Annotated in this window: 63 protein-coding genes and 7 pseudogenes (1 of these 70 running past the window's edge); 21 read left to right on the top strand and 49 right to left on the bottom strand. The window is 33.9% G+C overall.

From position 1 onward, the window contains the following. Positions 1-848: the 3' portion of an ABC transporter substrate-binding protein gene (locus tag COO03_RS17060; protein WP_097898297.1), read on the top strand. It extends 799 nt beyond the left edge of the window; only the last 848 of its 1,647 coding nucleotides appear in the window; its start codon lies off the left edge, out of view; the stop codon is at positions 846-848. 268 nt (positions 849-1,116) lie between these two features. Here the strand turns inward: COO03_RS17060 and COO03_RS17055 are convergent, their stop codons facing one another. The 13 genes from COO03_RS17055 to COO03_RS16995 all read right to left on the bottom strand — a co-directional run bounded on the left by COO03_RS17055 (position 1,117) and on the right by COO03_RS16995 (position 12,230). Beyond that, entirely contained in the window at positions 1,117-1,734 is a 618-nt protein-coding gene (locus tag COO03_RS17055; RefSeq protein WP_097898296.1) for a DUF4241 domain-containing protein, read from the bottom strand. A 167-nt stretch (positions 1,735-1,901) separates the two neighbouring features. Then, positions 1,902-2,255, bottom strand: a complete 354-nt coding sequence (locus COO03_RS17050; protein ID WP_097898295.1) for an MmcQ/YjbR family DNA-binding protein — start codon at positions 2,253-2,255, stop codon at positions 1,902-1,904. 25 nt (positions 2,256-2,280) lie between these two features. Continuing rightward, entirely contained in the window at positions 2,281-2,682 is a 402-nt protein-coding gene (locus COO03_RS17045) for a GNAT family N-acetyltransferase (RefSeq protein ID WP_097898294.1), read from the bottom strand. Positions 2,683-2,731: 49 nt separating this feature from the next. Beyond that, on the bottom strand, positions 2,732-3,148 hold the full coding sequence (locus COO03_RS17040; protein ID WP_230322461.1) for a GNAT family N-acetyltransferase: 417 nt from the start codon (positions 3,146-3,148) through the stop codon (positions 2,732-2,734). A gap of 76 nt (positions 3,149-3,224) precedes the next feature. After that, a complete protein-coding gene (locus tag COO03_RS17035; protein ID WP_097898324.1) occupies positions 3,225-3,557 on the bottom strand; it encodes a DUF952 domain-containing protein in 333 nt (110 codons plus the stop codon). An 88-nt stretch (positions 3,558-3,645) separates the two neighbouring features. Next, the gene (locus COO03_RS17030; protein WP_097898293.1) at positions 3,646-5,742 is read right to left on the bottom strand and encodes a HelD family protein; all 2,097 of its coding nucleotides are present in this window, start codon (positions 5,740-5,742) and stop codon (positions 3,646-3,648) included. A gap of 338 nt (positions 5,743-6,080) precedes the next feature. Continuing rightward, entirely contained in the window at positions 6,081-7,067 is a 987-nt protein-coding gene (locus COO03_RS17025) for an LLM class flavin-dependent oxidoreductase (RefSeq protein WP_097898292.1), read from the bottom strand. Positions 7,068-7,159: 92 nt separating this feature from the next. Beyond that, positions 7,160-7,447 carry a hypothetical protein gene (locus tag COO03_RS17020; protein WP_097898291.1) on the bottom strand — a complete coding sequence of 96 codons (288 nt, stop codon included), beginning with the start codon at positions 7,445-7,447 and terminating at the stop codon, positions 7,160-7,162. A gap of 363 nt (positions 7,448-7,810) precedes the next feature. Beyond that, positions 7,811-8,188 carry a gamma-glutamylcyclotransferase family protein gene (locus COO03_RS17015; RefSeq protein ID WP_097898290.1) on the bottom strand — a complete coding sequence of 126 codons (378 nt, stop codon included), beginning with the start codon at positions 8,186-8,188 and terminating at the stop codon, positions 7,811-7,813. 73 nt (positions 8,189-8,261) lie between these two features. Then, entirely contained in the window at positions 8,262-9,005 is a 744-nt protein-coding gene (locus tag COO03_RS17010) for a class I SAM-dependent methyltransferase (protein ID WP_097898289.1), read from the bottom strand. Between the two features lie 225 nt (positions 9,006-9,230). Next, positions 9,231-9,617 carry a gamma-glutamylcyclotransferase family protein gene (locus tag COO03_RS17005; RefSeq protein ID WP_097898288.1) on the bottom strand — a complete coding sequence of 129 codons (387 nt, stop codon included), beginning with the start codon at positions 9,615-9,617 and terminating at the stop codon, positions 9,231-9,233. Positions 9,618-9,641: 24 nt separating this feature from the next. Then, positions 9,642-11,759: a DNA helicase RecQ gene (gene recQ / locus COO03_RS17000; RefSeq protein WP_097898287.1), complete on the bottom strand. Its 2,118-nt coding sequence runs from the start codon at positions 11,757-11,759 to the stop codon at positions 9,642-9,644. Positions 11,760-11,819: 60 nt separating this feature from the next. After that, on the bottom strand, positions 11,820-12,230 hold the full coding sequence (locus tag COO03_RS16995; protein WP_373605258.1) for a LysR family transcriptional regulator substrate-binding protein: 411 nt from the start codon (positions 12,228-12,230) through the stop codon (positions 11,820-11,822). On the opposite strand from COO03_RS16995, the pseudogene COO03_RS28170 reads away from it, so the two are divergent. The 3 genes and pseudogenes from COO03_RS28170 to COO03_RS16985 form a co-directional block, all read left to right on the top strand. After that, a pseudogene (locus COO03_RS28170) lies at positions 12,223-12,435 on the top strand (APC family permease); the annotation flags it as partial. The gene COO03_RS16995 and the pseudogene COO03_RS28170 overlap by 8 nt on opposite strands. Positions 12,436-12,531: 96 nt before the next feature. Next, positions 12,532-12,690, top strand: a complete 159-nt coding sequence (locus COO03_RS27135; RefSeq protein ID WP_170958116.1) for a hypothetical protein — start codon at positions 12,532-12,534, stop codon at positions 12,688-12,690. A gap of 677 nt (positions 12,691-13,367) precedes the next feature. Continuing rightward, entirely contained in the window at positions 13,368-13,727 is a 360-nt protein-coding gene (locus COO03_RS16985; RefSeq protein WP_097898286.1) for a cytoplasmic protein, read from the top strand. 80 nt (positions 13,728-13,807) lie between these two features. On the opposite strand, the gene COO03_RS16980 is transcribed toward COO03_RS16985, so the two are convergent. Further along, positions 13,808-14,188 (bottom strand): hypothetical protein, encoded by a 381-nt coding sequence (locus COO03_RS16980; protein ID WP_097898285.1) that lies wholly within the window; start codon positions 14,186-14,188, stop codon positions 13,808-13,810. Between the two features lie 85 nt (positions 14,189-14,273). Here COO03_RS16980 and COO03_RS27130 point away from each other — a divergent pair, with 85 nt between their 5' ends. Next, on the top strand, positions 14,274-14,438 hold the full coding sequence (locus COO03_RS27130; RefSeq protein ID WP_170958117.1) for a hypothetical protein: 165 nt from the start codon (positions 14,274-14,276) through the stop codon (positions 14,436-14,438). A gap of 513 nt (positions 14,439-14,951) precedes the next feature. On the opposite strand, the gene COO03_RS16975 is transcribed toward COO03_RS27130, so the two are convergent. From COO03_RS16975 to COO03_RS16965, 3 genes are all read right to left on the bottom strand, one after another. Continuing rightward, positions 14,952-15,335: a VOC family protein gene (locus tag COO03_RS16975; RefSeq protein WP_097898284.1), complete on the bottom strand. Its 384-nt coding sequence runs from the start codon at positions 15,333-15,335 to the stop codon at positions 14,952-14,954. Positions 15,336-15,607: 272 nt separating this feature from the next. Then, on the bottom strand, positions 15,608-15,757 hold the full coding sequence (locus COO03_RS16970) for a Phr family secreted Rap phosphatase inhibitor (protein ID WP_097898283.1): 150 nt from the start codon (positions 15,755-15,757) through the stop codon (positions 15,608-15,610). Further along, positions 15,754-16,839, bottom strand: a complete 1,086-nt coding sequence (locus COO03_RS16965; protein ID WP_097898282.1) for a tetratricopeptide repeat protein — start codon at positions 16,837-16,839, stop codon at positions 15,754-15,756. The genes COO03_RS16970 and COO03_RS16965 overlap by 4 nt, the downstream gene beginning before the upstream one ends. 175 nt (positions 16,840-17,014) lie before the next feature. Here COO03_RS16965 and COO03_RS27735 point away from each other — a divergent pair. Then, positions 17,015-17,193 (top strand): annotated as a pseudogene (locus COO03_RS27735) (tyrosine-type recombinase/integrase); the annotation flags it as partial. Between the two features lie 27 nt (positions 17,194-17,220). Here COO03_RS27735 and COO03_RS16960 read toward each other — a convergent pair. From COO03_RS16960 to COO03_RS16950, 3 genes are all read right to left on the bottom strand, one after another. After that, on the bottom strand, positions 17,221-17,670 hold the full coding sequence (locus COO03_RS16960) for a DUF6884 domain-containing protein (RefSeq protein WP_097898281.1): 450 nt from the start codon (positions 17,668-17,670) through the stop codon (positions 17,221-17,223). Positions 17,671-17,784: 114 nt separating this feature from the next. Then, positions 17,785-18,996, bottom strand: a complete 1,212-nt coding sequence (locus tag COO03_RS16955) for a peptide ABC transporter permease (RefSeq protein WP_097898280.1) — start codon at positions 18,994-18,996, stop codon at positions 17,785-17,787. 209 nt (positions 18,997-19,205) lie between these two features. Then, positions 19,206-20,903, bottom strand: coding sequence for a M3 family oligoendopeptidase (locus COO03_RS16950; RefSeq protein WP_097898279.1), 1,698 nt, complete (start codon positions 20,901-20,903; stop codon positions 19,206-19,208). Between the two features lie 150 nt (positions 20,904-21,053). Between COO03_RS16950 and COO03_RS28165 the strand changes: the two are divergent. Then, positions 21,054-21,128, top strand: a pseudogene (locus COO03_RS28165) (integrase); the annotation flags it as partial. 80 nt (positions 21,129-21,208) lie between these two features. Here the strand turns inward: COO03_RS28165 and COO03_RS16945 are convergent. After that, complete coding sequence (locus COO03_RS16945; protein ID WP_097898278.1) at positions 21,209-22,069, bottom strand: alpha/beta fold hydrolase; 861 nt, start codon at positions 22,067-22,069, stop codon at positions 21,209-21,211. Positions 22,070-22,647: 578 nt separating this feature from the next. After that, entirely contained in the window at positions 22,648-23,580 is a 933-nt protein-coding gene (gene ppaC, locus COO03_RS16935; RefSeq protein WP_097898277.1) for a manganese-dependent inorganic pyrophosphatase, read from the bottom strand. A 196-nt stretch (positions 23,581-23,776) separates the two neighbouring features. On the opposite strand from ppaC, the gene COO03_RS16930 reads away from it, so the two are divergent. Then, positions 23,777-24,583, top strand: coding sequence for an alpha/beta fold hydrolase (locus tag COO03_RS16930; protein WP_097898276.1), 807 nt, complete (start codon positions 23,777-23,779; stop codon positions 24,581-24,583). 163 nt (positions 24,584-24,746) lie between these two features. Here the strand turns inward: COO03_RS16930 and COO03_RS16925 are convergent, their stop codons facing one another. The 6 genes from COO03_RS16925 to COO03_RS16900 all read right to left on the bottom strand — a co-directional run bounded on the left by COO03_RS16925 (position 24,747) and on the right by COO03_RS16900 (position 32,127). Continuing rightward, positions 24,747-26,237: an alanine/glycine:cation symporter family protein gene (locus COO03_RS16925; RefSeq protein ID WP_097898275.1), complete on the bottom strand. Its 1,491-nt coding sequence runs from the start codon at positions 26,235-26,237 to the stop codon at positions 24,747-24,749. Positions 26,238-26,349: 112 nt separating this feature from the next. Continuing rightward, on the bottom strand, positions 26,350-27,834 hold the full coding sequence (locus COO03_RS16920; protein WP_097898274.1) for an aldehyde dehydrogenase family protein: 1,485 nt from the start codon (positions 27,832-27,834) through the stop codon (positions 26,350-26,352). Between the two features lie 38 nt (positions 27,835-27,872). Beyond that, positions 27,873-28,769: a 4-hydroxy-tetrahydrodipicolinate synthase gene (gene dapA / locus COO03_RS16915; RefSeq protein WP_097898323.1), complete on the bottom strand. Its 897-nt coding sequence runs from the start codon at positions 28,767-28,769 to the stop codon at positions 27,873-27,875. 198 nt (positions 28,770-28,967) lie between these two features. After that, the gene (locus tag COO03_RS16910; RefSeq protein WP_097898273.1) at positions 28,968-29,921 is read right to left on the bottom strand and encodes a proline racemase family protein; all 954 of its coding nucleotides are present in this window, start codon (positions 29,919-29,921) and stop codon (positions 28,968-28,970) included. Beyond that, the gene (locus COO03_RS16905) at positions 29,918-30,955 is read right to left on the bottom strand and encodes a proline racemase family protein (protein WP_097898272.1); all 1,038 of its coding nucleotides are present in this window, start codon (positions 30,953-30,955) and stop codon (positions 29,918-29,920) included. The genes COO03_RS16910 and COO03_RS16905 overlap by 4 nt, the downstream gene beginning before the upstream one ends. Next, positions 30,952-32,127 carry an NAD(P)/FAD-dependent oxidoreductase gene (locus tag COO03_RS16900; RefSeq protein WP_097898271.1) on the bottom strand — a complete coding sequence of 392 codons (1,176 nt, stop codon included), beginning with the start codon at positions 32,125-32,127 and terminating at the stop codon, positions 30,952-30,954. Before COO03_RS16900 ends, COO03_RS16905 begins: the two co-directional genes overlap by 4 nt. Positions 32,128-32,362: 235 nt before the next feature. Between COO03_RS16900 and COO03_RS16895 the strand changes: the two genes are divergently transcribed. From COO03_RS16895 to COO03_RS16880, 4 genes are all read left to right on the top strand, one after another. Then, positions 32,363-34,006 carry a sigma-54 interaction domain-containing protein gene (locus COO03_RS16895; RefSeq protein WP_097898270.1) on the top strand — a complete coding sequence of 548 codons (1,644 nt, stop codon included), beginning with the start codon at positions 32,363-32,365 and terminating at the stop codon, positions 34,004-34,006. A gap of 73 nt (positions 34,007-34,079) precedes the next feature. Then, the gene (locus COO03_RS16890; protein ID WP_097898269.1) at positions 34,080-34,352 is read left to right on the top strand and encodes a (2Fe-2S)-binding protein; all 273 of its coding nucleotides are present in this window, start codon (positions 34,080-34,082) and stop codon (positions 34,350-34,352) included. Next, positions 34,349-34,681 (top strand): (2Fe-2S)-binding protein, encoded by a 333-nt coding sequence (locus COO03_RS16885; protein ID WP_097898268.1) that lies wholly within the window; start codon positions 34,349-34,351, stop codon positions 34,679-34,681. Before COO03_RS16890 ends, COO03_RS16885 begins: the two co-directional genes overlap by 4 nt. Beyond that, positions 34,678-35,907: an NAD(P)/FAD-dependent oxidoreductase gene (locus COO03_RS16880; protein WP_097898267.1), complete on the top strand. Its 1,230-nt coding sequence runs from the start codon at positions 34,678-34,680 to the stop codon at positions 35,905-35,907. Before COO03_RS16885 ends, COO03_RS16880 begins: the two co-directional genes overlap by 4 nt. A gap of 82 nt (positions 35,908-35,989) precedes the next feature. Here the strand turns inward: COO03_RS16880 and COO03_RS16875 are convergent, their stop codons facing one another. From COO03_RS16875 to COO03_RS16865, 3 genes are all read right to left on the bottom strand, one after another. Further along, on the bottom strand, positions 35,990-36,580 hold the full coding sequence (locus COO03_RS16875) for a DUF6609 family protein (protein ID WP_240520137.1): 591 nt from the start codon (positions 36,578-36,580) through the stop codon (positions 35,990-35,992). A 194-nt stretch (positions 36,581-36,774) separates the two neighbouring features. Beyond that, positions 36,775-37,083 carry a YxcD family protein gene (locus COO03_RS16870; protein WP_097898265.1) on the bottom strand — a complete coding sequence of 103 codons (309 nt, stop codon included), beginning with the start codon at positions 37,081-37,083 and terminating at the stop codon, positions 36,775-36,777. Further along, the gene (locus tag COO03_RS16865; protein ID WP_097898264.1) at positions 37,071-37,520 is read right to left on the bottom strand and encodes a hypothetical protein; all 450 of its coding nucleotides are present in this window, start codon (positions 37,518-37,520) and stop codon (positions 37,071-37,073) included. The genes COO03_RS16870 and COO03_RS16865 overlap by 13 nt, the downstream gene beginning before the upstream one ends. 257 nt (positions 37,521-37,777) lie before the next feature. Between COO03_RS16865 and COO03_RS16860 the strand changes: the two genes are divergently transcribed. The 4 genes from COO03_RS16860 to COO03_RS16845 all read left to right on the top strand — a co-directional run bounded on the left by COO03_RS16860 (position 37,778) and on the right by COO03_RS16845 (position 41,196). Further along, the gene (locus COO03_RS16860) at positions 37,778-38,542 is read left to right on the top strand and encodes a DUF1836 domain-containing protein (protein WP_097898263.1); all 765 of its coding nucleotides are present in this window, start codon (positions 37,778-37,780) and stop codon (positions 38,540-38,542) included. Positions 38,543-39,130: 588 nt separating this feature from the next. Next, positions 39,131-39,709: a hypothetical protein gene (locus COO03_RS16855; protein ID WP_230322464.1), complete on the top strand. Its 579-nt coding sequence runs from the start codon at positions 39,131-39,133 to the stop codon at positions 39,707-39,709. Positions 39,710-39,711: 2 nt separating this feature from the next. Next, positions 39,712-40,371 (top strand): PspA/IM30 family protein, encoded by a 660-nt coding sequence (locus tag COO03_RS16850; RefSeq protein WP_097898261.1) that lies wholly within the window; start codon positions 39,712-39,714, stop codon positions 40,369-40,371. Between the two features lie 219 nt (positions 40,372-40,590). Next, complete coding sequence (locus COO03_RS16845) at positions 40,591-41,196, top strand: DedA family protein (protein ID WP_097898260.1); 606 nt, start codon at positions 40,591-40,593, stop codon at positions 41,194-41,196. A gap of 81 nt (positions 41,197-41,277) precedes the next feature. On the opposite strand, the gene COO03_RS16840 is transcribed toward COO03_RS16845, so the two are convergent. The 7 genes from COO03_RS16840 to COO03_RS16810 form a co-directional block, all read right to left on the bottom strand. Beyond that, a complete protein-coding gene (locus tag COO03_RS16840) occupies positions 41,278-41,805 on the bottom strand; it encodes a GNAT family N-acetyltransferase (protein ID WP_097898259.1) in 528 nt (175 codons plus the stop codon). 159 nt (positions 41,806-41,964) lie between these two features. Beyond that, entirely contained in the window at positions 41,965-43,587 is a 1,623-nt protein-coding gene (locus COO03_RS16835) for a peptide ABC transporter substrate-binding protein (protein ID WP_097898258.1), read from the bottom strand. A gap of 23 nt (positions 43,588-43,610) precedes the next feature. Then, the gene (locus COO03_RS16830) at positions 43,611-44,612 is read right to left on the bottom strand and encodes a C40 family peptidase (RefSeq protein WP_097898257.1); all 1,002 of its coding nucleotides are present in this window, start codon (positions 44,610-44,612) and stop codon (positions 43,611-43,613) included. Positions 44,613-44,673: 61 nt separating this feature from the next. Further along, positions 44,674-45,726: a dipeptide epimerase gene (locus COO03_RS16825; RefSeq protein ID WP_097898256.1), complete on the bottom strand. Its 1,053-nt coding sequence runs from the start codon at positions 45,724-45,726 to the stop codon at positions 44,674-44,676. Positions 45,727-45,795: 69 nt separating this feature from the next. Beyond that, a complete protein-coding gene (locus COO03_RS16820; RefSeq protein ID WP_097898255.1) occupies positions 45,796-46,122 on the bottom strand; it encodes a DUF3870 domain-containing protein in 327 nt (108 codons plus the stop codon). 247 nt (positions 46,123-46,369) lie between these two features. Beyond that, the gene (locus COO03_RS27725; RefSeq protein ID WP_230322465.1) at positions 46,370-46,606 is read right to left on the bottom strand and encodes a hypothetical protein; all 237 of its coding nucleotides are present in this window, start codon (positions 46,604-46,606) and stop codon (positions 46,370-46,372) included. Positions 46,607-46,771: 165 nt separating this feature from the next. Next, positions 46,772-47,128 (bottom strand): FtsB family cell division protein, encoded by a 357-nt coding sequence (locus COO03_RS16810; protein ID WP_097898254.1) that lies wholly within the window; start codon positions 47,126-47,128, stop codon positions 46,772-46,774. A gap of 298 nt (positions 47,129-47,426) precedes the next feature. Here COO03_RS16810 and COO03_RS16805 point away from each other — a divergent pair, with 298 nt between their 5' ends. Next, on the top strand, positions 47,427-48,353 hold the full coding sequence (locus tag COO03_RS16805) for an aldo/keto reductase (protein WP_097898253.1): 927 nt from the start codon (positions 47,427-47,429) through the stop codon (positions 48,351-48,353). 404 nt (positions 48,354-48,757) lie between these two features. Here COO03_RS16805 and COO03_RS16800 read toward each other — a convergent pair whose 3' ends face one another. Beyond that, positions 48,758-48,988 (bottom strand): hypothetical protein, encoded by a 231-nt coding sequence (locus tag COO03_RS16800; RefSeq protein WP_097898252.1) that lies wholly within the window; start codon positions 48,986-48,988, stop codon positions 48,758-48,760. Positions 48,989-49,191: 203 nt separating this feature from the next. Next, positions 49,192-49,427, bottom strand: a pseudogene (locus COO03_RS27720) (invasion protein); the annotation flags it as partial. Between COO03_RS27720 and COO03_RS16790 the strand changes: the two are divergent. After that, positions 49,426-49,839, top strand: coding sequence for a hypothetical protein (locus COO03_RS16790; RefSeq protein WP_097898251.1), 414 nt, complete (start codon positions 49,426-49,428; stop codon positions 49,837-49,839). The pseudogene COO03_RS27720 and the gene COO03_RS16790 overlap by 2 nt on opposite strands. A gap of 61 nt (positions 49,840-49,900) precedes the next feature. Here COO03_RS16790 and COO03_RS16785 read toward each other — a convergent pair whose 3' ends face one another. Continuing rightward, entirely contained in the window at positions 49,901-50,401 is a 501-nt protein-coding gene (locus tag COO03_RS16785) for a DinB family protein (protein ID WP_097898250.1), read from the bottom strand. Positions 50,402-50,668: 267 nt separating this feature from the next. On the opposite strand from COO03_RS16785, the gene COO03_RS16780 reads away from it, so the two are divergent. Further along, the gene (locus tag COO03_RS16780) at positions 50,669-51,313 is read left to right on the top strand and encodes an alpha/beta family hydrolase (protein ID WP_097898249.1); all 645 of its coding nucleotides are present in this window, start codon (positions 50,669-50,671) and stop codon (positions 51,311-51,313) included. 149 nt (positions 51,314-51,462) lie between these two features. Here the strand turns inward: COO03_RS16780 and COO03_RS16775 are convergent, their stop codons facing one another. From COO03_RS16775 to COO03_RS16740, 7 genes and pseudogenes are all read right to left on the bottom strand, one after another. Further along, positions 51,463-52,164 (bottom strand): 5'-methylthioadenosine/adenosylhomocysteine nucleosidase, encoded by a 702-nt coding sequence (locus tag COO03_RS16775; protein ID WP_097898248.1) that lies wholly within the window; start codon positions 52,162-52,164, stop codon positions 51,463-51,465. Positions 52,165-52,186: 22 nt separating this feature from the next. Then, positions 52,187-52,390: pseudogene (locus tag COO03_RS27715) on the bottom strand (homoserine kinase); the annotation flags it as partial. A 384-nt stretch (positions 52,391-52,774) separates the two neighbouring features. Continuing rightward, positions 52,775-53,413, bottom strand: a complete 639-nt coding sequence (locus tag COO03_RS27705) for an alpha/beta fold hydrolase (RefSeq protein WP_230322467.1) — start codon at positions 53,411-53,413, stop codon at positions 52,775-52,777. 193 nt (positions 53,414-53,606) lie between these two features. Beyond that, positions 53,607-53,786, bottom strand: a pseudogene (locus COO03_RS16755) (transposase-like zinc-binding domain-containing protein); the annotation flags it as partial. A 76-nt stretch (positions 53,787-53,862) separates the two neighbouring features. Beyond that, complete coding sequence (locus COO03_RS16750; RefSeq protein ID WP_097898322.1) at positions 53,863-54,615, bottom strand: WecB/TagA/CpsF family glycosyltransferase; 753 nt, start codon at positions 54,613-54,615, stop codon at positions 53,863-53,865. A gap of 82 nt (positions 54,616-54,697) precedes the next feature. After that, a pseudogene (locus COO03_RS27700) lies at positions 54,698-54,863 on the bottom strand (M3 family metallopeptidase); the annotation flags it as partial. Between the two features lie 327 nt (positions 54,864-55,190). Beyond that, positions 55,191-56,051: a DegV family protein gene (locus COO03_RS16740; protein ID WP_097898247.1), complete on the bottom strand. Its 861-nt coding sequence runs from the start codon at positions 56,049-56,051 to the stop codon at positions 55,191-55,193. A 252-nt stretch (positions 56,052-56,303) separates the two neighbouring features. On the opposite strand from COO03_RS16740, the gene COO03_RS16735 reads away from it, so the two are divergent. Then, the gene (locus COO03_RS16735; RefSeq protein WP_097898246.1) at positions 56,304-56,735 is read left to right on the top strand and encodes a GNAT family N-acetyltransferase; all 432 of its coding nucleotides are present in this window, start codon (positions 56,304-56,306) and stop codon (positions 56,733-56,735) included. Between the two features lie 118 nt (positions 56,736-56,853). Here the strand turns inward: COO03_RS16735 and COO03_RS27695 are convergent, their stop codons facing one another. Continuing rightward, positions 56,854-57,015 carry a YxeA family protein gene (locus COO03_RS27695; protein ID WP_230322469.1) on the bottom strand — a complete coding sequence of 54 codons (162 nt, stop codon included), beginning with the start codon at positions 57,013-57,015 and terminating at the stop codon, positions 56,854-56,856. A gap of 104 nt (positions 57,016-57,119) precedes the next feature. Between COO03_RS27695 and COO03_RS16725 the strand changes: the two genes are divergently transcribed. Next, the gene (locus COO03_RS16725) at positions 57,120-57,440 is read left to right on the top strand and encodes a hypothetical protein (protein ID WP_097898245.1); all 321 of its coding nucleotides are present in this window, start codon (positions 57,120-57,122) and stop codon (positions 57,438-57,440) included. The last annotated feature ends 231 nt before the right edge of the window (positions 57,441-57,671 follow it).

The raw sequence follows: 57,671 nt of genomic DNA, 5'->3' as shown, positions 1-57,671 counted from the left end.
GAGAGAATAACCAGGAAAAGACATCATTGATAGCATTTAATGATCATTTTCAGGAAAGACCTTTGCTAGATACAGTAGAATTCATTCAGGTTCCTCTAGAATTTGATAATATTTATCAATCTTCCAAGCATCATGAAAGCAATTCTACATTTCAAGTAGAAAGGAATTCGGGTTTCGGTGTTATAATTATGAATGCTTGGCGTAATTCATCAATTCAACGAAGAGATGTTCGTAATTACTTACATTATATTATTGCTAACAATATGAATCATATTCACGAATATGATTCTCAAAAAACCCCAAATACTAAGAGTTGCTTAAAAGACATAGATCATCAAATCGATATCAAAAAAAGAAAACGTCCCATATTTAAAGAACCACTTATTATAAAAGCTACTCAGTATACAGAAAAAACAACAAAATGGTTAATGAATGTCTTGGAGAAAGAAAATATACCTTTTCTGGTTAAATGGGTTCCTTTCGAAAACTATCTTAGAGATGAAAAACTTAATGAACAAGTTGATCTCTTTATTCATGGTGAAGTATTTGAGATGAATCAAGACATATCATTTTATTATTTTCTAACAGCTAGATATTCACCGTTGGCTAAGATTGTAAAAACAAATAAAACATTAAAAAAACACCTTGCTAAATACAAACATACACCTTTTGATGAGTGGGCTTCATTAAATAAAAATCTTGAAAAAGAACTGATAGAATCCTCTATTATGATTCCTTTATACTATGAGAAACGTCAGATTCCTTTTTCATCAGATTTAATGAATATTAAGATGAAATATTTTGGATATGTGGATTTTTCTCAACTTTGGGTAAAACCTTTAATTTAAAAATTTCTTAGTTTGATGGCAATGCTGCGAGACCCCAACTCTAAATTATAAACTTAATTCAAATGTTCCAGTCATTTTTTTAAGCACTACAGAAATGACTTTATTATTCGTGAGCATAAATAAAAAGATACAAATGCTAAAGAGATAATAAAGAATGATTAATATAGAAACAGCCTCCAAAACGTATTCATTTTGAAGGCTATTTTTATTTCACACCATGTAAAAGAAGAAAGTATTAACTCTTTCTATATCATAATTAATTTTGTCCTCAATCTTCCTCATGCAACACTTGAAAATCAGTAACAAGTGAAACGATTTTTCCATCTTCATCGACTCCCCAATAGGAAGGATAAAATCCATCTCCATAACCTGAACGGAACATAATGATATTACTTCCTGTCTCCTCACACACCACACAATTTCCCCAATCATCATCATGTTCTGTTAGTACGTCATCTATAAGATCATCATACAAACTAATAAACTCTTCCCCTAGCTCTCGTTGTAATCTACTTTCTATTTCCTCGAGCTTATCAATCGCTTCAACATCCGCAAAGCATCCTAATCCTGTATCGACTGGGTAACCAAAAATATATCCTTCTTCCAGTTCACTGACATGTTGTCCTGGTTTTGTTGCCATCTTCCATTCTATTACTTTTGATTCCGATAATTTCAATTCAGCACCAGCAATTATTCCATCTTTCTTATGCCACCAAGCGACGATTGGATATGTACCTGGCTGGATTGTTTGTTCGAAAGGATTTTTATTAAAAATGATGGGATCACAAGCAATCATTTTACCTAATGTAACTTTCAACTTGTCCAATGCTTCAGAACGTAGAACCTCACTATTTAGTTTAGATAATTCACGTAATAGCTTTGACATAATCTTTCTCTCCCTTTCATTTTCTTATTATTAAAAAGATTGTTCATAAAGAGAAATGTTAATTAGTACGGATTTCCTTCATCTCGCCCACTTAACTTCGTTGTCCACTTGAATTTTGAGATTGGGTATCCCTGCCCCAAAATAGTGGGAAAACCCAGTAATTATCTCTACTCCAAAATTTCTTTCTGCTTCTTTTTCGAAAAAGATTGTAAAACTAAATCATAAGACCAATCTATCATTTTATTAATTTCTTCTTGCCCTAATTCTCTATGTATATAAACTGTATTCCAATGCTTTTTATTCATATGATAACCAGGGATAATTGTTCCTGGATAGTCTTCCCTTACTCTTAGCGCAACATCTGGATCACATTTCAATGTAATCGCTGCTTCCTCTCCTTTTTCATGATTTACAATCGCAAATATTTTATTATGAATTCTCATACATGTTGCATTCCATCCATCTGGAGAATCTTCCGTTGCTTTTTTTTTTGATAGACAGTATGTACGTGTCGCTTCCATAGATCCTTTCACCTCTCGTATTCTCTTATCTTGTAAGCTGATTACGATGCATCACTATTTGCTTCGTTGCTTTGAATTGTTGTTTTCCATAGAATTTTATTAATTTTTCTTCACAAAATAGACTCACAATATCGATATGGGCAAGCTCATCAAGTAACATTGTCATCATTTTCTCACCAATGCCCTTATTTCTTACACGATCATGTACGACAACATCTTCAATATACGCTCGAAAAACGCCATCAGTAACTGCTCTAGCAAACCCTATTAACTGATCCTCTTTCCATACGCCAATTGCTATACTATTCTCTAACATTTTAGAAATATCTTCTTCTTTTCGTTCCGGCCACCAACCAACAGAATTGTAAAGTAGCTTCACTTGGTTTACAGAGACGGATTGCTCATGATGAAATTTATAATCGTACATTTTTATTTATCTCCTAACATTTAATTTACATAACATAATTATATTATACTTATAAACGTTTCTCTAAAAAGTGTTGGCTATATCCTTTAGGATGATCTTCGACTACTCCAAACTCCCTGTATCCATGCTTTTTATAAAATTCAGGCGCTTGAAAACTAAATGAATCAAGCAATATGAGTCTGCATTGTTTTTCTTTTGCAAATTCCTCGATTTTATTTAGCAGTTGACTACCATATCCCTCATGACGTACTGACTCGTCCACCCATAAAAAATCAATGTGAAGGTGATAAAAATATATCGTTCCTGTTATGCCACCTAATATTTTTCCAGCATCATCTTTTACTAGAAAGTTTACATGTTCTAGTGGTTGTCTTGCTTCCTTTGGTAGAACAGACATATTGTACTGGATTACTTTATTCCTAATGTATTCACTATCTTTTGAGTTAGTTTGTTGTATCAGTTTCAACAGACATTCCTCTTTTCAATTTTGTCTTATCACTTTCCAAAATTCGACAATAAACTCATGAATTCCTTTTTTAGTCCTACAAAACTACTTTGGGTAACATAAAATTTCCGTTCTCTTTATAAAATGGAACAACATTTACTACAGCAGCAGTATGTAACGCCCCGTATATGTGTGGGTATTTTTGCCCATTAGAAGCAAGCTCATATTTTATTTCTGCCTCAACTAATGCCGGATCAATGATAAGTAAAACTAACTCTGATTCATTGCTAAAATGTGTTTCTGCAACTTTTAGAGATTGTTCCAAAAAAGAACAGTGAATAAACCCTTCTTGCTTAAGTGATGCTTCGGTTATTTCTCCTTTTGCTTTTCCTACTTCCCATTCGCTTTTTTTCATTACCTTTGTCATTATAGTCATTTTCTTTCTCTCCTTTTCTTTTTTTATAGAAAAACAAGAGGATTTTCCTGTGTATCACTTGAAAATCCTCTTCAATCATTTGTTATTTACTCACATAAAATTCGTTTTGTATTCCTTGAATTAAAGGTGATGCTTCTCCAGAATAAAAAATCCATAAATCATGGAGAGATCTCGTACATCCAACGTATAATAATTTTGCATCATGCTTTGTATCCTTATAGTGTATTTCATCCACATCTATAAGAAGTACCGCATCAAATTCTAAGCCTTTCGCTAAATAGACAGGTACAACTGAAATACCGCCCTCATATTTACTTTGGTTTGCTTCGATGACATTAACAGTGATTCCTGCAGCTGTTAACTTCTTATATATGTTACGGCACTCATCTTCTGTTCTTCCTATTACAGCAATCGTCTTCACATTTTCATTCTGCATCTTTTGTAGCGTCTTAACAATTGCTGCAAATTGATCATCTGTAGAAATAACCTTTACTTTCTCACCGCTACGAAAAACAGGAGTTGCGAGCCCTACTGGAATATCAGCATTTTTAATGACTTCATTTGCAAACTCGATAATTTCTTTTGTAGAACGATAACTTCTCGTCAGTTCATAATAACCTGTTTCTTGAAATACTTCTTTAAAGTCATTCCAGTCTTCAATCCCTTGATAATCATATATCGCTTGAGATAAATCACCTAATATGGTAAAAGAGTTACCTAGTGTAATTTCTTTTAATATATAAACTTGGAATGGTGAAAAGTCTTGCGCTTCATCAATCACAACATGATGAAATTTTTGTCCAATTTCAATTCCTGTTATTTTATGATGAATATAAATAAGAGACGGTAAATCTTCTACATATACTTCTTTTTTACGGCAGTTCTTTTCTGTTTCTTGAACAAGTTCTTCAGGTAATACGTCCAATATTTCTTTTTGCTTCATCATTGAACCGTAAAGTGACAATGGACTCATTTTAGGCCAAAATTTCATATAAGCATTCAATCTCTTTGTCGCTTCTTTTTTCAATGCCTTTTTCTCATTCGTTTCTCCGACCTTTTTGAGTTCAATCTCAATCCAGCGTTTTATACGGCCCACTAATCGTTCTCTTCGCTTCTTTAATGGATAATGCTTATATTCAACTTGCATCCATTTTTTAATTTCTTCCACTGGAATAACAGCTCTATCCCATGCCTCAAAATCTTTTGTTGGTACTAAATCCTTTTCAAATTGAATCATACTCTCTTCAATAAATGACTTAAACTTCATCGTCCCTTTTAATTTACCGAGCATAACCTTGTTATCATCACGATTAATTGAAAAAGCTTCTTTCAACTTTTCTTCTGTATGTTTCAATTTCACCGCACCATCTAATGTACGCAGCGCCCAATCTTGAAATGTTGTTTGCCTAATATTTCCTACACCAAGTTCAGGAAGTACACTAGAAATATAATCTAAAAACAAACTATTTGGAGCAAATACAATCATTCTCTCCGCTTCTAGCTGTTCACGATATTCATAAATTAAAAAAGCAAGGCGATGTAAAGCGATTGTTGTTTTTCCGCTTCCTGCAACCCCTTGGATTAATAATGGTAAGTTTTTTTCTGCACGAATAATGTCATTTTGCTCAGATTGTATCGTCGAAACGATATCCTTTAATTTGTTATCCTTGTTTTCACCTAGTCGATATAGGAGAAAATCATCTGCAAGCGATACATCTTCACTTCCTTTTACATATGTATCAACAACACGTTCTAGTTCTCTTTTGCGAATTGAAATGTTTCGTTTTAAATAAACATCGCCTTCTACTAATCCATCTGGTGAGTGATAAAAAGCCGGTTCTTCACCACCAGTAAATGAATAAAACATACTAGCAACAGGTGCACGCCAATCAATAACAATCGGTTTCATCGTATCTTCATCTGAAACACCTACTTTACCAATATAAATTGGATTTGGTTCTAACTGTCCATCTTCCTGAAAATCTAATCGTCCAAAGTATGGTTCTTGCACACCAATACGTAAGTTTTGCCGACTTGATTCCCTCATACTTTCAAGGATTTGTTCTTTAAAATCCTCTCCATAATAAACAGGGATTTTTTCCAGTTTCTCTAATTGCTCATCCATTGTAGATAAAGTATCTTTCATCCGCTGTAATTCTTCTTCAAATATATTACTCATTGTGATGATTCCCTCCTGTCCGTTCGAAAATTTCAGTCGAGATATAATTCTATAAAAAATACGTTTATAAAGTCAATAGTTTGAGTGAGAATTTTCTAAAATATAAGAATACAAGAAATAATCCCGCCTTTTTTCACTATTCATTATTTGATTTTTCTCTTTTATACGATAAACATTCGTACAGAAATGTTCATTGATAAAATAGATAAAGGCATAAATAAAATCCCATCACCATCAAATATGAAATTTATATGCTAAATCCACTTATCAATCCATTAATACCTAGTACAGGTAAATAAAACCATCTCTTTTGAAGTGTAATTGGTCCTATCAATTTTTCACTTACATGCAGAAATTACATACTTACCAAATAAGTCTAAAGATGAAAGTACTTTATGATGTTCTAATCCACCAAAATTCATTACTGCCATAAAATTCGTAACACCTATTTCCCTGTAGGACTGAATTTGTTTAATAACTTCATTAGGACTTCCTATTACGGGATCAAATTTATGTTTAAGGTCTTCATATGAGATATTCGTCCCACGCGGAGTATTCATAAATAGTTGATAAGGATCTTTTACATTGGATTCAGCATCTGCATATGTTTCACCAACATGAACATGAAATGCAACAGGGATTTCCAACTCTTCTGGATTACCGTATCCTGACTTTAGATACGTATTCTTGTAAGTATCAATCAGCTTTGCTAATTCATCTCGTGATTTACTAAACCCAAGCCCCATGAATTTGTTTCCCATACTAGCAACATGACTAACACCTTTTTCACTAGAGGTTGCAATCCAGTGAGGCGGAAACGGGGCTTGTATTGGCTGGACACTAAGTTTAAGATCATTGTATTGAAAAAACTTTCCTTGATGGGAAAAAGGCTTACCTGACCACGCCTTACGTAACACTTCTAGAGACTCGTTAAAACGCTCAGTTCTGTCCTCTAATGAAATATTATAACCATCAAATTCCTTCTGTGCATATCCACTACCTAACCCAAAATTTAATCTTCCGTTTGATAAAAGATCAACCATCGCATAATCCTCAGCAACTCGTATAGGGTTGTGTAATGGAAGTACTGAAACACCCACACCAAGACGAATTCTATTCGTCCTTTGAGATACCGCAGCGAGCAGAACTGCTGGAGAGGGATTAATACCAAAATCTGAGAAATGATGTTCTGCAAACCATACCCCATCAAAATTCATTTCTTCAGCCCGAACGGCTTGCTCCAATACCTCATTATAGAATTGTCTAGGAGTTCGGGATAATTGATTGGGGTAATTATCAAATATTGTTAATGTACTGAAATTCATTTAATATCGCTCCTAATAATTTTATTTAGTTTCTTTACTTCACGGATTTCTTACAGAAAATCTAGATGGTACTGTATTTGAAAATAATCATTCTAGTTTTCCGAATCGTTCCACTGACGACTTATTTCTAGACCATAATCCATACCGTAAACTTCTTTTATAGCTTTAACTTTTTCAAGACTTTCCTCGCTAAACACAGGTTTGTTTTCAAAAGAATGAAGAACTATTCTTTCAAGAAGAACACCTAGTGAAATATCATGATACTCTGCCATCGCTTTCAAAACTTTTACCATTCTTTTTTCCATCCTAATTCCAGTTTGTACACGTTCAACTTTAATTTTTTGATCTTTTCCATTTATTTGTTTATTATGTTGTTTCATAATTTTACATCCTTCTCGTTAAAAAATGATATTACGTTACCTATATAACAATGTACCATTATAACAACATTGCATGTTTTGTCAATTGTGTCATTATATTATTGGTTTAACATAATGGATTCTCGCACAATTACTATTATCAAGATAATAGTAATTTGTATCCATATAATGAAAAAAACGCTATTCTTTTTGTAGAAATATACAAAAAGGATGGCGTTTTTGATATAAATAAGACTAATTCTGTATAGATTAACTAAAACCCAAATAATGAACTTTTTTCAAATTATCCACTATTCGGGTTATCAATTAAAATGTAATTACTATTTGTACTATAAGAAACAATTCCTTACTTCCCTTATCGATTCAATTTCGATAACTCGTCCAATCACCAGTAATTATTAGTCTCTGTAACATCCCGTCATTTTGCGCAATATAAACATATGCACTTATATTTCTATCCCCAAAATAGATGGTCTGTGTAATCCGGTCATATAAATCTTTTTCAGGATTACCTGTATACTCTTCAAGTTCATCTAACTTTTTTAAAATCTCATCACTTACTTCATATACTTCTCCATATACCTTATTATCACTCGAAAGAATCATTGCTGGATAGCCTTCATTTGTATCAAATAACTTCCCATAAGTCCATGCTTCTAACGCGATACATGTTGTTCCATATAGGTAATGAGCATTTGTTTGTTGTTTTCTTAATGTGCCATAAACAAAAACATAGTGCATGTTCCCTATCCCCTTAACATTTATAAAGTCAATATTTTAAGTAATAATTTCCCGAAATATAAAAAGGCAGGGACTAATCCCTGCCTTTTTTCACTTTTATACGATAAGACAAGCATTCATTTAAAAATGCTCTCTCTTTAAATTGCCACTTTTCAAAATCAAATGCGCCACCTGGGAAAATTCCTACAATGCTTAAATTTGCTTTATCACATAGATTACTAATTTCTTCTACTGTATAACAGCGTAACGACTGCGTGACAATACCATTTGGATAAGCAGGATCCCACCAATGATCTAACATTCTTTCATTTGAATTATCGTATTCGTACTTTCGCATAGCTGAACCTAATTGCATTTCTTTCCCACTTACTTTTTTCCAATAAAGTGGTTGATAAATATCAATAAGTGCACATGCATCGTCTTTCATCCAGCTTTGAATACGCTTTAGTAAATACAATTGCTCTTCATCTGTTCCTACACCAAAACCATCTAGGTAGCTTACAACATCAAACTTTTCTGGAATATCAATTTGATAGAAATCACCACAATGAATCGTAATATCTTTACTTGAGTGCTCCCTTGCAAATGCAACTAATTCTGGTACAAGCTCTACTGTCGTCATCTTCACATTTAACTTAGACATAGCTCTTGCAAATCCACCATTCCCTGCACCAAGTTCCAGCATCGTCTGCATTGGATAACCAACTTGTTCTTGAACATCTTTAGCAACATGATGAAGCCAGTTTTCCGTATTTATATCGTAATTTAATAATTCAAATTGTTTTTTGTAAAATTCCTTCACCCATAATTCTTTCATTATAACTTTCCTCCTGTAATAGTTTTTTCTACTACAGGTAAGAAACTAAGTTCCTAATCCCCACTAAAAATCCCCCCTTATTAATAACCTATCATCTTTATATTATCACAATAGTTAGAATTTTAAAACTACCGATTGGAAATTTTTAATAAAAAATCCCAGATAGAAGAATTTTTTAGGATCCACTATCTGGGTTGTACATTACATATATTCTTAATACATCTCTTATTTTTTCTCTATTCGGTACTCCGCCCAATTACCAGAAATGATAGGTCTCCGTAACATCTCTTTATCCTGAGCAATATACACATATGCATTTATTTCTCTATTAGCAAAGTAAACGGTTTGTATAATCCGTTCATATAAATCTGTTTCCGCATTACCTGTATATTCTTCTAAATCATCTAACTTTTGTAAAACTCTATCGCTTACTGCATAAATTTCTCCATATACCTTTTCTTCCTTTGTACAAATCATTGCCGGATAACCTTCATTTGTATCAAAGAGTTTCCCATGAGTCCATGCTTCGTCAGCTATGCAAGTTGTTCCATATAAGTAATGAGCATTTGCTTGTTGTTTTCTTAATGTGCCATAAACAAAAACATAATGCATGTTCCCTATCCCCTTCATCATTCTCTATTTTCTTATTTGTAAATAAGCACGAATCATAAAGTAACTCACTTCATCTGGAAGTTGTTCCTTAATAGACTTTAATCCACCTTCTGCATGTTGCACTGCAGATTCAATAAGAGATTCATATTTTGCTGGAACAAAGCTTGGCCAATCTACTTCCATGCCTTCTTCATAACAGCGAATTAAATGATTTTCCACCGTTTGACGTGATAGGCCTCTTTCTTTTGCAATCATACTTAGTTCTGCGCCTTGTTTATAGAGTTCATACGTATCTAGGTGAGAATTTGTTGATGCCTTCCCAGATTTTTTACGCTCAGTAACAACTTCTGTTTTAATTGTTTCAGCGTAATCTGGGTTTTCTTCAATAAAATCAATGACTGCTTGTAAAAAGTGAGAACCGTACTTCGCAAGTTTATGTTCCCCAATCCCTTTTACTTGCAAGAGTTCTGCATCACTTTGCGGCATTTTTGCACACATATCTTTTAAGGTTTGATCAGAGAAAATAACAAATGGCGGTACGCCTTCTCCTTGTGCGATTTCTTTCCGCACTTCACGCAACACTTCAAACAGAGGATGATCTTGGACAATTTGTCTTGTTTCCACTCTTTCTTTACGTAATACCTTTTCATTTCCAAGTAATACTTCTTTTCCTTTTGCTGTTACTTTTAACGTTGGATACGTACCATGTTCTACAGCTATCAATTCATCTGAAATTAAAAACTCAATAAACTCACTTACCTCTTTGACACTGCGCTTCGATAAAAGACCGTATGTTGGTAACGTATGAAAATTAAATTCAATCACCTTTTTATTTTTCGATCCCGTCAACACTTGCGCAATCATTTGCTTTCCAAATCGCTGGTTTGTTCGAATCATACACGATAAAACCATTTGTGATTCTCTTGTAACATCAATACTTTCACGTTCATCTGTACAATTCCCGCAGCGCCCACAATCTTCTTTCGGTTCTTCTCCAAAGTATTGCAAAATAAAAGATTGTAAACATTGTTCCGTATGGCAATAATCTGTCATGTGCTGCAGCTTTTCTAGTTCATTTGAGAAACGTGATTCTCCAGTAGATTGATCAATTAAAAAGCGCTGCACTTGTACATCTTGGGAAGAATATAGCAAAATACATTCACTATCTAGTCCGTCACGACCAGCACGCCCTGCTTCTTGATAATAACTTTCCATGTTTTTTGGAAGTTGATAATGAATTACGTACCGTATATTGGATTTATCAATACCCATACCAAATGCAGATGTCGCTACCATCACGCTCACTTCATCACGTAAAAAACACTCTTGCTGCTCATTTCGATCATGATCGTTCATGCCAGCATGATAACGTGCAACCGAAACCCCTGCTTTATTTAAATCTTCATATAACTGATCGACAACTTTTCTTGTCGCTGCATAAATAATTCCAGATTCCTTTTTATTTTGACGAATATAGTCTGCTAAATATGCATTTCGGTCTTGTCCTTTAATCACTGAAAATGATAAATTTTCCCGTTCAAAGGTTGTCATAACTGTGTTCGCCGGATCAATTTCTAATGTACGACAAATATCTTCCCGTACTTGCGGCGTCGCTGTTGCAGTTAACGCAAGCACAAGTGGTTTTTCCGGAAGATAATCTAAAATACGATGTATGTGTAAATAGCTTGGACGAAAATCATGTCCCCACTGTGAAATACAGTGCGCTTCATCAATGGCGATCATTGGGATTTTCATGTCGATAAGTTGATCGACAAATTCCATTGAATCAAGGCGCTCTGGTGCAACATAAAGTAGCTTATAGTGCCCTTGTTTCGCTAATTGAATTCGTTGATTTGCTTCTGCAATAGAAATAGAACTATTAATATATGTAGCTGAAATCCCGTTTTGTACTAGTGTATCTACTTGATCCTTCATAAGTGAAATCAAAGGTGAGATAACTAATGTCGTCCCCTCAAATACTAATGCTGGAATTTGATAACAAATTGATTTACCACCGCCTGTTGGCATAATACAAACTGTATCTTTTCCATCCAGTGCATTTTTAATTGTTTCATCTTGCCCTCGGCGGAATGACGAGTAGCCAAAATAGGAAGCTAAAAGTTCTTGTGCTTTTGTAAACAAAAAAGATTCACCTGCTTTTCTTAGTCTTTCATCTATTAATATTATATCATCACTTGAAAATCATTGTACTTGTACTTCTCTCCACTTCTCTGCATGCATACGTATAACTGTTAAAAATTCATATAAAGCTGGAGAAATCCATTTATTTTTATGATACGCAAGTTGTGGCGCAAACTTTGCTTCATTTGAAATAACAGCCTGTAGTTTCTTGTCTTTCTGCTCTTGTCTAATCGTAATCACCGGCAATAAAGAAATTCCTAATCCGCACATTACACATTGCTTTATCGCCTCAATGCTCCAAAATTCAAATGTACTTTCATGCTGGATCCCTTGTCTCTGTAAATAATGCTCAAAAAATGCTCGGTAACTGCATCCACGTTCTGTGTACAAAAAGGTCTCTTCTTGAGAAAATTGGACATCCTGCGAATCTGTTTGTGTAACAATGTAATCTTTCGGAAAAACAAACGTCATTTGCGGAATTTTTGCAGCATATAAATTATTACCCGGTCTATTTAACAAGGTGCTTTCTTTAAGTTTAATCGCTTGTTTCCTTATGATTCTCTCTTTCTCTTCCATTTGGATTTTAATAAGTATTGGAGTACTAGTTGCTTCCTATGGATTACAGTGCTTAAAAAATAAACCAAACATTTATAAAAAGGAAATTTCAATAAAATAATGAAAAAAAGAATCTCATTAAGCTATTTATCACACAGATTATACATTTTCATGAGATATAAGCACCAACTGTAAATTGATTGAGGGAGGTTTATTTATGAAACGTAACAATAATCCAATTGGTTTTAACGATTCAAATAAACAACTCAAAATTTCTAATCTTGATGCGTGGAAATATGAATCTATTTATAAATACCGGCCTTTATTTTCATACAGAAAATTTTTTAGCATCTTTTTCAAAGAAACAAAACGTTAATACAAAGTTTCTCAACCCGCAACCTATGGACTTCATTCATCGCAATTGTTAACATTTAATTAAGAACCCCTTATTACGACCTGCTTTTTACATGCAGGTCTTTTTTATTTCCTTATTTTTAACTCGATCAAATATCAAAATTCAGTGAAAGCATAAAAATTCAAGATATATGAAGTAACAATTGATAACGGCTTAATTTTTTCTCAATATACAAAATCCATTTCATTTGTTACGATAAAAGTACTCCAGATGGGTTACTGCTCATCAACATTATCTAGTTAAAGAGACCTGCCCGCGGGAAGTAGGTCTCTTTGACTTTTTTCAAATCATTCTTGTAACCTTACCTTTTTATTTGGGCGTATTTACCAAGGTTCTTCCTAACACATTCATGTTAAGATTACTTGGTTAAGTCTAATACACTCGACTATGCTTTATGAATCTCCGCTTCTTCCCTTGTGGGGGATTCATTTACTATACTAGCTTATTTCAATTTATCTAATAGATTGTTTTACCTATCAACTGGAAATTATTTAATTGATGATGTTGGCAGTATAATTTTTTCCAAATTAATCCCCTTCCTTTTTATTCTTCTTAAAATCCTGTCTCCTACTTTACATTTAACATATAACAATATATTTTATTAATATCTTTGTTTATTATTTTTGGGAGGAAAAATATTGATTAACGCCATAGGTCTCGCTTTTATTCTTTCTAATAAGCTTGAAAAAAAGAAAAAAGTTTATCTTAATGATAGATTTACACTAATAGACATTCTTGAATCTAAAGATGTATATGATTCTGCAGGTAACCCACTAGTAGAGCTAACATGTAAGTATAGTATTTATTTGGATGAAAAATACTACTGTAAATCTCTCGAAGACTACACTGGACAAGTATTCCCTTTCCTAAGTTCAAAAGTAGGAAAAGGTCTTGTTAGAAATTTAAATTACAATTTTTCATATATTGATATATACGATAAAAAACCACCGGTTAAAGAGATAAGAAGACTTATGGAGCAAGTAATAAATTACAAATAACATTTCTCATGTTCTAATTGAAGGTTCTCTTTACAATCAAGGGGGATTCCAACAGCCCCCTGTTTTTCATAGACTAATTATTAGTCTTTATCTCGATATGTTAGTTCAGCTAAAAATTCTTCTAACGAATCACTATGTAAAAGCGGCTCCCACTCTCCCATGCCATGCTCAGCTGTATACACTGGAAAATTAACATCCTTTACATCAACAAAGAATGGATCTCCCATTAACTCTTCATATCCAATAACAAACCAACTTTCTTTCCAATCTCCTTCTTCGTTTCCAACGAAAGATTCATTATTAGGCCCTATACTATACCCTAATTGTCCTTCTTCAAACTCATCTCTGGAGAATATATAGATCGGCAACATTTCTTCCGTAATATCTAAAATTTCCACTTCATTCGTTTCTAATCGTTCAAGCATACATAATACTTTATTAATCTCATTCTTATAGCGCATCCAATTATTCTCCTTCTTTATTTTTAACAATTTTTAGGCATTTGTATATACTATAAAAAATACCTTTTATCTGGGGGGGAGACACATGAATACAGGACCACAAGAACAAATCGAAGAAGCCCGCGAAACATATGTCGGTCGACTATTCCTACTTGGGGGTTCAGCTCTGTTTTTAATTGGTGGTATTATTTCAGCAGTTGCGGCTTATAAAACATATTTCCGTTTGTTAAACACGCCACCGTCACAATAGGCCCATTTCCTTTCCATAGTCGATAATACGTATTGAGCGGCTTTTGTATATCCGCCGTTCTGATTGCAACTTTACATTAGCGTTCTGTTGTATAAACATTGACCGAAGGAATCGTTCAGACCATTATAATTTGACTGCCATCCCTCCCCTATATATTTAGTACTTATTTTATCGTTTCCCCTTTGAATTGGGAATTCTGTCGTTTCTCATGGTCTATCAGGTTAAATTTAACATATTTCCGAAAGAAATCCCCATCTTCAAGCGCGTGACGGGCAAGAGCCCGGTGGTAAGGTGGGGATTATTAGCTTCTGTAAAGTTCAATACTTCCTCTGTCGGTGCGTCACCTTCGAACTAGAAAAAATGTTTAATCTTATTTTAGCGTGCCAAAAATTCAATAAAACAACAGTTGAAATCTTAAGGAAAGTATAAAAAGATCACCAGTTTGATAATCCCTTCTTAAACCAACGTAACCGGTTGTATAAGTACAATCTTTCGCAAACTTACTTCTTCCATCTAAACGACTTTAATCCCAAATCCTATCCATCTTCCATCTATATCTTCAATTACAAATTCTTTATTATTGTAATCTGTTTTATCTAATGAACGGACAATTTTTACATTCGACTTTATAAACTCTTTTTGAAGTTCTTCTTGATTTATTGTGATAAAGTAAGCGTCATAACCATATCCATATAAGTCCCTATTGGGAATTACTTTTTGCCTGTTAGACTTAGTTAAGATAATTTCCGTTGTATCCCGATATAAACAAATGTGCGGTTCATTGACATCCATATACTGGACAGCTTTAAAACCCATCTTTTGTTCATAAAAATTTGCAGTTTTTATTATATCTGGTGTTGGAAAAATACAGTGTGACCCTATTAATAGATTCTTCATTTTGTCTTCTCCTCTTAAAAATTTCGGGATTATTTCTATACTGGGTGTGTATATTCCTTCTTCAACTAAACTTGGTTAAAGAACACACTAATTCCATTATATGTTATTTAACTGATAAATCAGTTAATCCTATTCCAAAACAACAAGCTTTACGAAAACGACGAAATAAAAAGACAGGATGCGTTAACATCTTGTCTTTTTATTTTATATATCCCGCTACAACATAGTTCTGTAATGATGCAAAAACTTGTGAGGGTAAATGCATTCATCTATTAGATTCCCGTACCATGTTCCGAATAAAATACAGTAATCTCTTGTTTTAATGTAGGTGCTGCATTCTTTTTGACAATAGGACTATTTAAACTAAATGATAATACTGCAACGCTGATTACACCTAATAATGCAATTTTAATTTTTTTCATTTTAAACGCCCCTTTTCTTTTAATAACGTTCTAGCTTCATGGCTCAAATGATAATAATCACATGCTTTATCTTTCACACCCATATTGTACCATTTAACTGCTAATAATTCTGTATAAATTTGTACATCCTTCCATAAGTCTTGTTCTTTAAAATAAGAAAGTGCTTCAGTCACAACTTCTTCTAGTTTTTCAATAGGTTCATTGTTATTTATGCTTTTCAGAATGTTTAAATGATACTTATATTCTCGATTACAAACCTTTAAACCTTCAGCTATATAAAAAGTGGCATCTTTATTTTCGTTTAACTTAATGTGTTCACGAGCTAATAGGAACGTTACTCTTCTTTGATAATGCTCTTTTGTATGCTGACAACCTTTAAAAACTTCTGTCAAATGGCGTATAGCTAAATCAGAAAGGTTTTGTTCAGCATAAAATACACCTAAATTACTACGAACCTTTAAAGCTAATGGATGCTCATTAAGTTGTTGGAACATATTTAGAGCGGAAATCAAATATTCTTCTGCCATGTCAAATTGCTCCAAAGTAACACAAGCCATACCTAATGTGTTTTTGCATGCTCCAACTTTTATTTCGTAATCTTCATGACTAGAAAAGTAATCCAGAGCTTTTGTAGCGTAATTGATCGCCAAAGTAGGTTGTGATAAATAATAATGGTATAGCGCAACACGGTAATAATACTCTGCTTTTTCTGCTTCATTTGGTATCATATTTAGTAGATTGCCTGCAAGTTCACAATGGTACTCTGCATTATTATAGTTTCCAACTTCTGTGTCATAGATAAATTTGAAAAAATGATAATAATACTTTAATAAACAATCTGGCATATCTTTTATGTAATCAAATGCTTCAAACTCTTTTTCAAAATCACCGTTTAACATCCGATATCTGAAATTTAACAAGGAGTAATAAATAAAAGAATCTGTATTTTCTTTAGCATTGTTAAATATATTATCGGCTTCCTTTTTTAGGACAGCTGCTTTATCTAAATGTTGAGAAAGCATTTCATGATACCATTCTTTTAATAACTCATACTCCTTATTAACGACAGTCCTTATCTCCATGTAAATCCCCCTTCCCAAGAATATTATCTAAATATTACCACAAATAACCCTATTAAAGAGCATAATTACTTGGATACTATTTATTGAGAAATAATTATCAGGTTATTCTGTTGTGACATTTGATTCCGAGATACAAATAAACAATTCTAAATTTGCTTACTTCAACGGGATTGTAAATAACCTAAGGCATACACATGCGACAATGCTGATCGAGCAAATGTTAATGTAAAGTTAATATCTTCTCGATTAGGCCATAGCTCAATTAAGACCACTTTAGGTACTTATAACCATGTGTTAACGCGTACGGGCAAGTCTGTATCGGATGAACTCGAAAAAATTGTTGTGACCGATTAAGTGACCAAGCACATGAAGAAGAGAACTCTAAATCTCCTCCTGCATTTCAACAGCATATTTCAACTTCTGCAACATATACCCGATGCCTTTACATCCTTCTAATGGATAAGAAATGATTTCTTCTGGATATAGTTTTGTCACCACTTTTTTATGTTTCTTTCCTGCAAGTAGGACAATTTCATCAAACTCTAGTAATCCTTTATCAACCATTTGTTTTTTTAGTTGTTTTATACTAATAATCTCATTACTTTTCGAATTAAAAGCAAGATCATAGTTTTCTTTCACAATATCAGTTGGAAGTAAAAATCCATGTCTCGCCGATAAAATAACCCAATGTGTGAAAAATTGAGAAGCGTATGCTTGGCATGCTTTTCCAAACGGACTGATGTATACATCCTTTGCTTCTGTTGGCCCCTTATCAGGGTACTTATCCCAAATCTTCTTTTTCCCACATGGAATAATGCATAATCTTTTCATTGTTACCTTCTACCTCGCTTCAAACGTGATCACAAAATTTCTATTCATCTGTAATTTATATTCTCATACACTAAACATCCTTGTATATCCTTGAATAATAAGATCATAGCATCTTTATTTGATGTTTAAAAATATGGAATTCCCCTTTTCTTCATATTCACCTTTTATGTTTCCTACTCCTAAAACGCTCCATCCTTCTTCACTTTTAATCGGTTTTTCACTTATCACGAAATGCACCTGTTCAATATCTTGAATCCTTTCTTTAAAGTAAGATATGATCGGCTGTTGAATCATGTATTGCTTATTATGAATGCGTAGACCTAAAAAACCTCTATGTAATAATCTATTTCCATCCAAAATAAGATTCATCGGATTTAGCATATCGACTTGCATATTTCCCCTTATGAAAAGGTGATAACCTTCTTGATGATGAAACGCTCTAAATTCTATTTCTCTCTGCTTTTTGACCAATTTTATAATCTCTTTCGTTTCTGCCTCTATTTTTATTTCATCTATTTGTATTTGATCTATCTCAATTTCTATACTCTGTTTAAAAAAATCATATAACGATTGCTTTGTTTTTAAAAAACGTGTTTTCCAATCTGGAGCTATTTCATCTAACAATAAACATAGAATCATTCCTGAACTATAACAACTTCTTCTTATATTGGAAGCAGCATCATACGTATCAAGAATTAAGCCACTATATTTTTGCAAAGTATTTTGATAGGAGCTTGTGCCTACCTTGGAATAGGCATTCATTTCAACATACCAAGCTGGCCCTTCTACACTTTCAACCATATATTCATACTGCATGAATTCACAATTCATCATACCGTTTCTTTTTTCTCGAAAATGAATGAATTGATGTATATTTTGTCTCTTGTCAAGATCATTATCACTGTGAATAGCGTTATATAGGCAACGTCTCTCCCTAGTTCTTAATTCAATGTTTTCCTCTACCATCGGATATTGAAATCCCATAAATTCATTAGGAAACCTGCCTTCACCCAGTAAAAACTGATATCCGTGAAAAAGTTCATGTACCAAAAGAGAATATATACTTTCATAATCACTATATCTTTCTAAATTTACGATCGCGGTTGGATAGTCTTCATATAATATGAAAGTATCTCCTACAAACTGTTCATTCCAATCTAATTTTATAAATTCATTCTTCTCTGCTGTCGAAAACATAGGATGATGAAATACATACACATGTTGTTTATTGTAAAGTGCAAATGCAACTTGTTTAAAATCAGGCCATATTTCATTTAATTTTTCTGCACTTATATCACGATTTATTCGTTCTAACAAACCTTTCACTACACATATCACCCCAATATAATGAATACTTCACCTTTCTCCAGTAAATTGATAAACGCTTTGCTCATATAAAAAACAAGCGATACTTTGAGAATCAATAGACTTCTATCAGAAACATAATCCCTTCTTCCAACAAAAATTAGAGATTATGTTTTTGATAGATTTAGAAGGTCAAAATCAATACTGATTTTGAAAAGTCCCTCTAGCTTTTAACTTAATTCTTCCATTACATGTATGACGAATTCAGAGATATTTTTTATAGTTTGTTCAGAGAAATCAAAATGAACACCTGTACTCTGGTAAATATCCGCAATCGATGCATTCCAATCCACACTTGCCCCTTGTTTAAATAAAGCGATTGCTTTCGCTGGATCCTCACGATAGATTTGAAACAGTTGTAACGCCCCTAGTTGTGATATTGCATACTCTATTTTATAAAAAGGATACTGAAAATAATGAAAAGACTCAATCCAACTTGCTCCAATTTCTGCTTCAAAACCTGCAATATCAACTGATGAATACCGAAATCTTTTGCTGATTTCAAGATATTTTGCATCCCGTTCTTCCGGTGAATGGTTTGGATTCGTATAGAGCCAATGTTGAAATAGGTCACCTGAAAGCGGAGAAATTAACAGAGAAAATGCACGATGCATTTGTTCCCTTTGTGCTTTCTTACATTCATTATCTTCAGGATAAAATATATCAAGCTTATCTATTAAAAAGAGTTCTAGACTATGGGAGTACAGCTCAGCTACCTCTTCACGAAGATATCGTTCTTGCATACCACTCTCATTCGCAAACTGTTTGTAGAAATGGATGGCATGACCAACTTCATGTATAAGAGCATTAATCGCATGAAACGATGGGCTAAAGTTGGCATAAATGAATACATTTTTTGTTTTCGGTAAGGTAAAACAAGCACCTCCTGAGGCCTTATTCTTTCGCTCCTCTACATCTATCAGCTCTTGCCCACGAATATGTTGAAATCTCTCCTCAAAATATGAATCGGTCTTACCTAGCATGTTTTCGACTCCATCCAGCAAATCAACAAAAGTGTTGAACGGAGATGTTTGTAATGTACAGGGGCTGATATCCCACGGACGATACTTTTCTATATCAAGTTCTGTTTTAAAGAGTTTCGCTACATGTTTCCATACCGGGATGACATGTTTTTCAACAGACTCATGAAATGTATAACAATCTTGAATGCTGTATTCTCTATTTTTTAGTTTAAATATATAATCACGGTAATTACTAAATCCCGCATTCAATGCCATTTGATGACGTAATTGTACTAGTTCATTCATAATACTATCTACAGCGTGCTTTACATGCGTATGCGACTCAGATAAAGCACGCCATGCGCGTTCACGAATCTCCCTATTTGGACTATCTAACTTTGCTTTTATGTACGGATAAGATTTTGTTTCCCCATCCCAATCAATCGTTATACTAGCCATAATTTCTTTATATTTCGTTATTAACTCCTGCTCCTTCACAGTAAGCAAAACATTGTCTTCATGAAACATCTTATTTTTTTCTAACCTTACTTTGCACATATAACCATATTTTTCATCTTCCAATAATTTGGCGAGCGGACAATTGCTAAATTTTTTGTCAAACTCAGCAGTATATTTTGTAAGAAGTGGCTGAATATTAGTTTGATAATATAAATATAAGTCGCGTTTATGTATGCTTTTCGTATCTCTATAAAAATCGATTAAATGACTCGTTATTACTTCTTCCACTTCAGCACTTAAACGTCGTTCCTCAACTAGCCACTTCTTTAATTCAGAAATGGAACAAATGTCCTGATCAAGAAGTACTTGTAGTCTATCTTTTAATTTTTTCGCATCATAATAATCGTTTTCTTCATTATACTTTTCCAATCCTGAAATATTAGCCATAACATTCCTCCTTAACTTTGCTTTAAGTATTTAGACTCATGTGTCACAGACAGGTCTAAATTTACTTATAGCGTTTTAACTGCTCGCTATTCCATATTGTTTTTTAAAATTGTGACTTGAACCATAAATCAGCCACAATTTGAACTATAAACCTCACTGTATACAAACATAGATGATTCTAAACGTCGCGAAGCAGTTGAACGATTAGAAAATAGACAACTAGATCTTAAAACTAGAATGAGAACCTTCATAAAGATTAAAAGTAATAAAGAAACACAACTGTGGGGGAAACTCAGTCGTGTTTTTTATAGGGTGGAAGCGCTTGAATTTGGCCGATTTGTAAAAGTATGTAGCGCATCTAAAAATTTTTCACGTTCTTCAATAAAAGGGAAGTGGTTACTATTTTCAAATGTTAGAAGGATTGAATTAGGCAACAGGTTATGTAGTTCTTCGGAAAATTCGATTGGACATTGAACATCATACTTTCCGCATAATATTAAAGATGGGACAGTGATATTTTTTATGGTTTCACTGACATCATAATGACGTAATTCAGATGAATAAGCTGCCATTCTTGATTTATTAATGGCGACAAATTGCATTTCTTTGTAATATTCATCAACTTTTTCTTTAGAATGAAGACATAACTCGAAGAATTTTTTTGCTGCAGATTCTTTACTTTTTTTGCTCATAAAAGGTAACATTTTAAAGAAGATTTTCATCATATCTTTTTTATATTTTCCGTTTTCCACATTGAATAAATTGTTTTTAGATCGGTTTATTCTATTTGATGCTGCTGTACCGCATAAAATAATTTCAGAAAGTTTGTCTGGATACATAGAAAGATAAGTTAAGCCTAAAAAACCTCCTGTGGAGTGTCCCGCAAAAGCCCAATTAGAATATTTAAGTTTCTTTCGAATACTTTCTAAATCTTTCACAGTTTCTTCCATGCTTAGGTCTTTTTTTGATTTAACTTTAGTTGAGGAACCCGTATTTTTTAGATTTACTAATATTACTTTATAATATTCTCCAATTGCTGCAGAATACGGCTCTTTACCCGATAAAAATTCTTGATATAAATGTGCTATACAAATAGGCTCTGTACCTTTTCCACCAATAAATACTTCGAATTCTCCACGATCTGTTTTAATCATTTCTCTTTGCAAAAAACTTCATCCCTTCTTATTTATAGAATGGTAAAAAAATAAAGGAATAACTATGAATATTTTTATAAATGAGTTATATAGTTTGTAAGAGTTTATGTAGAGATTGTATCTTAGGGATATTACATTTTGATTATGGGTTATTCTAGTTTAGCGATGCAATGGACCGTCGTCTTCAAAGTTGGGTATCGATAGATATAACGGCATGTTAACACTCTTTTTAAACAGACTTGTTTCAATTTCTTTTCCTTGAAACAGTAATTTTTGAGGTATTCCGATATTAAGGGAAATGATGTTTGATAAGTATTACTCCTTTCTGTCTTTTTATATGGTTAATTATATCACAAAAATTGGAAATATTAACTAACTTAGCACAAGTAATAGGTTGCATCACGCATTCCTTCTCGTTTTTTTTATAAGAAAATCAACAGTTAAATTTAACAGACTCAAAAATAAAAACCTGTCAAAATTGACAGGTTCCTCGAGATACAATATGAAAGCTTTTCTAACTTTCCATAACAAAAAGGCAAGCAGACTTTTCGACTGCTTGCCTTTTTTCTATTATCCAAACTTACTATATATTATAGAGCTTGGAATGTTTCTGTTAATACAGGAACGATTTGTTTTTTACGAGAAACAACACCTTTTAAAGTAGCAGTATTATTCTCTAATGTTACGTTGTATGCTTTCTCAACAGCGTTTGCTGCTTTACCAATAGCAAGACCAACAGAATCGTTAGTTAAGATATCAGTTACAACAAATAAGAATAAGTCTAGACCTTTTTCTTCTACTACTGCAGAGATTACTTTTTCTAATTCCGCTTGGTGTACAAGAACGTCGTTTGTATCGACAGCGTTTACTTGTGCGATTTCAACTTTTGCATTGCCCATTTGGAATTCTTTTGCATCAAGGGAGATTAATTGCTCCATTGTTTTACCGCTTAAATCTGCACCAGCTTTTAACATTTCTAAGCCGTAGCTTCCTGCGTCAACACCAGCGATTTCCGCTAATTCACGAGCCGCAGCTACGTCTTGTTCTGTACAAGTTGGAGATTTAAATAGTAAAGAATCTGAGATAATTGCAGATAACATTAAACCTGCAACCTCTTTACGAATTGTAACGCCGCTTTCTTTGTACATTTTGTTTAAGATTGTAGCTGTACAACCAACTGGCTCACAACGATAGTAGATAGGATCGCTTGTCTCAAAGTTAGCAATACGGTGATGGTCAATAACTTCCAACACACGAACAGATTCGATATCGTTAGCACTTTGTTGACGTTCGTTATGATCAACTAAAATAACATTGTCCACTTCGTTTGCAACTGTTTCAACAAAACGCGGTCCTTCTACTTTAAAATGATCTAACGCAAATTGAGTTTCGCCGCTGATTTCACCTAAACGTACAGGCTCAGCATTCATTCCTAATTCTTTTTTCAACTCTGCATAAGCAATCGCAGAACAAATTGCATCTGTATCTGGGTTTTTATGCCCGAAAACTAATACTTTTTCCATGTTTTCCACCTCTTCATCAAAAGGATATCTTAAAGAAGCAAATATGACAATATTTTAAACACATTTTTTATAAATAAAATCAAGTTTCTTTCATTTTCACACAAAAATACTACACTTCGCCTACATAAGAGGAAAAAAACCTTGAAAGCATAATAAACTTATAAAAAAGCTATTTATTATAAGGAGGCTTTCTAATATGCCTAAAATAAAACTTGAAAATAGTGTGGAGTTATACTATGAAGATCAAGGAAAAGGTAAACCTGTTCTTTTTATTCATGGGGTTTGGATGAGTAGTCGCTTTTTTCATAAACAAATTCCTTATTTCAGCGATAAATACCGTGCTATTTCCATTGATTTACGAGGACACGGACGTTCTTCGCACATCGAAACTGGTCACACAATCACAAACTATGCTCATGATTTGCATACCTTTATAGAGGCTTTAGCGTTAAAAGATGTTACATTAGTAGGCTGGTCAATGGGAGCATTTATTGTATGGGAATATATAAAACAATTTGGAGAACAAAATATACAAGGTTCGGTAATCGTTGATGAACTAGCATCAGATTTTAAATGGCCTGATTTCCCTATCGGTGCCTTTGATTTTCCAACACTGATTCATTTGATGAGAGAGATTCAAACAAATCAAACTGAGTTTCTAAAAGGCTTTATTCCTCTTATGTTTAAAGAATCCCTTTCTACAGAAGATTTCACCTGGATACTTGAAGAAGTCACAAAAGTTCCAGCATCCATTGCAAGCGCTATTTTATTTGATCAAACCGTTGTTGATTACCGTGAAGAATTAAAGACAATTACAAAACCAACCTTGCTTTGTTTTGGAAGAGAAGAAAAATTAATCCCAGTTGCTGCAGGAGAACATTTACACAAACACATTCATAATTCTCAACTCGTTATTTTTGAAAATAGCTGTCATTGCCCATTTTTAGAAGAAACCGACCATTTTAATAACGTGTTACATGCTTTTATTGAATCCCTTTCATAATGTATTTCATAAACAATATAATGTGTTGAGACTTTAAAAACTTATTTTCTAGCCAACACAAAAAGGCCATTCAAAATGATGGCCTTTTTCGAAGTAATAATTCACCCTGGATATTAATTGAATTTTCAGAATAAAAACTTTAAAATGTGCTTGATACCATAAACTAAAATTTTATACTCTCATCAATCGGTACACTTTTTTTAGAAGTCTTGTCTTTCACCTCTTTACATCTCTCTTCCCAAAATTCAACACCTTCAATTCCTACTTTTTTAGGATTAAAAACAGGATCTTTCCCTTCTTTTTTCTGCGTTTCATAATCTCTTAATACTTTTAAAGCTGTCTTACTTAGCAGTAAAATCGCCAAAAGGTTAAGCCATGCCATACTGCCTATTCCTAAATCACCCAGATTCCATAAAAGAGAAGCTGATTCCACACTACCAATATAAACCATTATTAAAAATCCAATTTTCAAAACGGTTTTTAGCCATTTTAATTTTAATTTATGATCCAAGTAAGTAAGTGTAGTTTCTGCAATATAGTAATACGCTAGTAAAGTAGTGAATGCGAAGAAAAAAATAGCGATAGAAACAAATAATGGACCGAAACCTGTAACTACAGTTTCAACAGCTTGTTGGGTATATATTGGGCCTGGCTCAACATTCCCCATCGTTTTCACAATTGCATCTTTTCCATCAGGTATAACATTATACATACCGGTTATCAGAATCATAAGAGCTGTCGCTGTACATACAACAATTGTATCTATATACACAGAAAAAGCTTGGACTAACCCTTGTTTAGCAGGATGTGATACTTCAGCTGCTGCTGAACTATATGTTGCTTCTCCAACACCAGCAACATTTGAAAATACAGCCCTTTTTACTCCCCAGGCAATTGCCGCTCCAACAATTCCTCCAAACATTTCATTGATGCCAAATGCACTCGAGAAAATGAGCGCAAACATATGAGGAATTTCTGTCACATTTGCAATTAGAACGATACATGTCACTACGACATAACCGATTGCCATAAAAGGAACCAGAGTTTGAGAAACAATTGCAATTCTCTTTACTCCTCCAAATATAATCGCCGCTAGCAATATAACTAAAAGGATACCTGTTATATACTTACTTACACCTGATGAATTTTCAAATCCAACCGCAATGCTACTTGATTGAATTCCTGGTAATAAAACGCCATATGAAATCGTGACGACAATGGCCACAACTACTGCGAACCATTTTACCTTCAAGCCTTTTTCAATAAAGTATGGTGTACCTCCGCGATATTCATTTCCTACTTTACTTTTGTATAATTGGGCAAGCGTTGATTCAACAAATGCGCTAGCTGCCCCTAGTAATGCCATAACCCACATCCAGAAAACAGCACCTGGGCCTCCAAAAGCAATCGCTGTCGCTACACCAGCAATATTCCCAATTCCAACCCGGCCCGATAAGGCTAAACAAAATGCTTGAAATGAAGATATACCAGTCTCTGAACTCTTTCCTTCAAATAATAATTTGATCATCTCTTTAAAATACCGAATTTGTAAAAAGCGAGTCGCAATTGTGAAATACACACCTGCACCCAGCGCAAAAACAACTAATCCTATACTCCATACTTGTCCTACTAACCACTCTATTAACTTTTCCATCCCAATCCCCCTCATAATTGTGTTGAAAAAGATTTATATATTGCATGCTTAAAAACAAAACGGACAACTTCATCGTTCATTCAAGTTGTCCGTTAGCTTTCCTATTTGATCATTACTTTATATTCACCCAAACACTCTTTACTTCCGTGTAGTTATCAAGCGCATACGATCCTAATTCACGCCCAATTCCTGACTGTTTATAACCACCGAATGGTGCTGCTGGGTTTTCTAAATTGTAATCATTAATCCAGACTGTTCCTGCCTTTAATCTATTTGCTACTTGATGTCCAGTTTTAATATTTTGAGTCCATACGCCAGCAGCTAGCCCATAGGTAGAATGATTTGCCCTTTTAATTACCTCCTCAACTGAATCAAATGGCATGACTACAACGACTGGGCCAAATATTTCTTCCTTTGCAATTGTCATATCGTCAGTAACATTTGTAAAAACTGTCGGCTGAACAAAGTAGCCTTTTTCAAATGCCTTTTCTCCGCCTACTGCAACTGTTGCACCTTCAGCTTTTCCTTGTTCAATATAATGTAGTACACGCTCTTGCTGTTTTTTAGAGACAAGCGGTCCCATTTCTGTGTCTTTTTCCATACCTGCACCAAGCTTTACGCTATTCGCCATTTCTACAAGTTCTTCTACTACTCTCTCATAATGTTTCCGATGAACAAATACACGGGAACCTGCGCTGCAGTTTTGACCATGGTTATACATAATACCTTGGAACGCTCCAGGGATAGCTTCTGATAAGTCAGCATCTTCTAAAATAATGTTAGGAGACTTACCACCAAGTTCTAACGTTACATGTTTGATCGTTTCAGCAGATTGACGCATAATATATTTCCCTGTAACTGTTGAACCTGTAAAAGCTACTTTATCAATATCATGATGATTTACAATTGCTGCCCCGGCTTCTTGCCCAAAACCTGGAACAAAGTTTACGACGCCCTTTGGAAAACCCGCTTCCTTAAAAAGCTCCGCTACATATAATAGGGATAGCGGTGTTTGCTCTGCTGGTTTTAACACAATCGTACAACCTGTCGCAAGAGCCGCTCCCATTTTCCAAGCAGACATGACTAATGGATAATTCCAAGGAATAATTTGACCAACAACACCAATCGGTTCATGACGTGTATAATTTAAATAATCTTTTGAAATAGGTATTGTTTGTCCTAAAATTTTTGTAGCCCAGCCAGCATAATAACGATAATTTTCTACTGTCGCTGGAATATCGTCTTCAAGTGCAACTTGATATGGTTTACCATTATCCAACGCTTCTAGCTGTGCTAGTTCTTCTTTATGTTCTTCGATTAAATCAGCTAGTTTGTATATAAGATGCGCTCTTTCAGCAGTAGTCATTTCAGCCCAGTGTCCCGCTTCAAAAGCCTGTCTTGCAGCTTTCACTGCTCTATCAACATCTTCAGCTTGCGCCTCACTAACAACAGCAAGAACTTCTTCCGTAGCTGGATTATACGTTTCAAATGTTTTCCCGCTAATAGAAGATACAAAGTCACCATTAATAAGCAGTTTGATTTCCTTATTTAAAAACTCTTTTACCCTTGGTTTCAATTCAATTTTTGTCGTTAACACGTTTTATACTCCCCTTTCATTACATAAATGAATTTATTTTATTTAGCTGAATTTGCAGTAATTTGTGATAAAATATCTTGCAGCTTTTGATCTTCTTCAGGTGTCAATCCTAAGCGAGGATAACGAGATGGTCCTCCAGCTTGCCCATTTAATTCCATCGCCCGCTTCACAATTTGCACATATTTTCCTGACCCTTCAAGAAATGCGCAAAGAGGCAAAATTCTATCATTCATTTCCCAAGCTTTTTCTAACTCACCATTTTGAAAGTACTCATACATTTGTGTAACAAGTCCTGGAACTATATTTCCTGCCACAGAAACCCAGCCTGTAGCTCCTACTAAATAGGATTCCATAACTAAATCCTCGGACCCGCAAAAAACTTCAAAGGATCCTTTTCCCTTTCTCACCAAATCTCTCGCTTTACGAATATCTCCGCTTGATTCTTTAATATGAGTCACCCTCTCACATTCTTTCCCAATACGAAGCATAAGTTCTGTACTCATATCGACACCAGATGTAAACGGATTATTATAGAGCATAATTGGTATATTTACAGCATTTGAAATTTCTTTGAAATGAAAATAAATCTCTTCTTCTTTCGGTTTACAATAATAAGAGTTAATAATTAGTGCACAATCTGCACCGTTCACCTCGGCATGTTTTGTATATTCAATTGTTTCTTTCGTTGTTTCAGCAGCAGTCCCGACAATCACAGGAATACGACCATCTACCTCTTTTAATACAGTTTCAACCATCTTACATCTTTCTTCTTTAGATAAACTCACAAACTCTCCCGTACTTCCATTGATTATAATGCCAGCAACCTTTTGCTTAATAAAGTAGTTAACGTTTTGCTTTACTCCGTTCCAATCAACTTCTTGTAACTCATTCATCGGTGTAATTAATACTGGAAATGCCCCTTTTATACTTTGCATCATCATCTCTCCCCTTTAAAATTACAATATTGTTTTTTCCTACTAGCAACCTTGTTCTTCATATGCAGAATATATAAATCCATTTTAATTTTTCGACATCTAAATCCCTGCTATACATGACCAGATGCTCTCTCCCACCTAAAAAGAAGGGTTTTATGTCGGTTTTTTACTTGATGTATATAGTTCAATGTATAATGATTACTTCAATAGAAACCCTACTGGAAAAGGGTCAGTAGGATCTAATACAAATGTTTGCATACCTGTAATAAATCCTCTGCTTGTGAACGTAAATGTGTACCCATTCTCTATCTTATTCGTTTCTTTCAGTGTTAAAAAACTATTAAAAATACTCTCATTTATAAATGGTCTTTCCCTGCATACATCTTTTTTAGAACGATAACTCAAATAGGAAACCATTGTCGATTCAAACCCAGGTGAACGAACGATATATTCGTTATCCTGAAAGGTAATTGTTTTTATACGATTCTCTTTTATTTGGGCGGCGTCTACTAAAACTACTCTTTTTATCGAAAGATTGGATGGAAGAACTTCAAGCACCGCTTTTCCCCATCTCCTTAATTCAGAAATGTTTTCTATACGAATCTCTTTGAAAAATTCGTCCTTTTCAAACACAGCATATAATTGATCAGCTTGCATAAGAGAATACTGTATATTTCCGAATGCAGTACTCAATTGCAGGTTTTCTTCAACTACATAACATGGCTTACTTTCTAGTGAGACAGAAACTACTTCACTCTTTTCCATATTCGCAGTAACTGAAAATATGCCGCGAAGCGTTTCAATTTTATATTGATTGGACTCTCGTTTCTTTAACTGACCACTTTCTAGTAAAGTTGTTACCACAGCAACGATACCGCCATAATGAAAAGGAATGCTTCCCTCATGATCGAAAAATAATACGGCCGCATCCACTGCTTTATGGATTGATGGAACGACAACACATCCTTTTAGACCTGCAAATCCACGTGGCTCATTTAACAAAAGCTGAATCTCATCTATCCATCCACAAGAAATTTGTTCATGTAAGTGGTCCAAACTCTGATAATACATAAATGGGACATCTTTGATGACACGGAACGCTTCACCGGCTACGTGTACATCTATTGCTGAATACATCTGTTGAATATTCATTTTGCGTCCTCCGTTTCATGTTCCATCGGCGGAATAAGCAGAAAGCCTTCTTTCAGCGAGTCTTCTTCGTGGTAAATGAATCTGTGCATCCCCATGAGCCAAGCTGAACCTGTAATTTTTGTGATTACAGCCTCTATGTTCTCTACATATGTTGTCTCTAATACACATCCTTTAAATAATGATCCAACAATACTTTCATGAATAAATTCTTCCTGAATCGAAATTTTTTTGTTTGCATATAACACAGCTAATTTTGCCGATGTACCAGTACCACATGGAGAACGATCGATTCCTCCAGGGGGAACAACTACTGTATTTTTCACACTTGCTTTTTCATGAGTAGGATCCGTATAAAACTCAATATGAGTTAATCCTTTTATAAATGGATATTGCGGGTGAATAACCTCAAATTTTTCATTAATCGTATTTCTTATATGAATTGCTGTTTCGATTATTTGAGAAGCATTTTCTGGTATTAAATCTAATCCAACTGATTTTGCATCTATAATGGCGTAAAAGTTCCCGCCATATGCAATATCAGCATCTATACATCCAATTCCCTCAACATTCACACAAACACTCTTTAACAAGAACGCTGGAATGTTACAAAAAGATACTTCTTTTGCCTTTCCATTTTCAACAGAAATATCCACTTCAACCAGTCCCGCTGGTGTATCTAATTTTAATGACGTTACTGGCTCATAGACAGGGATTAAACCGGATTCAACTAAAGCAGTGCATACCCCGATCGTATCATGCCCGCACATTGGCAAATAGCCACCTGTCTCTATGTATATAACACCTATATCCGCTTCTGGATGGCATGGATCTGTTAACAACGCTCCAGACATCACATCGTGTCCACGCGGTTCGTTCATTAAAAATTGGCGTATCCAGTCATACTCTGTTTTCATATGAAGCATTTTTTCCGCCATTGTTGTTCCTACCAGCTTTGGCAGACCGCTGATTAACGTTCTTGTTGGATTCCCTCCTGTATGCGTATCAATTGTTGTAAAAACTCTTTGTGACCTCATCCGTTTAGCACCCTTTCTGTAAAACGATTAAAACGAAGTGGTTCAATAGGGATTGATGTTTCCTTTTCATTGATGAATTCTTCGACAATTTTCCCTGTAACTGCTGCGAGACTAATTCCATCGCCCTCATGACCTGCTGCAATATAATAATTCGGAAGGTGATCCACTCGTGAAATAATTGGTAAATGATCTTCTGTCCACGGGCGTAGTCCTGCATAGGAACGAATCACCATCATATCTGCCATTTTCGGGTAAAAGCGAATGGCACGATTCGCGATACATTTGATGACTTCATTATTTATTTTTGTATGGAATCCAACGAATTCTCTACTGCTTCCAATTAAAAAATTTTGGCTTTCCGTTGGCTCAAAAACAAGAGCTACTCCGTACTTTTCAGTCAATGAGTCAACCCTACGTTTCCCTCCAAATTTAGAAATTAAATAGCCGAATTCCATCACTTTTCGGGCCCCTACATGTTGCTGCCTTGAGGCAACGATAATATGCCCCTTTCTCGGCTTAATTGGTATAGAAAGATCCAACATCTCTCCAATTTTAGGTGCCCATACTCCAGCGGCATTGACAACGTGATCTGCCGTGAATGTTCCATTTTTTGTTTCTACAAAAAATGAACCATTTGTTTCTTTCTTCACTCTCTTTACTTCTGTCTGTTTGAAAGCCTTCGTTCCTAATTTTTTTGCCTCTTCAAGAAGTGAAAAAGCAAGAAGATATGGATTTACAGTGGAATCAGTTGCGCATTCTAGCCCACCTAACAAGTCATCAGCAAAAAATGGTGACTCTTCTCTTATATCTTGCCGATCAAGCATCCGAAATGGTAACCCTGCTTCTTTTTGACGATTCACCCATTTTTGCGCAGCCTCCATCTCCTCCTCTGACTCACAGACAAGAATGCTTCCTGGTGCTCGATATTCAAAAGGATGCTCTAATTCTTTACTCAGTTCCGTTACTAAATTTTGACTAAACAACGACATTTGACTATCAAAACCTGGGTCTTTATCAATGGCTAAAATATTGCCGTCACATCGTGAAGATGTACCGCTTACAAATTCTCCCTTTTCAATGATCGTTACGTCCCTTCCATATTTTGAAGCATAATAAGCAATAGAACAGCCAATAATTCCACCGCCAATTATTAAAACGTCACAATGCCTCATAACGTATACCTCCTTTCTTTAAAATCGCTCATTTTCTATTTATGCAATTGATATGCCAACTAAAATAAACCTTTTCATCGTAAGAAATACTGTATATTCTCGCTGACGTTACAATAAAAAAACGGGTATTAAGATTTGTTTTCTAATTAAGTGTAAAAAAATTTTGAATAATAAATAAATAGGTGTATTATATTTTTAGCAGTGTTAATAAATTTTTACATTCTAGGAGGACGTTATGACATTTTCATTGCCTTCAATAAAAGAAGCGGTACAACATTTTCTCACGGATACAACGTTTGGTACGAATCACATGGAAGAAAAAAATAACGAGTTTTATTACCATGGACTTCCTTGCCAAGTCGTACATGAACAAGATTCATTCTCTACCTTAATTGAAGCATTTTCTAATCATGCGGCAGTTGTTATTCTCAATACAAATCAAAATCCTGTATGCTGCATAACCGCTGCACAAATGATTCACTTTCTCCAAAATGCCTATAAACAATTACAAGCGTTTTATGAAACTGTCATTCAAACAACGGATTCTTCAGTCACTGTCATTGATGATCGTGAACGTGTTTGTACATGGACAGAAGGCGCTGAAAAAATCTTTTCAGTTAAGCATCAAGATATAATTGGACAACCTATTACTCATTTTTTTGATTATAAAAATCTAGAAATCTTGCAATCACTACATGAAGGCAAAAGTATTGTAGCCAAATACCATCAACCTCGTTCGGATTTATTTGTTTTAATTAATTCAAATCCTGTTTATTGTGATGATCAAATTATTGGTGCAGTCGTTTCTGAAACAGATGTCACAAACCAAGTTGTGTTGAATGAAAAGTTATTTAATATGTCTAGTGAAGTACACCGTTTAGAACAAGAAGTAGCAAAATATAAAGATGCATCCGATCCCTTTCAATCCATGAAAGGAAAAAGCTCTGTTATACAAAGAACGATTCATTTGGCTAGAAAAGTTTGTTCTGTAAAATCAACGGTTTTAATATTAGGTGAAAGTGGTGTTGGGAAAGAAATATTTGCGAAAGCAATTCACGAAGCAAGTGAAAAAGAAAATGCTCCCTTCATTTCCATTAACTGCGGTGCAATACCAGAAGCTTTATTTGAAAGTGAATTATTCGGGTATGAACGAGGCGCTTTTTCAGGCGCAAACAGTAAAGGAAAAAAAGGAAAGATAGAACTTGCTAAAGGCGGTACTTTATTTCTTGATGAAATCGGTGAAATGCCGCTCGATATGCAAGTGAAACTTCTTCGTGTATTACAAGAGCGAAAGTATTATCGCGTCGGTGGGGAAAAAGAAATTAACATTGATTTTCGTATTATTGCAGCTACAAATCGTAATTTACAAGAATTAATGGCACAAGGAAAATTTCGTGAGGATTTATATTATCGGTTAAATGTAGTTAGTCTGAACATTCCACCATTAAGGGAAAGACGAGAGGATATTATCGAATTAACATATTCTTTTTTAAACGATTTTTCAATCAATTATAAGCGGCCAATTTATGAACTACCTCCAGAAGTTATGCATGAACTCCTTCACCACAATTGGCCGGGGAATATTCGCGAGTTACGCAATGTCATAGAAAGGCTTGTTGTATTCGCAACAGATGGTGTAATCAAGCAAGAATATTTACCTTTTCATACAAACAGTGCTTCTCAAGAACTAACATCCCATTCGTCATTAGGTGGTAACAACACTATTTTGACCTTACAAGAAGAAATGGAACAACATGAGAAAAAAATACTCGAAAGAGCTTTGAGAATTTTGAATGGGAATAAACTAGAATGCGCGAAGCAACTTGGTGTTACAAGGGCTACCCTATATAATCGCTTAAAACGACTCGGCTTACATTAAGTTCTCTCCCTTCTCTATATTGGCATACTTTTTGCATTATATTTTTGTAAACCGAACTAGAGGAGGAATACAAATGTCTAACAAAGAGAACTTCATTGTTTGTCGTTGCGAAGAAGTTACATACGGGCAACTTCAATCTACAATTACTGAATATAATTGCTCGGCACGGGAATTAAAGCTAAGAACAAGAGCGGGAATGGGTTTTTGCGGAGGACGTACATGTAGAGTAGTAATAGACCGAATGATAGAAAGTGCCAATCCTGGAACATCACCTCACGAGATTCCATTAAAATATCAACCACCAATACGGGCGGTAACTTTTGGAACAGTAGGTGAAAATCAATGACCAGAATTTTACATCATCCTATTCTAGGTGATTTAGACAATCAAAAACGCACTTATTTCCAATTTGATGGAAAGAAATATGAAGCATATGAAAATGAAACCATCGCTGCTGCACTTTTAGCAAATGAAATAAGAACTTTGCGTATTCACGAAGATAGTGGCACACCTAGGGGGATTTATTGCAATATTGGACATTGCTCAGAATGCCGCGTAACAGTTAATCATCAAACAAATGTAAGAGCATGTTTAACGGTAGTAGAAAAAGATATGATTGTTGAAAGTGGTAAACAACATCCGAATATTATAAGAAAGATGGTTGAAAAGCGATGATTGATGTAATTGTAATTGGTGCGGGACCAGCAGGATTAGCAGGAGCAATCGCTTGTGCTAATTCTGACCTCAAAGTAATTGTTGTTGATGAATTTATAAAGCCTGGTGGCCGATTATTAGGGCAACTCCATCAAGAACCTACTGGCGAATGGTGGAACGGAATAAAAGAATCAGAACGCCTTCATCAAGAAGCAAAAGCACTTTCTGTTGATATTCGGTGTGGTGTATCCGTATATAATTTAGAAAAAGCTGAAGACCTTTGGTATGTACATACAAACATAGGTACGATAGAAGCTCCTTTTATATTACTAGCTACCGGGGCAGCTGAATACCCTATCCCACTTCCTGGATGGACTTTGCCCGGTGTCATATCAATTGGTGCAGCTCAAGTTATGACGAATGTTCACAGAGTTCAAGTTGGCAAAAAAGGGATTATTATCGGCGCTAATATTTTATCATTTGCGATTTTAAACGAACTGCAATTAGCAGGCATTACTGTTGATCATATTGTACTCCCTGAAAAAAGTGATCTTAGTCAAAAAGCTGGTGAACCTGAGGAAGTTTTAAAATCACTATTGAACGCAGCTCACCTCGCTCCGTCAGCCCTACTTCGCATTGGAAGCCGCTTCATGAAAAAGGATTGGTTTAGAAAAATCGGTTTGAACTTTTATCCAAATAACGGCATAAAAGTAAACGGCACACCTCTCCATCTTCGTAAAGCGGCGCTTGACATTATCGGAACAGATAAGGTAGAAGGTGTTCGTGTGACCAGTATTGATGCGAAAGGTGACATTATTGTAGGATCAGAAGAAGTATATGAAGCAGATTTTGTTTGTATAGCAGGCGGCTTATATCCCCTGGCGGAGCTCGCCGCTATTGCAGGCTGTCCATTCCAGTACATCCCTGAACTTGGCGGACATGTGCCTCTCCATTCAGAGGCAATGGAAACCCCTCTTGCTGGATTATTTGTAGCTGGAAATATTACTGGAATTGAAAGCGGAAAAATTGCTATGGCACAAGGAACTGTGGCTGGGCTTTCAATTACTAAACATGCTTGTGCAAAATCAAATTCAGTCGACCAACAATTACAACAAGCAATTCAAAATGTTCACGCCGTCCGCCAGCAAGCTGTCATTCAGTTTAATCCAAACATTGCTGCTGGTAGACGGAAAATGAATGAAATTTGGCGTAATTTTTCTTCACATGATGTTAAACAAATTATATAGTTTATTGAAAATAAAGAGTGCCTAGCTTAGCTGGGCACCTTAATGAAAAGAACAGTATGTACTTCACGCTTCTTCTTACTCGTTATACATTTTTTGAGTAATGACTACTTGTATTACTCATACCTGGATTTTTAGATAAAAATAAGCCTATACCAAATAAAACTTTTACAGCACCATCAGCTACCGCAATATATATAAATGGTGTTTCTGCTTGAATAAAACCAAACAATGCAATGATTACTAATGGAATTGAAAGATATATCATGCTCTTCCCATGTACGAGTGCAAATGGAATAAAATGAATACCTGTCGCAAGTAAAGCTCCTAGCCAAATCATACGATAGTCGTACGTTTCAAAGTATCTCCCTGAAATTAAACCCATAAGTACAAATAAAAGAACAATAGATAAGTTCGACACTTTAGATTGAAATTTAGACATAGGGCCAAAAGAATATTTTTTCCTTACAGATTTGCTACCTAAAATAAATTTAAAACCGACAAAATAGCCGACCAAAAAAACTATAGGGTGAATAAAATATTTTCCGCCTACAACGGCTGCTGCAATGATAGTAATTCCTACCCATATTAACCATATACCACAAATGCGTTTATTAAAAAACTGTAATGCCTCTCCCTCCTCATACCCTAATTTCTTCGCTAGCTTTTGTAACACTTTCATCATTCCTTTTACAAGTTGTTGTATAATTCAAATCAATCTAATTATACAGCTATAACAGTGTCCCTACTAGTTTAATTTAACAAAATTATACAAACCACAGGTCATCCCCTAAATTCCCAATTTAACTCCATTACAACATGCACATACTAAAAAGAGCTGCTGAGATTACTCTCAGCAGCTCTTTTTTACTATTCATCCGAGTTATTAAAATTCGCTAGCGCGATAATACCTTCTTCAACATCTAATTCAAGCTGTAATCTTGCAGCGAATGGATTGACATTGTACTCTGTATCAAGCCATACGCGGAGTGCTTCAATTAAGTTTGCTTGAATTAAAATTTGCCTGCGACCATTAACTTCTACTTCAGCAGAAAAACCATAGTCATCATCATACATCAGCTCAACTAAAACTGCTTCTGGACCAACTTGTCGCTTTTCAGCAATGTATACACACAGTGCGTTTATAAGCTCTTGCTCGGAAATTTTTATCTTCTCCATGCTGCTTCTTCCGCCTGTTTCTTACGTTGGTTTTTGAAATATTTAAATGCTCGAACCGCTAACATTACGATACCAGCCATTACTAACATATTTACCATAAACGCTAATATAGAACCAAGTGCTCCCATATTTGAGAATAAGCTTCCCATCAATAGACCACCAAGACCACCTAGTAATAAACCTTTCATAAAGCTTCCTTTATTACTTTTTGGTGCTGTATTTGTCGCTTTTGTTTTTTTGTCTGGAGTTGTTTTTTGTGCATTTACATTAGAATCTTTTTTGTTTAAATCCACTTTTGACTTTTGTCCTGAACTTGGTGTATATGATTTTTGACCAGATTTGTAACTTTTCGCTGCTGCATGATCTACGAAAACAAAGCTGCTAGCCCCAAAAACAACCATAAATGCAGTCATTACTGTAACCAGTTTTTTTAACATAGTGTACCAATTCTCCTTTTACTATAGATATATGTGAAATCTATCTTTCTTTAAAGCAAGAATGATAGATTCATTTTAAAGCTAAATAAAAAGTTCTTATGAACCTATTATATGAACTTTTTCAAAAATAAGCAAGTGTTATTTGTTCGTGACAATTTCACAACAAAGGAAAAATTAAACAAAATAGAATTGACTTTACACAAAACAAAACATATTATATGGTCATAAGAACTTTTATAATTTTTGGAGGTGAAAAGATGGAAACATTTCATCTCACACGAAACGAAATGGCAACGCTCCTTCTTTCTCTAAGAGGATGGAATACAAAAAAGCCTCTTAGTATTTTACAAGAAGCTTGGGCAAAGTCTCATAAAAAAGATATTGAAAGCGGACAAAGTGTTACAGCTTTTATAACAACCGCACTCTCACCTATCTTTGAAAAACTGATAAAAATTGAAGACACAGATATTGGCTTTTCTTTAAATGAAATTGTTGCGCTTGGTAATCAAATTGAAAATACCAGTTTCTCTGTAACTGCTATGCAAAACTGGGTAAAACGAGATATAAAAGAAATGATTGGTTCTCCGCAAAAAGGAAAGAAATATTCGATTGAACAAGCGGCTTTACTATTCATCGTTGAAGATTTAAAAACAGCACTTGATTTTGAATCTATTCGTAAGTTGTTACGGCTCATTGTAAATGACCCGGCAGATCGTAGTGACGATTTAATTAATCCTGTCCATCTATACGTCGCTTATTCTTCTTTATTTGAAGAGGTGAATCAGGGAGATTGTTTACAACTAAACGCGACTCATACCATCCATACGATTGAAAATATTGTAAAAGAAAAAGCAGATAAAATCGCAAGTCAGTTTGATCAAGTCAATAACGAGCAACGCGAGGCTATTCGTAACGCCATTATTATCGCAACACTTTCTGTACATACCGCATATGTACAAATGTTAGCAAAGCGTTATGTCTCCGCAACACTATTTTTACAAAATTTAGATGTGAAGCCATAAAAAAGAGGAGCGCAATGCGCTTCTCTTTTTTTGAACTTTTGTATTATAAATCATACATATACTCTCTCCGCGGTAAATGAACTACTTTTTGCACATACTTTGCAGTCTATAGTATCAAAATAACGGTTTCTATTTATACAAATACGTGTCTCTCTTTATAGATCGCAAAATCTCCTTTTATCTCTCTTCTCCCCGAGAAAAAGATATAATTCCGCTATTTCAACCATTTTCAAAATAGCATCTAATATTACTTCATCAATTAAGCAAAGAAAATCTCCCACTGTTCATTCTTCTTATCTCTTTTAAAAGAAGCTTTGTAATATCAAGGCTATAAACTGAAATTTTTTCTTCTTTTATCTTCTGAAAAACAGCTCACTTACAAGATGAGAAAATTCTAATATACTTTTCATTCTATCTTCATTAAGCTTTCAGACCACTTTAATTTCTGCACTTTACTATAAGTACTACAAACACAAGGGAGATGATGAAGCTAAAATAAACTTTCAAATTTGTACGTTATGAGCGTTATGCGAATCTCATTTTTTCCAGTTATGAAAGAAACACAAATATATGGCAGGAGGTGAGAATATGAAGAAACAAAAAAAGAAGCGTACAAAATTCCGCTGGCTTATATGGATAAGTGTTATTTCTATCTCCTTGGCAATATTCCTAGGAACTCTTGGATTGCACATGGAAAGATGGCATCATGAAAAACGTGAGGCCTTTGCCGTGGAACATAGTGGACAAGCTTCTTACTCTAAAGACGAAAGACATCATATCAAACAAGAGAATTTCGAAAACGGGAAGCCTGTTCAACATTATGAAAAACATCATGAAAAGCATCATGAAGAAAAATTTGATGGGATTTTCCTTATCCTTTTCACAATTGAGTTAAGCTCCATTCTTTTAGGATGGTTTATTCTCAAAAAAGCAAAAGGCCAAATGATAAGAAAGTGGATTGGTATCCTTCTTATTATCATTGGTGTATTACCACTTCTTCCCCTTTTCGCTGTCGTGGTATTTCCAATTTGGCTGTATAAAAAAAGAAAACAAAACTCGCTACAATCTACAACTGACTATACAATGGACAGCTATTTAGTCCTATCAAATAATAAAGCGGATATTCTTGATCAATGGGAAAAACAAATTCGTAAGGAGGAGAAATAAAAATGAGTATTTTTAAAAGAATTAAAAACATTGTAATCGCTGATGTGCATGAAACTTTAAATAAACTAGAAAATCCGGTAAGTATGTTAAAACAATACATACGAGAAACGGAGCAACAAGTGGAAAAAGCACAACAAGCTTTATCTCAGCAGCTATTCTTAGAAAAAAAATATGAATCGCTTATTACAGAAACAGAGGCTGTTATTGCAAAAAGAGCTCGTCAGGCTGAGCTTGCGGTGTCCCGCAATGAAGATGATATGGCACAATTGGCACTTCAAGAAAAAATTGTGCATGAGAAAAAGCTAGAAATGTATCAAGAACAGTACAATGTAGTAAAACAACAAACTTCAATCTTATATGAACAAATTGATACACTACAAAAAGAATACCAAGAATTACAATATAAAGAACTCGTGCTTGTTTCTAGATTACATGTCGCACGTACAATGAAAGAAAACAATAAAGCCATTGCATATTTTCATACAGAAAATGCCGCAAAAGGTTTCGCAAGAGTAGAAAGTTATATTCAAAAAGTAGAAGCTGAGGCCTCTGCAAGTAACTACTTTAATCAAATAAAGCCTATTTCTTATACACACGATACGGAAATTGAGCTAAAAGAAGCAGTACAAAAAGAATTAGAAAAATTAAAAGTACAGAAGTAAAAACTATTCGCTCGTTTCATTTTTTGAGACGAGCGAAAAATTTTTTTACAATCATAAAATGAATCTTTTAAAATAGATAAAAAATAAACATTCAATATATAAAGAATAGGTGTTTTTTCAAAAATTCACCCCCATTCTTTTATAATTTCTCGTATACTTAACATGTAAGGAATATTTTTTCTCTTACTCCTAAAAAATCTCATATATAGAAGGTGCAACATGTTAGAAAGTTTTATTCATTCTGTATTACAATTTTTAGAAGGACTAGGTTACTGGGGCATTATGTTCGGGCTCATGATCGAGATTATCCCAAGTGAAATTGTTCTTGCTTATGCAGGATATTTAGTATCCACAGGAAGCATCTCATTTATAGGAGCTGTTGTATTTGGTACAATTGGTGGTGTTATTGCGCAAATCTTTATTTATTGGATTGGTCGATACGGTGGACGTCCTGTATTAGAGTGTTATGGTAAATACATTTTCATTCATAAAAAACAAATCGATGCTGCAGAAGCATGGTTTAATCGTTATGGAACTGGTGTTATTTTCACAGCACGTTTCATTCCTGTTGTTCGTCATGCCATTTCAATCCCTGCCGGAATTACAAAGATGTCATTTATACGATTCGTTAGCCTTACAGGACTTGCGATTATCCCATGGTCCATTATTTTTATCTATTTAGGTGAAAAACTAGGAGAAAATTGGGGTAATATCAATGATGTTGCTGGACCATATGTCAAATCATTTGCCATTGGTGGAATTATCCTTATTACTTTATACTTCGCTTTAAAAATATGGTTAAAGAAGCGAAAAAAACGTGCTTAAATTTAAAAATCATATATCTCAAATACTTTCGCTACAAGCTCATATTCAATTAAGAACTTGTAGCGTTTTTATTTTACATTGCTATTGAGATGAATTCGTATATTCATAATATGATAATTGACGTCCGTCATAATCCACATCTTTTATGTACTTAAATCCAACCTTTTCTAACACATTCTTCGATTTCTCATTCACAAGTTTAATTCTTGCGACTACTTTTTTAACTTTTAAATCCTGAAAAGCATATTGAATCGATGCATGGACAGCTTCTGTAGCATATCCATTTCCCCAACACTTCGGATCAAGAAGATACATAATTTCCACATCTTCTGTTCCATCCATATACCTTAAACCACAATGCCCTATCATTTCTCCCGTTATATGATTAAATAGGAACCATACACCAAAGCCATTCTTTTCCCAATGTGATATAAACTGTCCAACATATTGTTCAGCTTCTTTCCGTGACATGCCCCTAGATACTGCAAGCCATTTACCAACTTCATTGTTTTTCACTATTTCATAGAATTCATCAATATCTTCTATGCTCGGTTTTCTCATAAAAATTCTTTTCGTATGAACTATATTCCCTTTCACCTCTATAGACATATCATTTTCCCCTTTAGTCAAAATTTCATCTTACATCCTAGCAAATTATACCATATAATCCTTTTCTCTCTCTTTGTATCCACGACTATAAAATGATATATTTTTATACGCAAAAAACAGACTATCATACAAACAAAGTCTGTTTTTTCGTACCGTATTTTATTTTTGTATATCTGCCCATTTCAAACTTGTCGCTGGACCAAATTGGTGCACATATAGATCCTTCACATACGGCTTTTGTAAATATGATAATCCATGTTGGAACACCGGTGCAATCACCGCATCATCAAGCAGCATTTTTTCCGCCTCATGCATTGCCTTCCAGCGTGCCTGTTCATCGTTTCCTAGTTCCGTTTTCACCTTTTTAATTAAAGTATCATATTCTGGATTTGCATAACCTGTATTATTCACACCACTTTCTGAAACGAAAACTTCTAAGTATGTCATTGGATCTGGATAATCCGGCAACCAACGAGATAACGACATTTCATATTCTTTCTTTTTCTCTAATGCTAGTTTTTGCGAATGAGGTTGCAATTTTATTTTTATCGTTAATCCTGGCAGACTCTTCTCTAATTGTTCTTTAATATACTCTCCTACTTTTTTAAAGTTTTCTAAATCATAGTTTAACAGTTCTAATGTAACTTCATTTACTCCTGTCTCTTGTTTTGCTTTTTCCCAATATTCTTTCGCTTGTTTTACATTTGTTTTATTAAACTCCGCTCCAGTTTCTCTAAAGTCTTTCTTGTCTGGCCCTTTTAAAAATCCATTTGGCACATAGTAATTGGCAGGTACTGATCCATCATTTAAAAATGAAGTTGCAAGTCCCTTTTTATCAAACGCCATACTAAGCGCAAGGCGGGCATTTTTATTTTTAAGAATCGGTACATTTTCGTTAAAGCGGAAGAAATACATGACAGGATCTGTATATTGTTTTAATTCTTTATCGTTCTTGTATTTATCACCAAACTCTGTTGAAATCACAGCGCGGTCAATTTTATCTGTCTGATATAAATTTACAGCAGTAGAAATTTCTTTTACAATTTGATAATTTACTTCATCTAATTTCACTTCTTTTTTATCCCAATATTGATCGTTTTTCTTCATTGTAAAACTCGCTTCATGCTTCCATTCTGATAATGTAAATGGTCCATTGTATACAGTTTTATTTGCTTCTAAGCCATATTTATCCCCTTGTTCTTTTGCATATTTTTCATTAATTGGGTAAAAGGATGGTAAACAAAGTAATTTAGTGAAATATGGTACAGGATGTTCTAATTCCACAACAAATGTTTTATCATCTTGTGCTTTCACTCCTAATTCTTCTAGTCCCATTTGCTTCTTATTGATCTTCTCTGCATTTTTCACATCATACATAATATAAGCGTATTGGGAAGCTGTATCTGGGTTAATAAGTTGCTTCCAGGCATATACAAAATCATGAGCTGTCACTGGATCTCCATTAGACCATTTTGCGTCACGCAAATGAAATGTATATGTTTTCCCATCTGTACTAACCTCATGCTTTTGTGCAGCTCCAGCAATCACTTCATCATTTTTTGATAATCTGAACAGCCCCTCCATCACATTATTTAACACGTTAAACGAAACAGCATCTGTTACTTTTACTGAATTTAATGACGGAATTTCACCAGTTTCTGTTAACTGTAATACTTTCTTCTCTTCTTTCGGTTTTGTAGTTGTTTTTTCTTTTCCACAACCAACTAAAAAGGAAGAAACAAGTAGAGTACTAACCAATGAAAAACGAATGACCTTTTTCATTTAAAAACCCCCTATCTTTTCAATTAAGGCAAATAGCGACGAGCGCCAGCATATTCTTCTATATATCCCGGCGTGTCTACTGGAATGATCTCAACAGCTCTTTCTGCTTTTGGAGAATGAATCATTTTCCCATCCCCAATATACATACCTACGTGATGAACACTTCCTTTCCCCTGATTATGAGCAAAGAAAATTAAATCACCTTTTTGTAAGTTTTCTTTATCAACCGCAATACCAGCTTTTGATTGTGGACCTGAATCACGAGGGATTGTAATACCATGTGATTTATAAATTGTATGTGTAAATCCAGAACAATCGAATCCAAAACCACTTGTGCCAGCCCATATATATGCTAATCCTAAAAATTGCTTTCCAGTGTTCACTAAGTCATCACCTGTTGGAACTGGTATTTCATTTTGCGCAGCATAAACAGTACCATCTTTTTTCCGCAACCATGCCTTTTGGCCATTTGGTAGTAATACACGATACGAAATCGCATCTTCACTTAGAAGTGGTAAGCGTGTATTATAGCTCACTTCTAAAGACTTATTTTGATCAGAAGGATTTATATATAAAATAGCTGTTGGTTTTGTAATCAACACGAATGGTTGATTCTTTTTATCGGCAAATTCTTGCGTGTACGTTAATTGTTTTGCAGGCATCCATCCAGGATACCCCTCATCATTTCTCGGCGTCGGTTGCCCATGCACCACTACTTTCACCCATTCACCTTGTTCCTCAACAACCGTTACTTCTTGACCTAGTAAAGCTTGCGTTTCTAGTTTATTTGTATTTGTTAACCAAAGTTTTTCATCAAGCGTCATTGATTTGGTCCATTTCCATAGATCAACAGGGTTTGTTGCACTTGGTGCATCAATTGGACGAAGTAAATTTGGTCCAGTCCACAGCGTTGCAGCCGCAACGTCTATAAATGCTATATTCTCTTTTTTCTCTTCGGCATTTACTACTGATAAAGATGAAAAAATGAATAGTGTCGTTAAAAATACAGCCCCCATTTTTTTCATAAGCACCCTCCTTAAAAGATAGTTTGCTAAATGAATACATTCATTAAAAATAGTAAGCCCTCTAAGATTTTATATTCATTGCATGATGCAGGGTTACCTTTGATCCGCTATAAGTAATTCCACTTGGTTCTTCCATTAACCATAATGGAGCATCAAGATCAAAATAGTGAATGTTCGGATGGGCAGCGGCTAAATGAGCGATAGCTGTAACGGAAAGCGATGACTCCATCATGCTGCCAACCATACATTTCACACCAGCAGCTTGAGCAATATCAGCAATTTTCCACGCTTCTCGTATGCCACCGCATTTCATTAATTTAATATTTAATAAATCAGCATACTGACCTTGAACGAGCTTTAATGCATCCTGCGATGAAAACACACTTTCATCCGCCATAATTGGTGTCTGTACATGATCTTTTACATACTTTAATCCCTCCCAATCTTTCGCATGAACGGGTTGCTCTACAAATTCAATATTTAAATTTCTATTCTCCATTTCTCGAATAATCGCAACAGCTTCTTTTGGTCCCCATCCTTGATTAGCATCTAATCGTAACGTAGTATCCTTTGGAACAATATTTCTAATTGCCTCAATCCGCTCTAAATCTAAATTTGTAGATTTACCAACTTTTATTTTCAATATGCGAAACCCTTTTTTCACGTGATTTTTTGCTTCTTTTGCCATTAATAAAGGCTCGTCAACACTTACTGTAATGTCTGTTTGAATCTCTTTCTTTCCGCCTAATAACGCATACAATGGTATGTGATAAAACTGACAATACACATCATATAAGGCCATATCTACCGCTGCCTTCGCACTCGTATTCCCTACACAACTCGTTTGAATGTGTAACAACAATGTCTGAAGTTGCAGTATGTCTTTCCCGATTAATACAGAACGAATTGGTCCCAAAATTGCTTCTTCAATCCCACCAGCAAAGTCTCCTGTAATAACTGGAGTCGCAGTCGCGGCTCCTTTTCCTACAATACCTTCATCTGTATGGATAAAAACATCAATACTTTCAATGTCAGTTACAGTGCGCAGCGCCGTTTTAAACGGTGTATGGAGTTTAATATAACGACGCTTCACTATTAAATCGGTAATTTTCATTTCATTCATCCTTTCTCTGTCCAATAAAAAAATCCAGCCATAAGAATGAATCTTACGGCTGGATTTTGTCTATGAATGTGTAGACAAAGCAGCGATTTGATTATATTTTTTTTGCGCATCTTTTAATGCTACAAGCAATGCTTTTTGAGATGATCCAAAATAACGATTTTTAATTTCTGCTACTAATTGCGGATCATTTATATTTTTATGTAGAAATAAATGCTTTACGAATTGAGCTGTTAATGAAATGGTCGCTGAACAATCCGCATCCATAATTTTCCCTGTATCCTTTTCAATAACGAATGCTACAAAATAACTTTTAAATTTTTCTGTAATTGGATTATTTTGAGGTGCTTTCGCATCCCCTACGATATAAATCGTATTAGAAGCGTACACATATATCTTCCTTTCTTATACGAGGATAACGGTTTTCTTAACAGCCGTATGAGCTGAGGACTCATCGTTTATTAAAAAATGTATCCGCTTACTGTAAGTATATATAATTAACAGAATTTTAACAATATTTATTTTGATATATATTCCATAACTAAATAACCAATCTCTGAAAATATATAATCCGCATGACTTGCACACCCTGCACTTGAACTTCATGCAGCTATATACACAATTTCATGATTGATTTTTAACCTTGCTGCATCATGTATAATAATAAAGCGATGCCGCTTTCACCAGTCTTTAAAAGAGATGAAATATGTATTAATTCGTATAGATTCAGTGCTTCAAACTTCACTTTTTCTATAACACATGAAAGAATCACTAACTTGATAAAAATAGCTGATGGATGCAAAAATCGCTCATTGTAACGATATGTAATTGCCCCTTGTATCATGACACTTACATTCCCGTTGATACTTTTCATTCATTTTTCTATCCCATATATAAAGTCTGCTTTTTTCAGATAGCTCCCTTAAAAAAATTATATTACCTACAAACGTTCAGTTATGATATGCCTGTTTTCGAAAAACATTTGGTCCAAAAAAGCAGTTAGCTATTCGCTAACTGCTTTCATTTCAACATTTCATATCTATTTAGGTAGGACAAATATAGTTTCATTCGGCTTAGAAAATTGATACTCTTTCCTCGCAAGCTTTAAAATTTCTTCTTCATTGTCCGTTAAATTTTCAACTTCACTCTTTAAATACCGTGAATCTTTTCGTAATGATAGCAATTGCTTTTGCTGATTTTTAATCGTATCTCGCTTTGTTTGAATTATTTCTTCTTGTTTAGTAAGGATATAGTGAACATAAAAAGTTGCCGAAAAAATAAAAATAAAAGCTAAAATACACCGCCTTATTTTCTTCTTATTTATAACTCGATATTCATTAGGCTGCGATTGATGTTGCGGCATATTAGGAACATTTACTTTCTTGAGTTTCCCCATGTTTTAAATCCCCCTAACCCATTTTATCTCACTGCCTCTCCTATGGCTCTTACTAACTTAAATTCTCTTTTTCTAAAGTAGGCTCCTCTATAAAAAAATCTCATAAATTAACCAATTAGAGATAGCTTTCGACGACATCTCTACATTTCAGATTAAAATTTTATTTTTTGTGCTGTAAAATCGTACTTTATGCTGTTCCCTCCTCTAAATGTCCAATCACGCCTAGTACAATCTTCTCCACACATTACTCCTCCAATTGAATAGTTTAGTATAAATTGCTTATAAGGGAGGGAAATATATGCATTATCGCACATTAGGAAAAACAGGTATAACCGTTTCTGAAATTGGATTTGGCGCCTGGGCAATTGGCGGTGACGAATGGGGACCTGTAAATGATGAACATTCTATTACTGCAATGAGAAAGGCATTAGAATGCGGAGTGAATTTTATTGATACCGCTGATGTATATGGTTTAGGGCATAGTGAAAAATTAGTCGCACAAGCAATAAAAGAGCATCGAAATGATATTATCCTTTCTACAAAGGGCGGATTAATTGGTCATCACTATGATCCCGATGGAAAACCTGTCTATGATACAGCCGAAAAAGTAATCGCAGTCTTTGAAACTAGCTTACTTCGCCTGCAAACAGATTATATCGATGTTTACTTTTGTCATATTTGGTGGGACAAAAAAGAAGAAACAGAAGCGTTCCTTCGCGCATTTGAAATATTAAAACGAGATGGAAAAGCAAGAGCTGTCGGTGTTTCTACACATGATTTACAATATATAAAAAACTTTAATAGAAACGATGAAATTGATGTTGTACAGCTCGACTATAATATACTAAATCGAAAGCCAGAAGAAGATATATTACCTTATTTACAAGAAAAAAATTTAGGAGCTGTCATACGTGGTCCATTAAAAATGGGAATATTAACAGGGAAGTTCACAAAGCAAACAACATTCCCTGATGGTGATTTACGTCAAGAATGGCCAAGAGAAATATGGTTTCAGGAGGATTTACAAAAGGTAGAGAAACTAAGATTCCTTTCTAGCGAAAACCGCAGTCTAGGGCAACTCGCACTTCGCTATGTGCTCTCACATCCAGCAGTATCTGTTGCAATTCCTGGTGCCAAAACAGAAATACAAGCGAAAGAAAATGCAGCCGCCTCTATTCGCCCGCTCCTATCGGATGAAGAATTAACATATATAACAAAACTTTAAAACAAAACCAGCAGTTGTAAAAACCCACTGCTGGTTTTGTTCGATTCTTTTTTAAATAAAGAAGTTTACATAAAAATATTATTTTAATAACATTCATCCACTATCGATAATTCATTTTCTAAATAAAAAAACGGTTCACTTTTAACAAGTTAGTTATTTTTAGAATTCATTTTTATAATTATTTATTTTCTTATTTTTTCTGATTTAAATAGATTTTTTTCTAAAACGCTACTAAATATACTATACCTTGGTGAACCATCATCCCTAAATGTGATAGCTTATTTTTTCAATACTAAAAACACCACTTCTAGATATACTTTTTTACATACGTAAAGATAAAATAATTTTCTCCTTACATATGTAAAAAGCATTTAAATTGTACTCATTTATAGCTACTCTTCCTATTACATTAACCTATAACAATTTTGTTTTCTTCCTTTTCCTGTATCTTTTAATACATATGATTTTATTACAAGTGCTGTCAATGAATCCGTTAATGTTTTGTAAGATAAATTCGATAGTGCTAGTAAATCATTTGTATATAACATCCTATGTTTTTCTAATAATAACAATACCAATCGTTCCGATGGCTTTAATGTTTCATCACTCTCTAGTATAAAATCCACATTTTTCATATACTAATTATTACTCCTTATATAAAAAAATAGTTTCAATTGATTATTTAATATAAAAATACTATACAATAAGATTAAAAATATACGGAAATAATATTAATCTTATATGCTATTATACTATAACATACAGAAAAGCATTTCCCTAATTGGAAATGCTTTTCTACTTTTCATCTTTCTTATATTGATATGGCTTCTATAGTCTCGCGTTTATATACCTGTACTATACTTGAAATCACTATTGTTACATTCTTTAAAATGTCTTCTCATAATTGTGCAAATGCTAATTCACCTCGATGTAATTGAAATAGCCCCAAAAATGTTCCTTTATCCCCCGCTGCTTTTCGATTACATTTTTTTCATGATCAGCAATTGTGAGTGGAATCCAGTCTGGTATACCATTAGGATTTGAGGGTATAGTAAATATGAGGTGTTGTCCCATGTTAAAAAAAATAGGATTTGTTTTTCTGCTCTCATTCTTATTATCAACAAATGTTTTTGCAGAAACAAATAAACAAATTGAAGTGTTTGATTGTCAAAAGGAAATGGTTATTCAAAAGCAATCTCCAAATGCAGAAATTCAAAAAGAAGCGATACAATATGCAAAATCAATTACTGGAGCATTTAAAAATATAAACGTTGTCCCTAAAACTGGACATATGGTAAAAATCCCTTTGTCTAAACCTGTGAGCATTACAAATCAATGGATACATACAACTATAGATGAAGTTCTTGTACTTCTTCCACTTAACGAAAAACCCTATATTATGATTTATGATGATGAAAACAATCCACATTTTTATTATGTACAAGGTCATCCTGAACATTTATTAAAACATTTGAAAGTTAAGTAATTACACAAAGAAAGATCCCATAGAGTATCATCTGTGGGATCTTTTTCTAAGTAACTTTAAATCAGAATCTTCGAACGTTATTTTCATTTAAAAATTGTGTAATCTGCCTTTTGTGGTGATTATCATGATCTACAAATTCTTTAATAATATATAAAAGTGAATAAGACATTCCTGTGTGAGGACAATGGGATACTCCATTAGCAGTTAAATGTTCATTTAACTTGTCAGCCGGCATCACACTAAGCTCTTTTACAAGTAGTTCCCTTTTATCTTTTGCTTCTTCAAGAAGCTTTATTGGGGATATACCTGATTTCGCATAATCAGATGCTATTTTATTATAAATATCAAAATCAGGAAACTCCATACCCTTTCCCTCCCTCACCAATGGAAGTATTTTAGATAACAGATATTTATCCCAGTTCATAATATGAGATATTATCTCAGCAACAGTCCATTTACCTTCAGATATTGGTGTAGTCCAAAATTCTTCTTCCATATCTTTTAATGTACTTAACCAAGATGAATACTCTTTGAAATTATTAATAATTTTATTTTCCCCCATCAATTCAATGCCCCATTTCAATAATAGATTTAGATAATTATACCATAAATTCAAATAAAACAAGAACAAAAGTTCGGTTTAGTCCATAAAAAAAGCTTCCACTAATAAAAGTAACAGGTTCGTTTTAAGAGTACAAAAACAAAATTAGATTATCAATTTTAGGTTCAAATTACATACGATTTGAACCTTTTATTAAGGATGTAATTTATTTATAAAACAATTGGTAATTTATGCTATAATATTACAAAAGTTTTGGAGGGGAAAATGATGAAAGGAAATAAAAAGGAGATACAAACAAACGACAAAGCGATTCGTTATACACATATAGAGAAGGGTTCCAAAACGATTTGCTTTATGTTTTCGGGTTCAGGTTACAATTACGATAAACCCTTGTTTTATTATTCGACGATGGTAATGCTCCAAAACAAAATCGATATTGTCCATATCCATTACTCCTATGATGAGCAAACAATGAAAAAAACGATTGAAGAACTAACCAAAATAATGATGGATGATATTAATCCTGTGATTTTAGATGTTTTAAAAAATGGGCAATACAACAATTTGATTTTTTTAGGAAAATCACTCGGAACAATTCCAATTGCGAATGACTTAATGAAGAGAGATGAGTTCTTAAAGTCAAAAATGATTTTACTCACCCCTCTGATAAAGTTTGATTCGATTTTTGACTCAATCTTGAATAGTCATCATCAAGGGCTTTTAGTTATCGGGGATAAAGACCCTCATTACAATTCAAATCAAATTGACCAATTAAGTAAATTAAATTTTAAAATTGATGTTATCCAAAATGCAAACCATTCCTTAGATGTTGAAGAATTTGAAACAACAAATTCAATTTTAGCTTTATCAAGGGTAATGGAAAAACTCCAAGAAACCGTTAGGACAAATTAGTAATAAACTAATATGATCAAAAGTTCACCAATTTGGGTGCTAATTTAATTACTAAAATAAATGCAAAAGAGGTGCTAAGTGCACCTCTTTTTAAATGGTTATTTTTACCGAACCCGTTATAATAAAAAAAGCCCTTCTTTTAAAGCACATCAAACTATTATTTCATCTGTCATATTCTTAATCATTTGCATGATAACTTCTGAAGAGTGATTCGCTGCAATTTCAGCAAAATTTTCATACGAAATAGTAGCTTTATCATCCGCACTATCAGAAATGCATCTAATTACAAGAAATGGTATATCATTCATAAAGGCAACATGTCCAATTGCAGACCCTTCCATTTCAGTGCAGTGAGGTGCATATTCATTAAGTAACCTCTCTTTTTGTTTTGTATCTTCAACAAAGCACTCTCCACTTACAATTCTTCCTTCATGTACATTTATGTCTAAATCACTAGCATGATATGCTTTTCGTGCAAGTTCTCTCAATTCCTCATTTGCAATAAATGTTTCTTGGAATGGAAACAAGTTCTTCATTTGATTTTTATCTACATCATGATGTGTAACGTTCGTCGAAATGACCAGGTCACCGACTTTAATGTCAGGATGTAAACCTCCCGCAACACCTGTGTTAATTATACAATCCACTTCAAATTTATCTATTAAAATTTGTGCACACGAAGCTGCATTGACTTTCCCGATCCCACAGCGAGTGACAATAATTTCTTTACCTTTAAAAATTCCTTTATAAAAAGGCATTTTTGCAATTGTATATTCCTCATGAATATGTAGTTTTTCTAAAAGCAGATCTATTTCGATTTGCATAGCGCCGATAATACCAATTCTATTCATATAACTAATTCCCCTCTCCCTGTTATATATGAGCAAACATATTATGTAGTTCTTGATAATTTTCAGCTATCCATATCATTTCCTCTGCAAAACGTGTAGGTGGTATACTATGCCTATCCATATTTGCATGAATCCACCACTTACTTTCCATATACCATAGCATTTGAATTGCTCGAACAATCCCACCAGTTGGAAAGTTTAATTCCGTGCGATATCCATTTAAAAAGAAAGATGCGGATTAGATAACTTGTATCTATCCCTATTGTATTGTTTTAATAAATAGCTCCATTAATTAATAGTGTTGCTTCTTCGTCATTTAAACCACCTATTAGTACAACAAGAAAGACGAGAGATTAAGTATTCAACCTATATTGACGAAACAAAAAATTAGAGTCACAGTCTTCGTTTATCTGAATTTTCGCACATTAATTAGATGGTGGTAAATTCTCGAACGGTTGTTATAAAAGATTCCTTCTCTTCAACAAAAGGAAAATGATTACTTTTCTCAAAAATTACCAATTTAGAATCTGGAATCAATGTATGCATTTCTTTTGAGTACAAAACAGGGCATTGAACATCATATTGACCACAAAGAATAAGAGTAGGAAAATTAATATGTTTTAAGGTCTTTGTTATAAGCCCTCATTCTTTTTCTAATAATTTTACTAAAGGGTCGTTCACTGAAATACTCATTATACTTTTCTGGTTTATAGAGAGACAGTTCAATCAACTTCTTATTAGCTATTCTTTTCTTTGTTTTCGAAACAAAGGGTAACATCAATGATAGAAATATCTTGGATACCTCCTTACGATGTTGACCAGTTTTAAAATTATATATACAACTTTCTGAATTCAAAAACTCTTTAGATGCGGAAGTATCACATAATATAAGCGAATCCAAAACCTGAGGTTTACTGGTAGAATATGTTAACCCTAAAAATCCACCCGCAGAATGTCCAGCAAAAGACCATTTTGAGTATCCTAACTCAGTTCGTATGCTTTCGAGGTCTTTAACTGTCTCATTCATTGTCAGTTCATTTGAGTTTCGAGCCTTTGATGAATTTCCAGCCTGTTTTAAATTGACTAAGATAACCTTGTAAAAGGATGATAGACAATTTGCAAAAACTGAACCTCTAATGGAGAATTCTTGATATAGGTGTGTTATACACAAAGGTTTTCCATTACCACTAATAAAGATTTCAAAGGAACCTCTTTCTGTATTTATTATTTTCTGTTCATAATTTACCAATCCATTCACCTACTTTACACTATTTCCAATAAATCAAATCCCCTGTCCCATCTGGGCTTTACGTTACCATATATAACTATATCTTTTCACTAAATTATTACTGAATCTTATTAAACTACCCCTTCGTTGAATAATGAAAGTCTAATATTGATACGTTCTTAATGAGTAATATGTTTCATTAATTGGAAATAAGCAACTTTCTACTATCATTCATACATTTAATGAGATCTACCATTTATCAGGCTTGTGAGTGCGATATAAAAGTTTTTCCGCAGTCTTTACAACGGTATCGTTGGCGTTCAATTTTTTTAAGACCAAGTTTTACCTTATACTTACCGCAACGTAAGACTTGTTTAAAACCACAATAACTGCAGCCTTTTCAGAGGAAATTGCCTCCATAGTATTTCATACCCCTTTATACCTTGATTTCATCAATTTTCATTTGAAAATTAACTTGTTATCTTTCTAACCCTCTCTGCCATAACTGATATTAAAAATTTCGGAAGTACAAGTTGCCTTCTTATTCTTTTAGGTTGTGTTATTAATCTATATAACCATTCTGTCCCAGTATCCCTCATGATCTTCGGGGCCCTTTTTACTGTACCAGAGAAAATATCAATCATTCCCCCTATGCCAATAGATAAAGGTACGTTTAGCTTTTGAAGATTTTCATAAATGAACATTTCCTGTTTAGGTGATCCTAACCCCACTAATAGTAAGTGTGGTTGAAATTGTTGAATTTGATCTTTAACTTCTTCTATCTCCTCATTATTTACAAATCCATGCTGTCCTTTGAAAATAGCATGTGGGAAACGTGTTTTTAACTTTTCTAACGCTTTCTCATTACTTTCTGGTGCAGCACCAAAAAGAAACACACGGTATCCCTCTTGATTACAATACTCTATTAAATCATGAGCTAAATCTGCACCTGTAACACGTTCTTTCAATCTTCCGTTCAAAATTTTAGAACCAAGTATAACACCTATTCCATCAGCCGTTATTACATCAGCGGATAATAAAATATTTTTGAAACGTATAGATTCAGCTGAAGTCTGGTTAGCGCTCATTACAATTTCAGGATTCGCCGTAACGATAAACTTTGGTTTATTTCTCTTTTCAGTTAACCAATCTTTTAATAAGCTGCTTACTTTGATATATTCTAAGCTGCAAAATGGTATACCCTTTATGTACTGTTGCTCCATTTCTTGCATACACTTCCTCTATGTGTTCTTTTATATAAAGTGAAACTTCTATCACCAATCTGGCTTTTACGAGATAAATGACTTAAACTTCCTCTTTCACAAGTTGTAAATACTCATCAACATCCTTATTTATTTGAAACAATGCCATTCTTCCAAAACTCATTGTCAGCAAGTTCAATATGAAAGTATTGTTTCATCAACTCTTCGACTGAATGCTTTCCAGTCTCAGACAAGAATTTGTATAATTTTTGAACGAGCTTCCTTTATATGTTTCTATTAATTACTTAATGATTTCTATTTCTGTAGAAAACATAGGATCGTTTGCTTTAAGATATAGTCTTTTCAAGTTCCACCGAGTTGGATGATTGATGATTTGGTCCATTTTATATCCTCCTGTTTTTACAGATAGTTACAATAATACATTTATTAGCTAATTATATATGAATCGAAATAGTTTTCATATCTTTAAATATTTAAAATTTTAAGTGGATGATCTACCAATAATCTTACAAACTTCTCCTCCCAATTATTGTAGAATAAACATGAAAAAAGGATTGATCCAAAAGATCAATCCTTTACTCTACTTCATTTAAGAAGAACAATGCTAAAACGCCCGGTCCTGTATGTGCACCAATTGCTGATCCAATTGTATTTATAATAAACACTTCACATCCAAATCTTTCAGTGATTAATGCTTTTAATGCATTCGCAGTTTCTAAATCATCACCGTGTGTAATGCCAATTGTTTGACCTTTAAGTTCTTTTCCTCGCTCTTCCATTATATCGACAATTCGGCCTAGAACTTTCTTTCTACCTCTTATTTTTTCAAGTGGTACAAGCTGGCCTTCATCAACATTTAAAATCGGCTTAATATTTAATAAGCCACCAATAAACCCAGCTACCTTACTTAAACGCCCACCTCTTACTAAATATTGCAAGTCAACTACAGTAAAGATATGCTCCATATGTTTTGTTAGAAAAGCAATACGGTTCAAGATTTCTTCTTTTGATGCACCATCTTTAGCCATTTTTGCTGCTTCTAGTACAACAAAACCTTGACCAAGTGAAGCACATTTCGTATTAATAATTTCTAAATCGAAATCTGCATATGTTTCTTGTACTTCTTCTTTAATAACAACTGAAGATTGATATGTACCAGAAAGTTCAGATGAGAAAGCTAAATATATACAAGGTGTACCTTGCTTTGCATATGTAATGAATTTTTCTTGGAATGTTTCTAATGACGGCAGCGATGTTTTATACACTTCGCCTTCTCTCATCTTTTGCAATAATTGAACCGATTCTAATGTTACCCCATCTAAATACTCTGTTTCTGCCTCATCATATACACGAAGTGGAATTAAATCTATATCATAAGCTTGCAGCAATTCTTTCGGTAAGTCAGCCGCACTATCCGTAATGATTTTAACGCTCATTTTTAAACCTCTATTCTGTTATAAGTATACTAAAATAAGAACATTTACCTTTAAATTATATACGTAAAACAAGAATGAAGAAAGAGAAAGTATTCTATATTCTATGCTCGAAATGTTCAGAAATTCATTTCAACTCAACAATTATTTTTATAAATTCCCCGCAATTCAAACTAAAACCCTTAATTTTCATTACAATTCACATTCTTCTATATATAATATAGAAGATCAGAGTTTTACAAGGGGGCTAATGTTATGGGAACTCAATTTGCTACATTAGAAGATTTAGACTGGATTAATACTCAGTATCAATCAGTCGGGTTTGTTCCAAGTAATTTAAAACAAGACAAAGTCGCAATTATTACATACAACGGAGAACAAGCTGGATTAGGACGTTTAGTTTATATTGATGAACAAACAATTGAAATGGGTGGTATTTACATACTTCCAAAATATAGGGGGTATAAATTGGCGGGAGAACTAGTTTCTTTTTTAGTCCAAACTGCAAAGCAATTACAGGTACCACATGTTTATTGTATCCCTTTTGAAGAACTTGAAGCTTTTTATAAAAAATATGGCTTTAAAGAAGTTCATGCTGCGCATGAAACTGTTCACCCAAATATTTTAAATAAATACAATTGGTGTTTACAGGAATACGATAAGAATGTTTTATTATTTAAATTGTAATTACTTTCAAAGTCTTACTTCATTCTATACAAATTGCTTTTCCACAAACAAAGGCAGTATGCACAAATTGTACATGCTGCCTTTCAATCTGTAAAATGAGATTCCTTTATATCCCGCACTATGTTTCATCAAATACATACACACGTAAAAATGTATTGAATTTCAAGTTTTTATTAGCAGTGAACTTAATAGTCGCTGTATTTCCCTTTTCATCATATGCCGTTACTTTGTATTCGTAACGCTTCCATTCAACATATTTCGAGAGAAAAGCATAAAAAATATATCAAATTCTCCAAAAATCCACATAACAATTTCATCTTTCCATTAAAAAACGTTATAATAAATTGTAGCCTCTACGATTACGTTATAAAGGAGATTGAAACAATGGCTAAAATTAAAGTGTATCAAGCAAAAGAAGAAAGTATGGAAGCAGTAAAAAACATCATTGATGTTGAAGAACAAAACCCAACTGCTGATAATTTACAAAATCTATATGCATGTGTATTAGATACTGAGGATATGGCTTTGCCTGAATCATACATAGAAGAAGATATCTTAATTGATTCTATCGAAGTAATGGTTAACGCTTCTCAAAATAAATTAAGAGACCTAGGTACATACGATGTAATTGAAGTTCAAAATAAAGGCAAAAAAACACAAATTTTATTATTAGCAGACGAAGAATACGAAATTATCGAAGGTTAATTCGTATCGGTACATATGAAAAAGCTCCTTTTTAAATTTGAAAGGAGCTTTTTCTTTTATGCTTTTGATGTTTCAGCCTTTATCTTGTCTTGTTCTGTCTTATATACCATTCGTTCATTTTCCATAAACGTATAAACAATGGAACTATATTTTTCTCGACATCTAAATTCCTGCTATGCAGAATAAGAAGTAACCTACACTCGTTTGCTCCTTCTGTTTTTACTTCGCATG

The organism is Bacillus sp. AFS098217 (assembly GCF_002551815.1).
Classification (GTDB): domain Bacteria; phylum Bacillota; class Bacilli; order Bacillales; family Bacillaceae_G; genus Bacillus_A.
This window is presented reverse-complemented; position numbering and strand designations above follow the sequence as displayed.

Bases quoted from the DNA above. Each gene is read 5' to 3' on its own strand.
- COO03_RS17055 (WP_097898296.1), bottom strand. From the start codon at position 1,734: ATGTCAAAGCTATTACGTGAATTATCTAAACTAAATAGTGAGGTTCTA.
- COO03_RS16780 (WP_097898249.1), top strand. From the start codon at position 50,669: ATGAAAGGAAATAAAAAGGAGATACAAACAAACGACAAAGCGATTCGT.
- COO03_RS16840 (WP_097898259.1), bottom strand. From the start codon at position 41,805: ATGTCTATAGAGGTGAAAGGGAATATAGTTCATACGAAAAGAATTTTT.
- COO03_RS16865 (WP_097898264.1), bottom strand. From the start codon at position 37,520: ATGTTAAAAAAACTGGTTACAGTAATGACTGCATTTATGGTTGTTTTT.
- COO03_RS16825 (WP_097898256.1), bottom strand. From the start codon at position 45,726: ATGAAAATTACCGATTTAATAGTGAAGCGTCGTTATATTAAACTCCAT.
- COO03_RS16735 (WP_097898246.1), top strand. From the start codon at position 56,304: ATGGGAACTCAATTTGCTACATTAGAAGATTTAGACTGGATTAATACT.
- COO03_RS16850 (WP_097898261.1), top strand. From the start codon at position 39,712: ATGAGTATTTTTAAAAGAATTAAAAACATTGTAATCGCTGATGTGCAT.
- COO03_RS16790 (WP_097898251.1), top strand. From the start codon at position 49,426: ATGTTAAAAAAAATAGGATTTGTTTTTCTGCTCTCATTCTTATTATCA.
- COO03_RS16750 (WP_097898322.1), bottom strand. From the start codon at position 54,615: ATGGAGCAACAGTACATAAAGGGTATACCATTTTGCAGCTTAGAATAT.
- COO03_RS16885 (WP_097898268.1), top strand. From the start codon at position 34,349: ATGACCAGAATTTTACATCATCCTATTCTAGGTGATTTAGACAATCAA.
- COO03_RS17025 (WP_097898292.1), bottom strand. From the start codon at position 7,067: ATGAATTTCAGTACATTAACAATATTTGATAATTACCCCAATCAATTA.
- COO03_RS16830 (WP_097898257.1), bottom strand. From the start codon at position 44,612: ATGAAAAAAATGGGGGCTGTATTTTTAACGACACTATTCATTTTTTCA.
- COO03_RS17005 (WP_097898288.1), bottom strand. From the start codon at position 9,617: ATGCATTATGTTTTTGTTTATGGCACATTAAGAAAACAACAAGCAAAT.
- COO03_RS16910 (WP_097898273.1), bottom strand. From the start codon at position 29,921: ATGAATATTCAACAGATGTATTCAGCAATAGATGTACACGTAGCCGGT.
- COO03_RS16725 (WP_097898245.1), top strand. From the start codon at position 57,120: ATGGCTAAAATTAAAGTGTATCAAGCAAAAGAAGAAAGTATGGAAGCA.
- COO03_RS17045 (WP_097898294.1), bottom strand. From the start codon at position 2,682: ATGTACGATTATAAATTTCATCATGAGCAATCCGTCTCTGTAAACCAA.
- COO03_RS16890 (WP_097898269.1), top strand. From the start codon at position 34,080: ATGTCTAACAAAGAGAACTTCATTGTTTGTCGTTGCGAAGAAGTTACA.
- COO03_RS16900 (WP_097898271.1), bottom strand. From the start codon at position 32,127: ATGAGGCATTGTGACGTTTTAATAATTGGCGGTGGAATTATTGGCTGT.
- COO03_RS16925 (WP_097898275.1), bottom strand. From the start codon at position 26,237: ATGGAAAAGTTAATAGAGTGGTTAGTAGGACAAGTATGGAGTATAGGA.
- COO03_RS16895 (WP_097898270.1), top strand. From the start codon at position 32,363: ATGACATTTTCATTGCCTTCAATAAAAGAAGCGGTACAACATTTTCTC.
- COO03_RS16775 (WP_097898248.1), bottom strand. From the start codon at position 52,164: ATGAATAGAATTGGTATTATCGGCGCTATGCAAATCGAAATAGATCTG.
- COO03_RS17020 (WP_097898291.1), bottom strand. From the start codon at position 7,447: ATGAAACAACATAATAAACAAATAAATGGAAAAGATCAAAAAATTAAA.
- COO03_RS16960 (WP_097898281.1), bottom strand. From the start codon at position 17,670: ATGAAAAGATTATGCATTATTCCATGTGGGAAAAAGAAGATTTGGGAT.
- COO03_RS16950 (WP_097898279.1), bottom strand. From the start codon at position 20,903: ATGGCTAATATTTCAGGATTGGAAAAGTATAATGAAGAAAACGATTAT.
- ppaC (WP_097898277.1), bottom strand. From the start codon at position 23,580: ATGGAAAAAGTATTAGTTTTCGGGCATAAAAACCCAGATACAGATGCA.
- COO03_RS16930 (WP_097898276.1), top strand. From the start codon at position 23,777: ATGCCTAAAATAAAACTTGAAAATAGTGTGGAGTTATACTATGAAGAT.
- COO03_RS17010 (WP_097898289.1), bottom strand. From the start codon at position 9,005: ATGAAAGAATTATGGGTGAAGGAATTTTACAAAAAACAATTTGAATTA.
- COO03_RS27725 (WP_230322465.1), bottom strand. From the start codon at position 46,606: ATGAAAAGTATCAACGGGAATGTAAGTGTCATGATACAAGGGGCAATT.
- COO03_RS16880 (WP_097898267.1), top strand. From the start codon at position 34,678: ATGATTGATGTAATTGTAATTGGTGCGGGACCAGCAGGATTAGCAGGA.
- COO03_RS17030 (WP_097898293.1), bottom strand. From the start codon at position 5,742: ATGAGTAATATATTTGAAGAAGAATTACAGCGGATGAAAGATACTTTA.
- COO03_RS16970 (WP_097898283.1), bottom strand. From the start codon at position 15,757: ATGAAAAAAATTAAAATTGCATTATTAGGTGTAATCAGCGTTGCAGTA.
- COO03_RS16845 (WP_097898260.1), top strand. From the start codon at position 40,591: ATGTTAGAAAGTTTTATTCATTCTGTATTACAATTTTTAGAAGGACTA.
- COO03_RS27135 (WP_170958116.1), top strand. From the start codon at position 12,532: ATGAAACGTAACAATAATCCAATTGGTTTTAACGATTCAAATAAACAA.
- COO03_RS16740 (WP_097898247.1), bottom strand. From the start codon at position 56,051: ATGAGCGTTAAAATCATTACGGATAGTGCGGCTGACTTACCGAAAGAA.
- COO03_RS16800 (WP_097898252.1), bottom strand. From the start codon at position 48,988: ATGAAAAATGTGGATTTTATACTAGAGAGTGATGAAACATTAAAGCCA.
- COO03_RS16805 (WP_097898253.1), top strand. From the start codon at position 47,427: ATGCATTATCGCACATTAGGAAAAACAGGTATAACCGTTTCTGAAATT.
- COO03_RS17050 (WP_097898295.1), bottom strand. From the start codon at position 2,255: ATGGAAGCGACACGTACATACTGTCTATCAAAAAAAAAAGCAACGGAA.
- COO03_RS27130 (WP_170958117.1), top strand. From the start codon at position 14,274: ATGAATACAGGACCACAAGAACAAATCGAAGAAGCCCGCGAAACATAT.
- COO03_RS16975 (WP_097898284.1), bottom strand. From the start codon at position 15,335: ATGAAGAATCTATTAATAGGGTCACACTGTATTTTTCCAACACCAGAT.
- dapA (WP_097898323.1), bottom strand. From the start codon at position 28,769: ATGCAAAGTATAAAAGGGGCATTTCCAGTATTAATTACACCGATGAAT.
- COO03_RS16810 (WP_097898254.1), bottom strand. From the start codon at position 47,128: ATGGGGAAACTCAAGAAAGTAAATGTTCCTAATATGCCGCAACATCAA.
- COO03_RS16835 (WP_097898258.1), bottom strand. From the start codon at position 43,587: ATGAAAAAGGTCATTCGTTTTTCATTGGTTAGTACTCTACTTGTTTCT.
- COO03_RS16980 (WP_097898285.1), bottom strand. From the start codon at position 14,188: ATGCGCTATAAGAATGAGATTAATAAAGTATTATGTATGCTTGAACGA.
- COO03_RS16855 (WP_230322464.1), top strand. From the start codon at position 39,131: ATGAAGAAACAAAAAAAGAAGCGTACAAAATTCCGCTGGCTTATATGG.
- COO03_RS16785 (WP_097898250.1), bottom strand. From the start codon at position 50,401: ATGGGGGAAAATAAAATTATTAATAATTTCAAAGAGTATTCATCTTGG.
- COO03_RS17015 (WP_097898290.1), bottom strand. From the start codon at position 8,188: ATGCACTATGTTTTTGTTTATGGCACATTAAGAAAACAACAAACAAAT.
- COO03_RS16870 (WP_097898265.1), bottom strand. From the start codon at position 37,083: ATGGAGAAGATAAAAATTTCCGAGCAAGAGCTTATAAACGCACTGTGT.
- COO03_RS16965 (WP_097898282.1), bottom strand. From the start codon at position 16,839: ATGGAGATAAGGACTGTCGTTAATAAGGAGTATGAGTTATTAAAAGAA.
- COO03_RS16995 (WP_373605258.1), bottom strand. From the start codon at position 12,230: ATGACGTTTGTTTTTCCGAAAGATTACATTGTTACACAAACAGATTCG.
- COO03_RS16860 (WP_097898263.1), top strand. From the start codon at position 37,778: ATGGAAACATTTCATCTCACACGAAACGAAATGGCAACGCTCCTTCTT.
- COO03_RS16905 (WP_097898272.1), bottom strand. From the start codon at position 30,955: ATGAGGTCACAAAGAGTTTTTACAACAATTGATACGCATACAGGAGGG.